Source organism: Pseudomonas sp. 910_21 (genome assembly GCF_052850735.1).
On sequence record NZ_VXCY01000011.1, the window covers coordinates 1 to 57,671 of the forward strand.

41 protein-coding genes, 1 tRNA gene and 3 pseudogenes are annotated in these 57,671 nt (G+C 63.7%); 23 read left to right on the forward strand and 22 right to left on the reverse strand.

Annotation, left to right across the window (positions count from 1 at the left end; genetic code table 11):
- Nucleotides 1–418 precede the first annotated feature (418 nt).
- From gspE to FW796_RS28380, 6 genes are all read left to right on the forward strand, one after another.
- A complete protein-coding gene (gene gspE, locus FW796_RS28355) occupies nucleotides 419–1,840 on the forward strand; it encodes a type II secretion system ATPase GspE (RefSeq protein WP_346634215.1) in 1,422 nt (473 codons plus the stop codon).
- On the forward strand, nucleotides 1,840–3,051 hold the full coding sequence (gene gspF / locus FW796_RS28360) for a type II secretion system inner membrane protein GspF (protein WP_346634216.1): 1,212 nt from the start codon (nucleotides 1,840–1,842) through the stop codon (nucleotides 3,049–3,051). The genes gspE and gspF overlap by 1 nt, the downstream gene beginning before the upstream one ends.
- Nucleotides 3,052–3,605: 554 nt before the next feature.
- Nucleotides 3,606–4,799: a substrate-binding domain-containing protein gene (locus tag FW796_RS28365; protein ID WP_346634217.1), complete on the forward strand. Its 1,194-nt coding sequence runs from the start codon at nucleotides 3,606–3,608 to the stop codon at nucleotides 4,797–4,799.
- A 164-nt stretch (nucleotides 4,800–4,963) separates the two neighbouring features.
- Entirely contained in the window at nucleotides 4,964–6,136 is a 1,173-nt protein-coding gene (locus FW796_RS28370) for a substrate-binding domain-containing protein (RefSeq protein WP_446440443.1), read from the forward strand.
- A gap of 192 nt (nucleotides 6,137–6,328) precedes the next feature.
- Nucleotides 6,329–18,862: a filamentous haemagglutinin family protein gene (locus FW796_RS28375; protein ID WP_446440444.1), complete on the forward strand. Its 12,534-nt coding sequence runs from the start codon at nucleotides 6,329–6,331 to the stop codon at nucleotides 18,860–18,862.
- Nucleotides 18,863–19,046: 184 nt separating this feature from the next.
- Entirely contained in the window at nucleotides 19,047–19,760 is a 714-nt protein-coding gene (locus FW796_RS28380) for a class I SAM-dependent methyltransferase (protein WP_346634220.1), read from the forward strand.
- A 78-nt stretch (nucleotides 19,761–19,838) separates the two neighbouring features.
- Here the strand turns inward: FW796_RS28380 and FW796_RS28385 are convergent, their stop codons facing one another.
- On the reverse strand, nucleotides 19,839–20,291 hold the full coding sequence (locus FW796_RS28385; protein WP_446440445.1) for a hypothetical protein: 453 nt from the start codon (nucleotides 20,289–20,291) through the stop codon (nucleotides 19,839–19,841).
- Nucleotides 20,292–20,487: 196 nt separating this feature from the next.
- Between FW796_RS28385 and FW796_RS28390 the strand changes: the two genes are divergently transcribed.
- Together FW796_RS28390 and FW796_RS28395 are read left to right on the forward strand one after the other, a co-directional pair.
- Entirely contained in the window at nucleotides 20,488–20,907 is a 420-nt protein-coding gene (locus tag FW796_RS28390) for a hypothetical protein (protein ID WP_346634425.1), read from the forward strand.
- 42 nt (nucleotides 20,908–20,949) lie between these two features.
- The gene (locus tag FW796_RS28395) at nucleotides 20,950–21,249 is read left to right on the forward strand and encodes a hypothetical protein (RefSeq protein ID WP_346634222.1); all 300 of its coding nucleotides are present in this window, start codon (nucleotides 20,950–20,952) and stop codon (nucleotides 21,247–21,249) included.
- A 6-nt stretch (nucleotides 21,250–21,255) separates the two neighbouring features.
- Here the strand turns inward: FW796_RS28395 and FW796_RS28400 are convergent, their stop codons facing one another.
- The gene (locus FW796_RS28400; protein WP_346634223.1) at nucleotides 21,256–22,467 is read right to left on the reverse strand and encodes an MFS transporter; all 1,212 of its coding nucleotides are present in this window, start codon (nucleotides 22,465–22,467) and stop codon (nucleotides 21,256–21,258) included.
- Between the two features lie 123 nt (nucleotides 22,468–22,590).
- On the opposite strand from FW796_RS28400, the gene FW796_RS28405 reads away from it, so the two are divergent.
- Nucleotides 22,591–23,499: a LysR family transcriptional regulator gene (locus FW796_RS28405; protein ID WP_346634224.1), complete on the forward strand. Its 909-nt coding sequence runs from the start codon at nucleotides 22,591–22,593 to the stop codon at nucleotides 23,497–23,499.
- A gap of 13 nt (nucleotides 23,500–23,512) precedes the next feature.
- Here the strand turns inward: FW796_RS28405 and FW796_RS28410 are convergent.
- Together FW796_RS28410 and FW796_RS28415 are read right to left on the reverse strand one after the other, a co-directional pair.
- Nucleotides 23,513–23,587, reverse strand: a tRNA-Gln gene (locus tag FW796_RS28410).
- Nucleotides 23,588–23,756: 169 nt separating this feature from the next.
- Nucleotides 23,757–24,461 carry a hypothetical protein gene (locus tag FW796_RS28415; protein ID WP_346634225.1) on the reverse strand — a complete coding sequence of 235 codons (705 nt, stop codon included), beginning with the start codon at nucleotides 24,459–24,461 and terminating at the stop codon, nucleotides 23,757–23,759.
- Between the two features lie 183 nt (nucleotides 24,462–24,644).
- Here FW796_RS28415 and FW796_RS28420 point away from each other — a divergent pair, with 183 nt between their 5' ends.
- From FW796_RS28420 to FW796_RS28445, 6 genes are all read left to right on the forward strand, one after another.
- Nucleotides 24,645–26,240 carry an FAD-binding oxidoreductase gene (locus tag FW796_RS28420; RefSeq protein WP_446440446.1) on the forward strand — a complete coding sequence of 532 codons (1,596 nt, stop codon included), beginning with the start codon at nucleotides 24,645–24,647 and terminating at the stop codon, nucleotides 26,238–26,240.
- 4 nt (nucleotides 26,241–26,244) lie between these two features.
- Nucleotides 26,245–27,840: a glycerol-3-phosphate dehydrogenase/oxidase gene (locus FW796_RS28425; protein WP_446440447.1), complete on the forward strand. Its 1,596-nt coding sequence runs from the start codon at nucleotides 26,245–26,247 to the stop codon at nucleotides 27,838–27,840.
- Nucleotides 27,841–27,861: 21 nt separating this feature from the next.
- Nucleotides 27,862–29,436, forward strand: a complete 1,575-nt coding sequence (locus tag FW796_RS28430; protein WP_446440448.1) for an FGGY-family carbohydrate kinase — start codon at nucleotides 27,862–27,864, stop codon at nucleotides 29,434–29,436.
- Between the two features lie 128 nt (nucleotides 29,437–29,564).
- Nucleotides 29,565–30,068 carry a hypothetical protein gene (locus tag FW796_RS28435; RefSeq protein ID WP_346634228.1) on the forward strand — a complete coding sequence of 168 codons (504 nt, stop codon included), beginning with the start codon at nucleotides 29,565–29,567 and terminating at the stop codon, nucleotides 30,066–30,068.
- Entirely contained in the window at nucleotides 30,065–30,298 is a 234-nt protein-coding gene (locus tag FW796_RS28440) for a DUF4287 domain-containing protein (RefSeq protein ID WP_446440449.1), read from the forward strand. The genes FW796_RS28435 and FW796_RS28440 overlap by 4 nt, the downstream gene beginning before the upstream one ends.
- 154 nt (nucleotides 30,299–30,452) lie before the next feature.
- Complete coding sequence (locus FW796_RS28445; RefSeq protein ID WP_346634230.1) at nucleotides 30,453–32,579, forward strand: TonB-dependent receptor family protein; 2,127 nt, start codon at nucleotides 30,453–30,455, stop codon at nucleotides 32,577–32,579.
- A gap of 89 nt (nucleotides 32,580–32,668) precedes the next feature.
- Here FW796_RS28445 and FW796_RS28450 read toward each other — a convergent pair whose 3' ends face one another.
- Both FW796_RS28450 and FW796_RS28455 read right to left on the reverse strand, forming a co-directional pair.
- On the reverse strand, nucleotides 32,669–32,818 hold the full coding sequence (locus FW796_RS28450; RefSeq protein WP_015635448.1) for a hypothetical protein: 150 nt from the start codon (nucleotides 32,816–32,818) through the stop codon (nucleotides 32,669–32,671).
- A gap of 147 nt (nucleotides 32,819–32,965) precedes the next feature.
- Nucleotides 32,966–33,463 carry a hypothetical protein gene (locus FW796_RS28455; RefSeq protein WP_346634231.1) on the reverse strand — a complete coding sequence of 166 codons (498 nt, stop codon included), beginning with the start codon at nucleotides 33,461–33,463 and terminating at the stop codon, nucleotides 32,966–32,968.
- A 284-nt stretch (nucleotides 33,464–33,747) separates the two neighbouring features.
- On the opposite strand from FW796_RS28455, the gene FW796_RS28460 reads away from it, so the two are divergent.
- Nucleotides 33,748–34,278, forward strand: a complete 531-nt coding sequence (locus FW796_RS28460; protein ID WP_446440450.1) for a hypothetical protein — start codon at nucleotides 33,748–33,750, stop codon at nucleotides 34,276–34,278.
- Nucleotides 34,279–34,309: 31 nt separating this feature from the next.
- Here the strand turns inward: FW796_RS28460 and FW796_RS28465 are convergent.
- From FW796_RS28465 to FW796_RS28490, 6 genes and pseudogenes are all read right to left on the reverse strand, one after another.
- Nucleotides 34,310–34,910 (reverse strand): annotated as a pseudogene (locus FW796_RS28465) (putative adenosine monophosphate-protein transferase Fic).
- Nucleotides 34,910–35,080, reverse strand: coding sequence for a YhfG family protein (locus FW796_RS28470; protein ID WP_346634233.1), 171 nt, complete (start codon nucleotides 35,078–35,080; stop codon nucleotides 34,910–34,912). The pseudogene FW796_RS28465 and the gene FW796_RS28470 overlap by 1 nt, the downstream one beginning before the upstream one ends.
- A gap of 76 nt (nucleotides 35,081–35,156) precedes the next feature.
- Nucleotides 35,157–35,630 carry a hypothetical protein gene (locus FW796_RS28475; RefSeq protein ID WP_446440451.1) on the reverse strand — a complete coding sequence of 158 codons (474 nt, stop codon included), beginning with the start codon at nucleotides 35,628–35,630 and terminating at the stop codon, nucleotides 35,157–35,159.
- Nucleotides 35,631–35,732: 102 nt separating this feature from the next.
- Nucleotides 35,733–37,445 carry an amidase gene (locus tag FW796_RS28480; protein ID WP_446440452.1) on the reverse strand — a complete coding sequence of 571 codons (1,713 nt, stop codon included), beginning with the start codon at nucleotides 37,443–37,445 and terminating at the stop codon, nucleotides 35,733–35,735.
- 146 nt (nucleotides 37,446–37,591) lie between these two features.
- Nucleotides 37,592–38,038 (reverse strand): hypothetical protein, encoded by a 447-nt coding sequence (locus FW796_RS28485; RefSeq protein WP_446440453.1) that lies wholly within the window; start codon nucleotides 38,036–38,038, stop codon nucleotides 37,592–37,594.
- A 20-nt stretch (nucleotides 38,039–38,058) separates the two neighbouring features.
- A complete protein-coding gene (locus tag FW796_RS28490) occupies nucleotides 38,059–38,907 on the reverse strand; it encodes a suppressor of fused domain protein (RefSeq protein ID WP_446440454.1) in 849 nt (282 codons plus the stop codon).
- Between the two features lie 189 nt (nucleotides 38,908–39,096).
- Here FW796_RS28490 and FW796_RS28495 point away from each other — a divergent pair, with 189 nt between their 5' ends.
- Nucleotides 39,097–39,456, forward strand: coding sequence for a DUF7677 family protein (locus FW796_RS28495; RefSeq protein ID WP_346634238.1), 360 nt, complete (start codon nucleotides 39,097–39,099; stop codon nucleotides 39,454–39,456).
- A 104-nt stretch (nucleotides 39,457–39,560) separates the two neighbouring features.
- Nucleotides 39,561–39,752, forward strand: a pseudogene (locus FW796_RS28500) (hypothetical protein); the annotation flags it as partial.
- A gap of 159 nt (nucleotides 39,753–39,911) precedes the next feature.
- On the opposite strand, the pseudogene FW796_RS28505 reads toward FW796_RS28500, so the two are convergent.
- Both FW796_RS28505 and FW796_RS28510 read right to left on the reverse strand, forming a co-directional pair.
- Nucleotides 39,912–40,190: pseudogene (locus tag FW796_RS28505) on the reverse strand (OsmC domain/YcaO domain-containing protein); the annotation flags it as partial.
- The gene (locus FW796_RS28510) at nucleotides 40,166–43,741 is read right to left on the reverse strand and encodes a S8 family serine peptidase (RefSeq protein ID WP_446440455.1); all 3,576 of its coding nucleotides are present in this window, start codon (nucleotides 43,739–43,741) and stop codon (nucleotides 40,166–40,168) included. The gene FW796_RS28510 and the pseudogene FW796_RS28505, both read right to left, overlap by 25 nt.
- 337 nt (nucleotides 43,742–44,078) lie before the next feature.
- Here FW796_RS28510 and FW796_RS28515 point away from each other — a divergent pair, with 337 nt between their 5' ends.
- Nucleotides 44,079–44,465: a hypothetical protein gene (locus FW796_RS28515; protein WP_346634240.1), complete on the forward strand. Its 387-nt coding sequence runs from the start codon at nucleotides 44,079–44,081 to the stop codon at nucleotides 44,463–44,465.
- Between the two features lie 144 nt (nucleotides 44,466–44,609).
- Here the strand turns inward: FW796_RS28515 and FW796_RS28520 are convergent, their stop codons facing one another.
- Entirely contained in the window at nucleotides 44,610–46,829 is a 2,220-nt protein-coding gene (locus tag FW796_RS28520; RefSeq protein ID WP_446440456.1) for an OsmC domain/YcaO domain-containing protein, read from the reverse strand.
- A gap of 177 nt (nucleotides 46,830–47,006) precedes the next feature.
- Between FW796_RS28520 and FW796_RS28525 the strand changes: the two genes are divergently transcribed.
- A complete protein-coding gene (locus FW796_RS28525) occupies nucleotides 47,007–47,408 on the forward strand; it encodes a hypothetical protein (RefSeq protein ID WP_346634242.1) in 402 nt (133 codons plus the stop codon).
- A 231-nt stretch (nucleotides 47,409–47,639) separates the two neighbouring features.
- On the opposite strand, the gene FW796_RS28530 is transcribed toward FW796_RS28525, so the two are convergent.
- The 4 genes from FW796_RS28530 to FW796_RS28545 all read right to left on the reverse strand — a co-directional run bounded on the left by FW796_RS28530 (nucleotide 47,640) and on the right by FW796_RS28545 (nucleotide 51,593).
- Complete coding sequence (locus FW796_RS28530) at nucleotides 47,640–48,638, reverse strand: NADP-dependent oxidoreductase (protein WP_446440457.1); 999 nt, start codon at nucleotides 48,636–48,638, stop codon at nucleotides 47,640–47,642.
- Between the two features lie 67 nt (nucleotides 48,639–48,705).
- On the reverse strand, nucleotides 48,706–49,575 hold the full coding sequence (locus FW796_RS28535; protein WP_446440458.1) for an alpha/beta fold hydrolase: 870 nt from the start codon (nucleotides 49,573–49,575) through the stop codon (nucleotides 48,706–48,708).
- A 75-nt stretch (nucleotides 49,576–49,650) separates the two neighbouring features.
- Nucleotides 49,651–50,439, reverse strand: a complete 789-nt coding sequence (locus FW796_RS28540; protein ID WP_404936980.1) for an SDR family NAD(P)-dependent oxidoreductase — start codon at nucleotides 50,437–50,439, stop codon at nucleotides 49,651–49,653.
- Nucleotides 50,440–50,492: 53 nt separating this feature from the next.
- Nucleotides 50,493–51,593 carry an alkene reductase gene (locus FW796_RS28545; protein WP_446440459.1) on the reverse strand — a complete coding sequence of 367 codons (1,101 nt, stop codon included), beginning with the start codon at nucleotides 51,591–51,593 and terminating at the stop codon, nucleotides 50,493–50,495.
- 149 nt (nucleotides 51,594–51,742) lie between these two features.
- Between FW796_RS28545 and FW796_RS28550 the strand changes: the two genes are divergently transcribed.
- Nucleotides 51,743–52,330, forward strand: a complete 588-nt coding sequence (locus FW796_RS28550; protein WP_446440460.1) for a TetR/AcrR family transcriptional regulator — start codon at nucleotides 51,743–51,745, stop codon at nucleotides 52,328–52,330.
- Between the two features lie 577 nt (nucleotides 52,331–52,907).
- Here FW796_RS28550 and FW796_RS28555 read toward each other — a convergent pair.
- From FW796_RS28555 to FW796_RS28565, 3 genes are all read right to left on the reverse strand, one after another.
- A complete protein-coding gene (locus FW796_RS28555) occupies nucleotides 52,908–53,690 on the reverse strand; it encodes a hypothetical protein (protein WP_446440461.1) in 783 nt (260 codons plus the stop codon).
- Between the two features lie 28 nt (nucleotides 53,691–53,718).
- Nucleotides 53,719–54,129 carry a hypothetical protein gene (locus FW796_RS28560; protein ID WP_446440462.1) on the reverse strand — a complete coding sequence of 137 codons (411 nt, stop codon included), beginning with the start codon at nucleotides 54,127–54,129 and terminating at the stop codon, nucleotides 53,719–53,721.
- 133 nt (nucleotides 54,130–54,262) lie between these two features.
- Nucleotides 54,263–55,048, reverse strand: a complete 786-nt coding sequence (locus FW796_RS28565; protein WP_346634250.1) for a response regulator transcription factor — start codon at nucleotides 55,046–55,048, stop codon at nucleotides 54,263–54,265.
- Nucleotides 55,049–55,186: 138 nt separating this feature from the next.
- On the opposite strand from FW796_RS28565, the gene FW796_RS28570 reads away from it, so the two are divergent.
- Both FW796_RS28570 and tssI read left to right on the forward strand, forming a co-directional pair.
- Nucleotides 55,187–56,290, forward strand: coding sequence for a polyamine ABC transporter substrate-binding protein (locus tag FW796_RS28570; protein ID WP_346634251.1), 1,104 nt, complete (start codon nucleotides 55,187–55,189; stop codon nucleotides 56,288–56,290).
- Between the two features lie 167 nt (nucleotides 56,291–56,457).
- Nucleotides 56,458–57,642 (forward strand): type VI secretion system tip protein TssI/VgrG, encoded by a 1,185-nt coding sequence (gene tssI / locus FW796_RS28575; protein ID WP_446440463.1) that lies wholly within the window; start codon nucleotides 56,458–56,460, stop codon nucleotides 57,640–57,642.
- Nucleotides 57,643–57,671: the final 29 nt, after the last annotated feature.

Sequence of the window (57,671 nt, forward strand, 5' to 3'; positions counted from 1 at the left end):
CCGTGGGTAACCCGGCAGGACGCCGGGTTAGCCGCCACCCGGCCAGGGATGGCCGGTGGCGGCGGCCCACGGATCAATGCCGGAGTGAGGGCATGCCGAGCCTAGGCGAGGCACCGAGTGGAGGGGCAGAGCGTTTTGCTTACTTTTGCGCTTTTCAAAAGTGAGCCGCTGTAAGAGCGGAACCATAAGTGGCCGCACCCGCAGCACCGGATATGCACCCAACCCCCGCTGTAAAAGCGGAACCGTAAGCCGCCACACCCGCAGGAATGGATATGCACCCAACCCCCGCTGTAAAAGCGGAACCGTAAGCCGCCACACCCGCAGGAACGGATATGTACCCAACCCCGCGGTAAGAACAAAAACCGTAATCAGCCCCACCCGCACCACCGGATATGCACCCCACCAGGAGGCACAAGCAATGACCACCCAGCTCCCCTACGCCTGGGCCAAATCTCAACGCATTCTCCTGCGTCACAGCGAGGAGGGCGCCACCCTGCTGGTCTGCCCCTCGACCCCCGGCTGGTCGATCAGCGAAGCCCGCCGCCAGTTCGGCCCCGCACGCCTGGAGCGCATCCGCGACGACGAGCTCGACGGGCTCTTGGCCACGGCCTACGCCGACACCGGCAGCGCCGCGGCGGTGGTCGGGGCAGCGGAGAATGAGGTGGACCTGGACCGCCTGATGCAAGACATGCCGGAAATCACCGACTTGCTGGACACCCAGGACGGTGCCCCGGTGATCCGCATGATCAACGCCTTGCTCACCCAGGCCGCGCGGGATGAGGCCAGTGATATCCATATCGAGCCCTTTGAAACCCACTCGGTGGTGCGCTACCGGGTCGACGGCACCCTGCGCGACGTGGTCTCGCCACGCAAGGCGCTGCACGGGGCACTGGTGTCGCGGATCAAGATCATGGCCCAGTTGGATATCGCCGAAAAACGCCTGCCCCAGGACGGGCGCATTGCCTTGCGGGTGGCCGGGCGGCCCATCGACATTCGTGTGTCCACGGTGCCCACCGGCCACGGCGAGCGGGTGGTGATGCGTCTGCTGGACAAGCAGGCCGGGCGCCTGCAACTGGAAACCCTGGGCATGGACCCGGATGTCCTGGCGCGTCTGGATGGCTTGATCCGTCAGCCCCACGGCATCGTCCTGGTCACCGGTCCCACCGGCAGCGGCAAGACCACCAGCCTCTACGCCGCCCTGGCCCGGCTGGATGCCAGCACCAGCAATATCCTCACCGTCGAGGACCCGGTGGAATACGACTTGCCGGGCATCAGTCAGATCCAGGTCAACGCCAAGATCGACATGACCTTCGCCCTGGCCCTGCGGGCGATTCTGCGCCAGGACCCGGACGTGATCATGATCGGCGAGATCCGCGACCTGGAAACCGCGCAGATCGCAGTCCAGGCTTCGCTCACCGGGCACTTGGTGCTGGCGACCCTGCACACCAACGACGCGGTCTCGGCGGTCAACCGCCTGATTGACATGGGGGTGGAGCCTTTCCTCCTGGCCTCGTCGATGCTCGGGGTGCTGGCCCAGCGGCTGGTGCGCCGCTTGTGCAACCAGTGCAAGCAAGCCGATCCGGCCCATCCCGGTACCTGGCACCCGGTGGGCTGCCCGGCCTGCAACCACATCGGCTACAGCGGCCGCACCGGGATTCATGAGCTGTTCTGCATCGACGATGACATCCGCAGCCTGATCCACCAGGGCGCCGACGAGCAGGCCCTGCGGGCCGCCGCGCGGCGGGCGGGGATGCTGAGCATGCGTGAGGACGGCGAGCGCTGGGTGCGCAGCGGCGCCACCGCACCGGAAGAAATCCTACGTGTGACACGGGACGCCTGATGAATCGCTATCGCTACGAAGCCGCCGACGCGCTCGGCAAGATCGAGTCCGGCCACCTGGAAGCCGACAGCCAGGGCGCGGCTTTCGCCAGCCTGCGCAGCCGGGGCCTGACTGCGCTGCAGGTGCAACTGGACAGCAACCCAGGCACCGGCGCAGCAGGGGGACTCTTCAGCCCCAGGCTCAGCGACAACGACCTGGCCTGGGCCACGCGCCAGCTAGCCAGCCTGCTGGGGGCCAGCCTGCCCCTGGAGGCGGCGCTGAGTGCCACGGTGGAGCAGGCCGAGCGCAAGCACATCGCCCAGACCCTGAGCGCGGTGCGCGCGGATGTGCGCAGCGGCATGCGCCTGGCCGAGGCCCTGGCGGCGCGCCCGCGGGACTTTCCGGACATCTACCGGGCGCTGATTGCCGCGGGTGAAGAGTCCGGCGACCTGGCCCAGGTCATGGAGCGGCTGGCGGACTATATCGAGGAGCGCAACGGCCTGCGGGGCAAGATCCTGACCGCCTTTATCTACCCCGGGGTGGTGGGACTGGTGTCCATCGGCATCGTGATTTTCCTGCTCAGTTATGTGGTGCCCCAGGTGGTCAGCGCCTTTTCCCAGGCCCGCCAGGACCTGCCGGGGCTGACCCTGGCCATGCTCAACGCCAGCGACTTCATTCGTGCCTGGGGCATTCAGTGTTTCGGCGCCATGGTGGCGGGGTTCTGGGGTTGGCGGCTGTACCTGCGCAACCCCCGGGCACGCTTGAGCTGGCACAGTCGGATTCTGCGCCTGCCGCTGTTCGGGCGTTTTGTCCTGGGGTTGAACACCGCGCGTTTCGCCTCGACCCTGGCGATTCTCAGCGGCGCCGGGGTGCCGCTGCTGCGGGCCCTGGACGCGGCGCGCCAGACCCTGTCCAACGACCGCCTGAGCCAGAGCGTCAGCGAGGCCACGGCCAAGGTGCGCGAAGGGGCCAACCTGGCGGCTGCGCTGCGGGTGGAGAAAGTCTTCCCGCCGGTGCTGATCCACCTGATCGCCAGTGGCGAAAAGACCGGTGCCTTGCCGCCGATGCTGGAGCGGGCGGCCCTGACCCTGTCCCGGGATATCGAACGTCGGGCCATGGGCATGACCGCGTTGCTCGAACCGCTGATGATCGTGGTCATGGGCGGTGTGGTGCTGGTGATCGTCATGGCGGTGATGCTGCCGATCATCGAGATCAACCAGTTGGTGACCTGAACCGCACAACCCGACCCGACCTGACCCCGGTCTGGCCCCGTCCGGCCCGATCTGGCTCGGTCCGTAGGAGCTGGCTTGCCAGCGAAGGCGTCGGCACCGGCGATGCAGGTCTCGCGGGCCTCTTCGCCGGCAAGCGGGCTCCTACGAGGGGGGCGCAGCCGAGGTACAGGGCAGGGCAGGCATAAATTTTCATCCCGCCAGCCTCACTCCCGACCGGGCAACGGGCCAACCTCGGGTTCCTCGTTCTGTCATGTTCCAGCGCTGTCTGCACCACCCTCGGCGCTTGCAGGGCGATGCCGGCGCCAGCCTCGGAAACCTGGCTGTCACCTTCCCGGGAAAGGCCCGAAAAACGGCGACAAACACCCGAGAATCTTTTGCAAAAACAGCCGGTTTCTCCCGAGGTTTTTTCCTTTATCTGTCACCGGAAACTGCGAACTTCTCTTTCCATGGCCTCACCCCTCAAGCCGTCTGGAACAAGGCTTTTGGCCCGAGCGCCATGGCGTCATGCAAGAGCTATTCACCCAACGTACGAACACGACGAAAGGAGATTCTTCATGTTTAAGCGCAACGTTCTGGCGGCATCCATGACCCTGGCAGCCCTGTGCTCGGCACAAGCTGCAATGGCTGACATCAACGGTGGTGGCGCTACCCTGCCACAACCGCTGTATCAGACCTCCGGCGTACTGACTGCCGGCTTCGCTCCCTACATCGGCGTAGGCAGCGGCAACGGCAAATCTGCCTTCCTGAACAACGATTACACCAAGTTCGTGGCCGGCACTACTGGCAAGAACGTGCACTGGGCCGGCAGCGATTCCAAGCTCTCTGCCACTGAACTGAGCGCCTACGCCAGCGGTCACGAAGCCGCCTGGGGCAAGCTGATCCAGGTGCCTTCGGTCGCCACTTCGGTTGCCATTCCGTTCAACAAGGCCGGCACTGCTGCCGTTGACCTGAGCGTCAACGACCTGTGCGGCGTGTTCTCGGGCCGTGTCTCTACCTGGAACCAGATCGCCGGTTCGGGTCGTACCGGTGCCATCACCGTGGTCTACCGCAACGAAAGCAGCGGCACCACCGAGCTGTTCACCCGTTTCCTCAACGCCAAGTGCGCTGAAACCGGCACCTTCGCCGTGACCACCAACTTCGCCTCCAGCTACTCGGGTGGCCTGCCTGCCGGTGCTGTAGCCGCGGTCACCAGCCAAGGCGTGATGGACGCGCTGAACGCTGCCGACGGTCGCATCACCTACATGAGCCCGGACTACGCCGCCACGACCCTGGCCGGTCTGGACGACGCTACCAAGGTGGCCAAGGTGGCCGGTGTTTCGCCAGCGCCTGCCAACGTTTCCGCCGCCATCGAAGCCATCGAGCCTCCGACCGTGCTGCGCAAGGATGGCACCATCGTCGATGGCACCAAGCCCAACAACTGGGTACCGGTATTCGCGGCTACTGCCAGCGCCACCGATCCAAGCGTCGTGCCTTACCCAACCACCGGCTACCCGATCCTGGGCTTCACCAACCTGATCTTCAGCCAGTGCTACGCCGACGCTACCCAGACCTCGCAAGTGCGGACTTTCTTCGGCCGTCACTATGGTTCCAGCTCGCTGACCAACAACGACAACGCCATCAAGAACAACCGCTTCGTACCGCTGCCAGCGGCCTGGAAAACCGCCATTCGTGACAACTTCGTCAACGCTTCCAACGTGCTGAGCATCGGCAACACCAGCGTCTGCAACACCATCGGTCGTCCGCTGTAACGCAGGCTGCTACCGAGTCGCAACACCCGATCAGCAACGGTTTGCGCCGTTGCTGATTTTTTTTGTCCTGCAGCTGCCACCCACGGCGTTGCAGGTATCCGCACGGCGCTGCCCAGGTTCGCGGACCTGTCCCTGGCACGCCCTGATTCGACAGGAGTCTGATCATGCCCAACGTCCATTGGTGGATGGCTTCATTGCTTTGCAGTGCCGTGTGCGCCCAGCCAGCGCTGGCGGATTTGAATGGTGGCGGTTCGACCTTGCCCCAGCCGCTGTACCAGACCCCCGGTGTACTGAGCGCGGGGTTTGCGCCGTATCTGGGGCTGGATCAGCGCGACCGGGAAGCATTTCTGAACAACGACTACGGCGCTCTGGTGCCGGGGGATAACAGCAAGAATGTGCACTGGATAGCCACTGAGTCCAAGTTGACCAGTGCCCAGCTGAACAACTATGCCTTGCTGCACAAGCCGGCCTGGGGGCCACTGATACAGGTGCCGTCAGCGGCGACCAGTATCGCGATTGCGTTCAACAAGCCCGGCGCTGCCTTGAACCTGAGCACCAATGACCTATGCGGCATTTTTTCCGGTCGCTTGGTTGACTGGAGTCAGCTCTATGGTTCGGCGCGTAACGGCCCGATCACCGTGGTTTACCCCCAGGGTTCAAGCGCTACCACGGAAGTGTTCACGCGCTTTCTCAATGCCCGTTGCAACGAATCCAGTGGGCCGTTTTCGCCTAGCCGATCCTTCGCCTACGCCCATCCTTCCGGGCCTCCGGCCAATGCCGTCACCGCTGTCAGCAACGCGCAGATCATGGCGACGGTGAATGCCACGGTCGGCAGCATCACCTTCATCGGCGCGACGTACGCGGCGAGCAGCCTGGCGGGCCTTGAGGATGGCAGCAAGGTGGCGCGGGTGGACGGTATCGCCCCGACACCGGCCAACATCGTTGATACGATCAACGCCATCAGAACCCCATTGTCGCCGGAGCTCATGCCGTACCTGAGCGACCCCAACACTTGGGTGCCGCAGTTTGCCGCAAACCCTAGCCCCTACGATCCCAGTGTGGTGGCTTATCCGCATGTCGGGTATCCGATTCTGGGCTTCACCAATCTGGTGTTCAGCCAGTGCTACGCCGATGCCACCCAGACTGCGCAGGTCCGGGCGTTCTTCTCTCGTCACTACAGCGCGTTTGGGCTCAACGACACGGCCATCAGGAACAACCGCCTGCAACCGCTGCCCGCTAACTGGAAGACGGCGATTCGCAGCACCTTTCTCACCCCGACCAGCGCCTTGAGCATCGGCAATCCCAACGTCTGCAACGGTATTGGGCGTCCTCTTTGAGGGCGCTGCGGCAACGGCCCGGGCCGTTGCCGCAACCTGTTGTGGCCTGCATTACACCCGGCAGATGAATTTTCCGTGACATCCGTTCGGTCGCGCCTTGCGCCAACGGCCTATTCCCTAAAGCAGTGACGCGCGCCCTGGGCCCTACAAGCGTCGCGCTCCCGTGGGCGTCATAACAAAGGATGAGTAGTAATGGTTCGCTGCAAACCTCCGGTCAAATCCCCAGCCCTGCGCCTTGATGGCGAGATGCCGATCCTGCGGCTCAAGCCCCTGGCCCACGCCATCGCCCTGTTGATGATGGCGGGCAGTGCCCATGGCGCCACGGCGTTCAGTTCCGGCTGGTTTGCCGACAAGGGCGCCTCCCAGGCTGCCACCGCCGCGCGCACCAACGGCCAGGTACCGGGGATTCCGCCGTTGTCCCAGCAGACCCGGGCCAACCAGCAGTTGCAGCGTTCCTTGAGCAATCTCAATGCCAGCGTCGCCGCCATCGCCGCCCAGCAGGCGGCCCAGGCCGCGGCGCGTCAGGCGGCCTTCGGCACGGTGAGCAGTATTCCCGATGGCCTTGGCCAGGGCGGGCTCAAGGTCGACAACAGCCTGACCCAGGGCTGGATCAACGCCAAGGGTCCGGTGCAGAGCCAGTCCGGCGGCAAGACCACGGTGACCATCGAACAGACCGCCGACAAGGCCATCCTCAACTGGGAGACCTTCAACGTCGGGCGCAACACCACCGTGGACTTCCAGCAGCAGTCCAACTGGGCGCTGCTGAACAAGGTCAACGACCCCAACGGTCGGCCCAGCGAGATCCAGGGCCAGATCAAGGGCGCCGGCACGGTGATGATCATGAACCGCAATGGGGTGATCTTTACCGGCACCAGCCAGGTCAACGTGCGCAATCTGGTGGCGGCCGCGGCCACCATCAGCGATGAACAGTTCACCCAGCGCGGGCTCTATGTGGACGCCAACGGCACCCAGCCGACCTTCAGCGACGCGCTGGGCAAGGTCCAGGTGCAGCGTGGCGCGCTGATCCAGACCCACGCTCCGGCCAGTTCCACCGAGTCCGGCGGTTATGCCTTGCTCCTGGGCGCGGAAGTGGAGAACGCCGGCACCCTCGTCACCGCCAAGGGCCAGACCACTCTGGCTGCCGGCGACAGTTTCTACATCCGCCGCGGGGTCGGCACCAGCGGCAACCAGCACTCGACGACACGGGGCAATGAGGTCGCCACCTCGCTCAAGCCCGGCAGCGCCGGCAAGGTCAGCAACAGCGGGCTGATCATGGCGTCCACCGGCGACATCACCCTGACTGGGCATCAGGTGCAACAGAACGGCGTGGCCCTGGCCAGCACCTCGGTGGACACCCGCGGCACTATCCACTTGCTCAACGCCGCCAGCGACAGCAGCGGCAGCGTGACCCTGGGGCAGGGCAGCACCACGGCGATTGTGCTGGACAGCTCCGGCAGCACCGCCCTGGACAGCCAGCGCAACAATGGCCTGATCAACCTCGACGGTACCCCGACCAACCTGATCACCGGCCAGTTCAATAACTTGAGCAGCGTCGCCGACCGCACCGATCAGTCCCGGGTGGAGATCGTTAGCGGCGGCAGCGTGGACTTCCAGAACGGCTCCATCACCCTGGCCACCGGCGGCCAGGTGGCGGTCAGCGCCGGGCAGCGCAGCCTGGTGCGCGATGGCGCGGTGATCGATGTGGCCGGGGCCGTCGGGGTCAAGGTGGCGATGGAGTCCAACAACATCAAGATCAACGTCCAGGGCAACGAGCAGCGCGACTCGGCGGGCAACCGCGACAGCGGCCAGTTGATCAACAACGACGTCTGGGTCGACCTGCGCGAACTGGTGTTCGTCCCGGCGGGCACCAACGGCTACGCCACCGATCGCTGGTACACCGCCGGCGGCCTGCTGGAAGTGGGCGGCTACCTGGGCACCCAGGGCCACAACATTGGCGAGTGGATGGCCCAGGGCGGCACCCTGACCTTTACCGGCAAGGAGGTGGTGACCCAATCCGGGGCTCAGTTGAACCTGTCCGGCGGCACCGTCGATGTGCAGGGCGGCTATATCCAGCAGACCTGGCTCAAGGGCGCCGACGGGCGTCTGTACGAACTGTCCCGGGCTCCGGGAGACCTGCTCTACACCGGCATCTACAAGGGCTATGTGGACAGCAGCCCGCGCTGGGGCCGCACCGATTACTACTACAACCCGCTGATCGCCCAGCAGCGCCGCTACGAGGCCGGCTACAGCGTCGGCCGCGATGCCGGCAAGCTGGTGATCGGTACCGGCAACGCGGTGCTTGAAGGCCAGCTGGTCAGCGAAGTGTTCAAGGGCGACCGCCAGACCCAGGCGCCGAACCTCAACCTCGATGGCTATCAGCAATCGCACAAGGCCGCGGCCCAGCGTGCGCAGCTGATCATTGGCAACTACACGCCGATCTACAACAAGGCCAGCGGCACCTTGCGCTATGCCCTGAGTCCCACCGTGGACAAGGTGCTGATCGAGGCCAACCAGCAGAAGATCGCCGACGGCCTGGACCTCACTACAGCGCTGCCGGCCAACCGTCAGGGCCAACTGGTGCTGGACAGCGACACGCTCAACGGCTTCCAGCTGGGGGCGATCAAGGTCGGCGCCAAGCAGCAGATCCAGGTCAACAGCGCGCTGCAAGTGGCGCACGGCGGCGACATCACCCTGTTCGGGCCAGAGGTCAAGGTCAATGCCAACCTCACGGCCCATGGCGGCAGCATCAACGCCGGCAACGTACTGAACCAGGTGGATGTGAACCGCAACTTCGTGGTCGGCGATGTGATCCTCGCGCCCGCTGGCGGTGCCCAGGCCCGGGTCGATGTGGCCAGCGGGGTCAAGCTGGATGTCAGTGGGCGCTGGAGCAACCTGGCCCTGGACCCGTCGGACAGCAGCGGCCTGGCCTTTATCAACGGTGGCAAGCTGTCGTTGCGCAGCAGCGGCGACCTCAACCTGGGCAACGGCACCCTGGTGGATGCCGGCTCCGGCGCCGGCATTGGCTATGACGGCAAGACCAGCGGCGGCAAGGGCGGTGACGTGACCCTGGCGGCCGACGGCAAGCTCGACCTCAATGGCGAGCTGCGCGGCTATGGGGTCAACGGCGGCGGCACCCTGGCCCTGCAGGCCCACAAGGTACTGATCGGCGCCAAGGACGTCGCCCCGCAAGCCGGCACCCTGCAACTGGCGGGGGACTTCTTCAACAAGGGCTTCGGAGCCTACGACATCACCGGCAACGAAGGCCTGACGGTGGCCGACGGCGCCCAGGTCGAGGTCAAGATGCCGCTCTACCGCTTCGGAGCCCAGGCTGGCAGCAGCGCCACTGGCAGCGATCCGGCCAGCGTTCTGCAGCCATGGCTGCCGGAGCTCTACCCGCAGGACGCGGCCAAGGGCGTGCTGACCCAGCGCCGTGGCGCCGGGTTGACCCTGAGCGCCGGCAATCAGTACTCCACGGCTGCCCAGTTGGCCACCACGGCGCTGAACGTGGGGCAGGGCGCGGTGATCAATGTCGATCCGGGGCAGGCCATCAACCTGCGCAGCGTTGGCCAGTTGACCATGAACGGCACGCTGAATGCCTGGGGCGGCAGCGTCAGTCTGGGCGGCCTGACGGTGGCCAGTTCCGAGGCCGCCAACGCCGCCGGTCACGGGCGTTCGATCTGGGTCGGCGAGCAGGCGCTGATCGACGTGGCGGCGCGGGCGGTAAGCGCCGTGGACAACCGCGGTCGCCGTTACGGTCAGGTGCGCAATGGCGGCAAGATCGCTATCGGTGGCGAGATTGACCTGGCCACCGGCATTGCCAAGGCCAGCGACCTGTTTGTGGTGGTGCGCGACGGGGCGCGTCTCGACGCTTCCGGGGCCCAGGCGGCCCTGGACATTCCCGGCCAGGGCCGGGTGCAGGTGGCCAGCAACGGTGGCAGCATCAGTTTCGCCTCCAACAACGGCCTGTACCTGGACGGCAGCTTCGTCGCCCGGGCCGGGGGCGCCGGCGCGGCGGGGGGCACTTTGTCCCTGGCCCTGGAAAGCCCGTACTACATCAAGAACGCGGTCAACGATCGGGTGCTCAAGGCCCGGGAGCTGGTGCTCAGCCAGAGCCATCAGGGCAGTGCATTGCCCGGTAGCGCCGACGCCGCAGCCGCCAGCCTGGAGTACGGCCACGGCCGCCTCGGGGTGGATCAGGTCACAGCCGGCGGCTTCGACAACCTGGCACTGCTGAGCAACGGTCTGCTGAGCTTCGACGGCGATGTGTCGCTGAACATGGGCCAGAGCCTGCGCCTGTACAGCGGCGCCCTGAACCTCAGCGACAGCGCCGCGGCCAATAGCCGGGTCAACCTGTCGGCACCCTACCTGTTGCTGGCGGGCATCCTCGCGCCCCTGGAGGCCAAGGATCAATACGTGCGTCCGGTCGCCACTGGCACGCCTTCGCAACGCAGCACACAGGCGCAGTTCAACGCCAGCGGCCAGTTGATCGATGTGCGCGGCAACGTGGTGTTCGGCAGCAAGGGTACCTTGCGCCAGGCCGACAACAGCCTGCTCAGCGTCGAGCGCCGGGGCTTCGACCATGTGCAACTGACCAGCCAGGGCGACCTGCGCTTTCTTGCCGGGGCCGGTGCCGATGTGATCGCCAAGGGCATCAGCACCCAGTTGCTGACCCAGGGCGACATGACTCTGCGGGCCGCGCAGCTGTACCCGGCCACCGAGGTCGGGGCCCGGGTGATTGCCGGTTACCTCAACGATATCTCCGGCACCAGCATCAACTTCGACCCCGCGCGCACCCTGACCATCGGCCGCACCGGCAATGACCAGGCGCCTGTGCCTTACTCGGCCTTCGGCCGCTTGCAACTGGGCGCGGCCAGCATCAAGCAAGGCGGGGTGATTCGGGCGCCCCTGGGCCTGATCGAGATCGGCAACCTGGGCGCCAGCCAGGTCGAGTTGCTGCCCGGCAGCCTGACTTCGGTCAGCGGCAAGGGCCTGGTATTGCCTTACGGCGGCACCGTCGATGGCCAGGTCTACAAGTACAACGGCAAGACCGTGACCTTCCTCGGCCAGGGCGCCCTGGTGAACGAGAACAGCGACCTGAGCGTCGGGGTGATCCTGGGGGGCAAGGCGGTCCAGGTGCAGTCCAATGCCACCGTGGACCTGTCCGGTGGCGGCGAACTGCTGGGCGCCGGGTTCATTTCCGGGCGTGGCGGCTCCACCGATGCGCGCTACAGCCCGCTGGTGCAGATCGGCGCCAATGGCAGCTTCATCCTGCCGGGCCTGGCCAGCAACCCGATCTACGCCATCGTCCCCGGAGTGCAGCCGGGCTATGCACCGGTGGCGCCGGAGGGCGGCGCGGTGGACCCGCTGATCGGCCAGCAGATCACTATCGGCGCCGGAGTGCCGGGGTTGGCGGCGGGCACCTACACCCTGATGCCGTCCACCTATGCACTGATGCCGGGGGCCTTGCGCGTGGAGATCAACGGCCTGGCCGGGCTCGGCACCGAAGGCGCGACCCAGCAACTGCGCAACGGCTCCTGGTCCACCGCCGGGCGCTTGTCGATCGCCCATACCGGGATCGGCAACAGTGTCGCCAGCCAGTTGATCCTGACGTCGGCCGATACCCTGCGTCGCTATTCCCAGTACAACGAAACCGGCTATGCCCAGTTCGCCCTGGCCGACGCGGCCAAGCTCGGCGTGCCACGACCGATGCTGCCGGTGGATGCCAAGACCCTGAAACTGGCCCTGCAGCCGGGCGCCGGTGCCGATGCCTTCTCCTTCCAGGGCATCGGGCGCTTCGATGCCGCTGCCGGGGGCTACGGCGGCACGGTCGCGGTATTGAACATGGGCGAGGGCGGTATCGAAGTGGTGGCCAGCGGCAAGTCCGCCACCGGCGGCTTCAATGGGGTCACCCTGGACGCCAACAGCCTCAATGCCATGGGCGCGGCGCGCCTGATGCTCGGTGGCCTGACCCTGGTCAAATATGGCCAGGGCGGCAACTACATCACCCTGGCCGAAGGCATCAATGCGCCCAAGGGCTCCATCACCTTGCGCGAGGGCGTGACCCTGGCGGCGCCGGAAGTGTTCCTGGTGAGCAATACCGGGCAGATCGTCCTGGAGCAGGGCGCGTCGATCAACAGCCTGGGCCGCGGCAAGGCCAGCTATGACGCCCGTGACGGTTTCACCTATCAGGTGGCCAACATGCTGGCTGTCTCCAACGGCCTGCTCAATGTGATCGGCAAGGCGCAAGCGGGCGGGCAATCCAGTGGCGGCATCCGGCTCGGGGTGTGCAGCAGCGCTCCCTGCAGCGGCCAGACCGCGCTGTACTCCGACGGCAGCATCGTCGCCCTGACCGACAACGCCTTTGAACTGGGCGATCAGGTGCGCTATGGCACCCGCCATCTGAACCTGGGGTTGAACACCATCAATGTCGGCAGTGCCGAAGCCCTGGCGGCCGCGGCGGCCGGCAATCGCCTGCCCAGCGGCATGACCCTGACTCAGCAAGTGCTGGACCGCCTGCTGCGCGGCGATACCCAGTCCGGCGCGCCGGCCCTAGAGACTCTGCAGCTCTCGGCCCGGGACAGTTTCAACTTCTACGGCAGCACTCGCCTTGACACCTACGACCCGCTCACCGGCCAGTCGCTGCTGAGCAACCTGATGCTGTCCACTCCGGCGATCTATGGCGCAGGTGGTGCCAACGATGTGGCCAGCATCCACACCGCCAACCTGATCTGGCAGGGCGCCGAGGCACCGGCCGGGGCGGTAGTGGCCGGTGGTGCCGGTACTGGCAGCGGACGTCTGGAAATCAATGCCGAGCGCATTGAATTCGGCTATGGCGCCTTTGCTCAGCCCAGCAGCAGCAAGAGCCTGGACCGCCTGGCCCTGGGTTTTGCCGGGGTCAACCTGAATGCCAGCCAGCGTATTACCGCCAACCACAAGGGCAGCCTCAGGGTCTATCAGCACCAGGGGGCTTACGACCCGGTCAGCGGCTTTGCCTACAGCGGCGGCAAGCTGAATATCCTCACCCCGCTGATGACCGGCGAGGCCGGATCGGTGAACCGCATCACTGCCGGTGGCGCCATCGACATCAGCGCCTCGGCCGGGCCCCGTGGCACGGCCAATGGCCAGGGCGCGGAACTGTCCCTGCAGGGCGACAGCCTCCGTCTGGCCAGCGCCGTGGTGCTGCCCAGCGGCAAGGTGACCCTGAGTGCCCGTGGCGATGTGCTGCTCAGCGATGCGGCGTTGATCGATGTGGCCGGTCGGGCCAGCGCGTTCAATGACCTGACCCGCTACGGTGCCGGTGGTGAAGTGCTGCTGCAAAGCCGCGAGGGCAATGTGCTGCAGGCGGCGGGCTCGACCATCGACCTCTCGGCCAGCAACAACCAGGCCGGCAAACTGCGGGCGGTGGCGCTGGACGGCGCTGCCGGCACAGTGGACCTGGCCGGCAAGATCCTCGGCAGCAGCAGCGGTACCTATGATGCCGGCGGTACCCGGGTGCCTTACCTGGGCGGTGCGGTGGAAATCCAGGCCCAGCGCCTGGGCAGCAGCGGCACCCTGGACGAGCAGTTCGCCGCCCTCAACCAGCGTCTGAATCAGGGGCAGGTCCATGGGGCGCGCAGCTTCCAGCTCAAGCAGGGCGACCTGAACATCGGCAACGGGGTCAAGGCCAACACCGTGAACGTCTCGCTGGACAACGGCAGCCTGAGGGTCAGCGGGCGGGTGGACGCCAGCGGCGAGCAGGTCGGCAGCATCAACCTGGCCGCCAGCAATGGTCTGACGCTGGACCGCAGCGCGGTGCTCGATGCCCATGGCAATCAGCTACGCGTGGACAGCTACGGCAAGATCATCGATGCGCCGAACCGTGCCACCGTGGTGCTCAATTCCGGCCAGGGCCGGCTGACCCTGGCCGAGGGTGTGCGCATTGACCTGCGCCATGGCACCGAGGTGGCGTCGGGCAGTGCGGCGGGGCAGAACGACGGCCGCAGCCGCGGCACCCTGGAATTGAATGCGCCGCGTATCGTCCAGGCGGACCAGAGCAGCAATGACATCGATATCGATGCCCGCGGCGCGCTGGATATCCGCGGGGCGCGTTCGATCGCGGTCAACGGCATGCTGCGCTACGACGATGCACCGCAGAAGTCCGATGCCACCGCCAGCGGTCGCCCTTACCAGGAGATCACCCAGGCCTACCTCAACGCCAAACATGCCCAGAGCACGGCCTTTATCAACGCGGCCCTGCAAAACAGCGACCTGCTGCAGAACAAACTGGCCGGGCTGAACAACGCCAGCTACGCCGATGCCTTGCATCTGCGGCCGGGGGTCGAGATCGTCAGCAAGACTGCGGACGGCGATCTGGTGGTGCAGGGTGACCTGGACTTGTCCGGCTATCGCTATGCCAGCCTCAATCCCCATAGCCAGAAGACCTCGGTCTACGGCTCCGGCGAGGTCGGCAGCCTGACGTTGCGGGCCGGCGGCGACCTGAACATCTACGGCAGCATCAACGATGGTTTCGCCCCACCGCCCCCGAGCGCAGACGACAAGGGCTGGGTGCTGTTGTCGGGAGTGGACTTCAGTGGCGGCTCCACCCTTGTGCCGGGCAGCGGAGTGACCCTGGCCGATGGCACGGGCTTCCCCTCGGGCACCATCCTCAACTACGACCTGCCGATCAAGGGCTTGAGCCTGAGTGCGGGCACCCGCCTGCCGGTCACCGCAGTGCTCGACCAGAGCCTGGTACTGCCGGCGGGCACGGTACTTGCGGCCGCGGTGCGTGACGCGGCGGGCAATCTGCTGTTCGCCGCCGGGACTCTGCTCAGCGAGGCCCAGACCCTGGTGGCCGGCACCCGGCTCGACGCCGGCAGCCTGCTGACCCAGAACGTGCGCTTGCAGCCGATGACCTGGCCCAAGGGGGTGGCACTGCCCAAGGTCAGTGCCGGGCTGGTGCTGCTCGACGGCAGCAAGGCGCTGCCCAAGGGCGCGCTGATTCCTGCCGGAACCAACGTCAAGCTGCCGGGAGGCGTCGAGTCGGTGCAGTTGCGACCGGACGTGACCGGGCCCCAGGGCCGGCTCTGGGCCATTGCGCCGATGCTCGCCGAGGGCTCGCAATCCTGGTCCCTGCGTCTGGTGGCCGGGGCCGATACCGAGGCCGCCGACAGCCGCATCCTGCAAGCCACGCCTCGCAGCGGCGACCTGCATCTGGCGGACAGTCACTACGGCATGTTTGCCAAGGAACTGCCGGCCAGGGGTTTGATGACCTGGACCTTGGCGGCGGTCCAGGCCCTGGCGGAAAACGGCGTGGTGGTCAAGGAAGGCGACCCGGTGGACCAGAAAGTCCTCGATGACCTGGAGCAGGGCAGCATTGCCGAGTTCTGCGCGCAGACGCCGGAGTTCTGCGCAATGAAGGCCACCTACGTCTGGACCCAGGCCGCGGTGGACGAACTGGCCCAGGCCGATATCGTGGTCAAGGTGGGGGAGGTGATCGATGAAAAGTTCATTCAGGACCTGGGGCTGCCTTCGGTAGCGGCCATGTGCGCCGAGACGCCGAGCTTCTGCCAGGCGCAAAGCGCCAAGGAGTACGAGGCCCGGCCGTCCAGCAGCCGTTTCAGTGTGGTGCGTACCGGTACCGGCGACCTGGAACTGCTCAGCGCCGGCAACCTGAGCATGGACTCGCTGTATGGGGTCTATACCGCCGGGACTTCATCCACGGCCACTCGCGCCGGCGATCCTTACAACCAGCCTCGCGGCCTGGGCAGCGGCAGCACGGTGCTCAACGATCCGGGCAGCTACTTCGAGCAGTTCGTCAATGGCAGCGGCACCAGCCTGTATCGTGCCTGGTACCCGGAGGCGGGGGGCAATCTGCGGATCGACGTCGGTGGCGACCTGACCGGCAACATCACCAATGTCGCCGGCAACAGCAACAGTTGGCCCAATCCCAAGGACAGCGGCCTGGACTCGGCCGAGGTGGGCAACTGGTTGTGGCGCCAGGGCAGCGCCGATGTCGCCACCGGCGGCTCGGCCCAACCCACGGCCTGGTGGATCAACTTCGGCACCTACGCCGCGGGCGTTGCCGACAAGATGGTGGGTTTCACCGGCTTCGGCACCCTGGGGGGCGGCAACCTGGAGGTGAATGTCGGCGGTGACGCCGGAGTCCTGCAGGGGCTGTCCAGTGCTGCCGGCATCAGCCCGCGCAGCCAGGGGCTGGTGTTGGCGGTGGGCAGCACCGGACGGCTCGCCAGCGATGGCAGCCTGCAACTGACCGGCGGTGGCGACCTGCGGGTGCGTATTGCCGGAGCCCTGAACCCGCTCGCCGAGCTGAGCAACGATCATCGCAGCGGCATGCTGGTCAACCTGCGCGGCAACACCCAACTGCAGAGTGCCTCCCAGGGCAGCATCAATCTGCTCTATGGCGGCACCAGCGTTGACCACAACCCCAGCGAAACCCGGGCTTTCGATCCATTGCGTGCCACGCGCGGCCTGGCCCAGGGCGGCATGACCCTGGTGCCGGGCGATGCCACCTACCAGCTGCAGACCCTGGGGGATCTGGTGGTGCAGAACGTCGAGGACCCGGGACGGATCAAGCAGTTCAACCCGGCGCCTTTCAGCCGTGGAACCCAGTCAGGCACTGGCCAGAGCTGGTTCACCCTGTGGACCGACAGCACCGCCGTCGACCTGCTGTCCCTGGGCGGCAATCTGACGCCGTTCACCACCTCTTCCAGCGCGACCGATCTGGCGGTGGTCTACCCGTCGATACTGCGCGCCGTGGCCAGCAGTGGCAGCCTCTACTACGGCAAGGCCGCCGCGCCTCAGCGTGAGGACGTCAACTATCGCTACCCCTTGCTGCTGGCGCCCGGTGCCAAGGGGCAGTTGCAGTTCCTGGCCGAGGACTCGATTTATGCCGGTGGTTTCACGGTCAGCCAGTCCGGGGCTGCCGCCAGTGCGCTGGCGACGCCATGGCATCCGGCCTTTGTCGGGCGCATCGGCAATACGCTGGTGGCCAGCAACCTGTCAGTCAATGGCAACCCGGCGGTGTCGACCTTGCCGCTGTTCGCCTTCGATTCCGGCAGCGTCTCCGGGATCATCGAGGGCGCCATGGACCCGGCACGCTTCTACGCGGTAAACGGCGACCTGCTGGGGGTCAATAGCGGGCGGATCATTACCTTCGGCACCCAGGCCTCGCAGTTGCACGCCGGGCAGACCTGGTACGAAGGCAGTCGTGCGGTGTGGATGATGGCCGGGCGCGACATCGTCAGCAGTGGCCGGGTCTACGGCGTCGGCGATCCGGGCGATGCTTCGTCTGCCCAGGGCAACCTGTTCGTCCATAACAGTCCCAGCGACATTTCCATCGTCAGCGCCGGGCGCGACATCCTCTACAGCAACTTCAACGTCGCCGGTCCCGGCACCCTGGAACTGACGGCGGGGCGCAACATCCTCATGGAGGACAAGGTCAGCATCACCAGCATCGGCGCCGTGGCACCGGGGGACACTCGTCCCGGGGCCAGTATCGTGATGCAGGCCGGGGTCGGACCCTCGGGGCCGGACTATCGGCGCTTCGTCGAGGCCTATCTGGACCCGAGCCGGCTGGCTCAGCCCGGTGAAAGCCTGGCGGCGGGCAAGGTGGCCAAGACCTACGAGGCTGAGCTGGTGGACTGGCTGGCGCAGCGCTTCGGTTTTGTCGGCGACAGCACCCAGGCCCGGGCCTACTACGCGAGCTTGCCGGCGGAGCAGCAGCGGGTGTTTGCCCGGGATGTGTATTTTGCCGAGCTCAAGGCCGCCGGCCGCGAGTACACCCAGGACGGCGGGATACGCCAGGGCAGCTACGCCCGGGGCCGGGCGGCGATTGCCGGGCTGTTTCCGAGCACCGATGTGGCCGGCAACCCGATCACCTACAAGGGCGATATCACCCTGTTCGGCGGCGCCGGGGTGCACACCGATTTCGGCGGCAACATCCAGATGCTGACCCCGGGCGGCAACCAGACCTTCGGCATCGAAGGCACAGCGCCACCGGCGTCGGCCGGGGTCATCACCCAGGGTACGGGGGACATCCAGCTGTACTCCCTGGGCAGCATCCTTCTGGGCCAGAGCCGGATCATGACCACCTTCGGCGGCTCGATCATGGGCTGGTCGGCAGCGGGCGACATCAACGCCGGCCGGGGCTCCAAGACCACCGTGGTCTACACCCCGCCCAAGCGGGTCTACGACAACTGGGGCAACGTCAGCCTGTCGCCGTCGGTGCCCAGCACCGGGGCGGGGATCGCCACCCTGAATCCGATTGCCGAAGTGGCGGCCGGGGACATCGACCTGATCGCCCCCCTGGGCACCATCGATGCCGGCGAGGCGGGCATCCGGGTCTCGGGCAACGTCAATATCGCGGCACTGCGGGTGGTCAACGCGGCGAACATCCAGACCCAGGGCAAGTCGTCCGGGGTGCCGGTGACGGCGGCGGTCAACACCGGGGCCATGAGCTCGGCCAGTGCCGCGGGCTCGGCGGCGTCCCAGGCCGCGGAGGACGCGGCGCGCAATCAGCAGGCGGCAGCCAAGCAGGGCCGGGCGTCCATCGTCACCGTGGAAGTGCTGGGCTTTGGTTCCGAACCGGTGCAACGCCAGCGTGAAGAAGCCAGCCGCACCCCGGGCTACAACCCCGACAGCCCGGTGCAGGTACTGGGGGCCGGGCCCTTGAGCGAACAGGCCCGGGCGCGCCTGACCGATGAGGAGCGTGGACAACTGACGCTGTAAGGTTCTCTCGTGGTAGCAAGGCTTGGGGGCGATCATTGATCGCCCCTTTTTTATGCGCTGTACCGGCGTTGCGGGCGTTGTGTTGACTGGCTATTCCTTATGGGAATGCAGCGGATAAAAACAATGAATTTTTATTATTGATCGCCATGACCTAGCTTGGCTCGACAACCTTTGGAGCCACGCTGTGAACTCATCTTCTGTGAACTCGATTGAAAAGTTCGATACCGCCCGGGCCGAGGAATATGCGCGCCAGAGCCGCATCGCCCTGGCCGGGTATGACGCCTGCCACGATCTGACCGCCTGCATGCTGGCGGCCAGCCTGGGTCCATCGGGCTCGGCCAACATACTGGCCGTAGGGGCGGGTGGAACGGCTCAGGAAATCATCGCCATGGCGGCCTTGGAGCCGGGCTGGCGCTTTACCGCGGTGGACCCTTCGGCGCCGATGCTGGAGGCGGCCCGCCAGCAGTTGCAAGCGAACCGGTTGCTGCACAGAACAGAGCTGCGACTGGCCACGGTGGATGATCTGCCGACGGAGGAGCTCTACGAGGCGGCCACCCTGATCGGGGTGCTGCACCATCTGCCCGGCGATGACGCCAAGCGCCAGCTCCTGCAAGCCATAGGCCGACGTCTCAAGCCCGGTGCGCCGCTGGTTGTTGCGGGCAATCACTACGCCTACGCCAGTCAACCCTTGTTGCTCAAGGCCTGGGGCCAACGCTGGCGTCAACAGGGTGCGACTGCGGATGAGGTGCAGGCCAAGCTGGGGAAAATCCTCCAGGGCGCCGACCCGCCGCACTCCGAGGCGGCGGTGCAGCGGTTGCTTGAGGAGGGTGGTTTCAGCGAGGGAACGCGCTTCTTCAGCAGCCTGTTCTGGGGCGCCTGGCTGAGCCGCAAGGTGTGATGAAGGGGGCTGCCCAGGGGGCCGAAGGCCCTGGGCGTCGAGGGCCCCGCCGTGGCGGGGCCGTGGTGCTGCGGGTGGTCAAACCGTGGCGATCATGCACCCTATGGCGCCAGACTCCTGGTAAATGACCCGGGTGTTGTGAGCGTTGGCGAAGGCCCGCAAGCCACGTTTGGCAACGTCGCTGTAACCCACGGCCACGGCCCAGCGTGCGGCTACACGGTCGGTGTACTTGGTGAGTTTTTCGATGTCTTTCTGGGTTTCGGCCAGCAGCTTGTTGCCGGCATTGGTGGCGCTTTCGACTTTCAGCTCGATGGCGTAGTTCTCACCGTTCTGCTGGGCCAGCACGTCCAGGCGCAAGGTCGAATTCGGGGCGGGATAGGGCACTTCGCGGGCGGCGGCCACATGGGCCGAACGCAGCAGCATCAGAAACTCCACTTGAAACCACACCTCCCAGGCGGCGCCGGTACTGATGGCGGCTTCGATACGGGCGTGGTCGCTCAGGATGAGTTGGCTGAGGTCGGTGTTTTTCATGGGGTATTCCTCTTCGTTGGGGGTGCAAAGAGGAACGTGCGGAAGGTGGCGGGTGTGAATCTGCTGGCCAGATCATGGGTGGGGTGGGCTATTCTTCGCGGCCCGCAATGAACAGGGCCGGTCATTACCCCATGGCGCCAAATGAAGGTTCTACCTGCGGATTCCGGCAGTCATCAACGAAGCACACGGGTTGGATATGGACATCGAACGTCTCCTGAAAAAACGTCAGCTCAATGTTCAGGAACAAAACACTCTCAGAGCCTACGAACTGGAATGCACCGCAAGGAGCTGGCGGGACGCGGGTATGCCCCAGGCCTTGTTGGATTACGCCGAGTCACAGGGTGTCGACTGGTCGGCAACCATCGTCCTCAAGTTGGATATCGACTTTCCTGGAATGTCCAGTCTGTTTGGCTTGTTGTTGACCCAGGACGAGCGCTTCATCGATTTTGAAATCGAAACCGACCCCACTCACCGGCAGGTTGAAGCGGTGGAGTGCTGGAAAGACATCACCGCCACTCTGAATCATTCGACGTGCAACCGAGGTACAGGCAAGGGCTTCACGGCCATCGCGCTGCAAGTCCGGCGCGAGTTGCTGGGACAGGTCGATCACGGGTGATTGGCGAGTGGAGGGTTTTCTGCCCTATGAGGAGTGGCTTTTATGCCTGAGCGAGTACGCCGCCTGCGAGCGGATTTCATTGACGTCCTGGATGAAGTGTCACCCTTGCTGGCCCGTGCCTATGAGCAACTCGGACCCGTACCGCAGGATCACGCATTGGCCCAGGCGGGCTTGGAGCATGGGCGGGAAATCGTGCTCGATTACCTGGAGCACAACGAGGCCGGGGTCGCCTTCGAGCATTTGCTGTACATGATCAATGAGCCACCTCTGGTGATTTCAGCGCATTGTCGGGCAGCTCTGTTGCGGATAGCCGAGCGCCTGGGGATGCCCCTGACGGCATGAGCAGGATCAAGCCTCATTCGCTTTCCTGGCGCCTGGCTGGCTCAGGTTGGCCGCGCCCAGGCAGTAGAACAGCCCGCCGGCGACAATGAACGCCCCCAGCATGTAGAAGATCCAGTGCGCCGGTTGGCTGGCCAGGACCATGCCGCAGAGTATCGGACCCAGGGCGCCGCCGAGGCTGGAGAGGTTCTGTGCGCCGTAGTACAGGCCCCGCAACGGCTCAGGGGCGATCAGGTCGATGAACATGTACTCGGCGGGAAACACGATGATTTCCCCCAGGGTGAACACCACCATCGACAGTACCCACAGCGGCAGGCTGGTGGACAGGCCAAACCCGCTGACCCCCAGCAGAAACAGCCCCAGCCCGGTTGCCAGCCAGCGGTTCAGATGGCGCGGGGAAATCCGCCGGCCAATGCTGTACTGCAAGGCAATCACCAGCAGGGCGTTGGTCGCCACCAGGGTGCTGATGATGCGGTAGGTGGCCTCTGGGGACGTGGTGATCACCAGGTACTGCGAGAGATAGGCCGAGAACTGGCCAAAGACCACGGCGCTGAGCAGGCCGCCGAGGGTGAAGCACACCAGGCGGTAATCGCGCAGCAGCTGTTTGCCCAGGGTCGGGAAGGAGAGCGGCGCTGGCGTTGCGCCGGCGCCGTCCAACTGTCTATCGCCCCAGATCAGATGGATTGCCAGGAACCCGGCACCCAGGGCAGCGGATATCAGAAACGGCAGGCTGATCTCCAGGTGCGCCAGCCCGGCGCCGAGAAACGGGCCCACGGCGTAGCCGATATTGGTCAGGGTGTACTTGATCGAGAAGGCTTCGCCGCGTTGCTCCACCGGCAGGCGCTGGGCAAAGCCGGCCTTGATCGCGATGTCGATCACCGCGTAGGCCAGGTTGATCAGCACCAGGCACAGGTAGAACAGCCACAGCTGGCGGGCCGTGAAGGTGCCGATAAAGCCCAGGGTGAAGAGTGCGCAGCAGCCGAGGATCAGGCGGTGGCTGGCGGTCCTGTCCACCAGGAAACCGCCATACAGGCTCAGCAGCGAACCGAGGATCAGGCTGCTGCCGATCACCAGGCCGATGTCGCTCACCTGCAGGCCGAAAGCGCTGTTCAGGTAGATCACCAGATAGGGCAGGGTGATGGCCCGGGCCAGGGTCAGCACCAGGGTGCCGGTGAGCAGCAGGTTGATTGCCTTCGGGTAGCCTTTCAGGGTGCGCAGCATCCGTGCCTCATCGTCCGTAGCAGGGTCTGGGGAGAATGCAGCCAGCTTACTGGGGAATCTGATTCTGTTTTATGATGATTTTTACCCAATGAATGGAATCAGATTCATGAATGCGAGGCGCCGATGTTTTCTTCCGAACGCTTGAAGGGGATCGATGTATTTGTCTGCGTCGCCGACTGCGGCAGCTTCAAGGGCGCCGCCGAGCGTCTCAACCTCACCGCTTCCGCCGTCAGCAAGGCCATTGCCCGGCTGGAGGGGCGGTTGCAGGCGCGGCTGTTCCAGCGCACCACCCGCAGCCTGGCGTTGACCGACGCGGGGACGGCTTTCTACCGCACCTGCAGCGGTGTGCTGGCCGATCTGGAAGAGGCCGAGCTGGCGCTGAACGCAGAAAACACCGAACTGCGGGGGCGGGTGCGCATCGATCTGCCCGGGACCTTTGGCCGCTCCCAGGTGTTGGCCGCCGTCTTGCGGTTCGCCCGGGAACACCCCGGCTTGCAGCCGCACATCACCTTTTCCGATTCCGCCATCGACCCGCTCGAAGCCGGCGTGGACATTGCCGTGCGCCTCGGCGGTTCGGGCCTGTGGCCGGCGGCGCTGGGGCATCGCTGCCTGGGCCGTGAGTGGCACCTGTTCTGTGCCTCCCCCGATTACTTGCGCCGCCATGGCACGCCGCTGACCGACCAGGACCTGGAGCGGCACCAGTGCATCGCCTATGGCTGGGTGGACGGCCGAGTCAGCCCCTGGAACTTCGCCACCGGGCGTCCGGGCGAGAGCGAGCGCCGGGTGATGTCCGCCAGTTGCGTGGTGGGGGATGGCGAGGGCTTGTTGATGACGGTGCTGGAAGGTTACGGGATCGCGCAATTGCCTTCGTGGCTGGTCAAGCAGCAGCTGGCGCAGGGCACCCTGGTCGAAGTGCTGCCGCAGTGGGCCAGCGAAGGGCAGGCGATTCATCTGCTGTGGCTGAAAAGCCGGCAGGGGTTGCCCAAGGTCAGTGCATTGCTGGAGGTGCTGGAACGAAATCTGGGGGGATGAACATGAAGAAAAATGGCAGGGGCGGCTGGATTCGAACCAACGCATGGCAGGATCAAAACCTGCTGCCTTACCGCTTGGCGACGCCCCTGTAGCTGTTGCGACGTTACTTGCTTTGACTGCCGGCCCGGGGAGGGCCGCTGCAAGAACGGGCGCAAATTTATCAATTTCTGCGCGGGCTGTGAAGCCCCAAAAGCAAAAAAATGAGTTTGAAAACAGCTGCTTAGTCTTTTTCAGTGCTCTTTTGCAGTCTGTAGGGCTCAGGTCGCCAGGTAAGCGGCCTGTGAATCCGTCAAGGGCCGGGCCATGTCCAGGGCGCGGCGGATGGCCCGCAACTCTGCGCCTTCAAGGGCGCGGCGGCCAAATTCATAGTCGTCACCCCCGGGGCCAAGGTGCACCGAAAGCAGCCCGAACAGTTGCCCGCCCACGTCTTCGATGAACATTTCCATATAGCTTTCGTACGGGGCGTGGGCGCAGAGGTAGAGCAGCCCCTGGACCTCGGCGCGACTGCAGTTGTCGATGGCCTCCCAGGTCAGGCAACTACCCTGTTCGCTCCCAATCAACGGCATGTGCCAGGCGTCCTGTACCAGCGGTTGGGCGCGCAGGGCCGCCGGCAGGGGCTGACAGGACAGGACCAGGAAGCGGTACCTCGGCCGGCCATGGTGGATGGCATTGCGTGGAGCAGGAGGTTCGGCTGCCAGACCGGTGATCCTGACCCGCAGCAGCTGGCTCAGGGCAATTTCCGAAGGCTGCTCGTTCCAGCCATTGAGGTCGGCAACCGGCGGGCACCAGATCAGTTGCAGGGTTTCGCCGATCAGGATGCCGTCCCGGTGCTGGAAGAAGGCCGAGTGTTCCTCGCCTACCACGGGCAGCAAGTCATGCAGGTGCAAGGTCGGCGCGCCGTAGTCGATGCCCAGGTCGGTGGACCAGAACAGTGGGGCGCAGGTTTTCAGAGGTGCCGGCATGGGAGCGAGCCTGTGATGGGGAGGGGGAGGGGGAGGATTCTTCGGCAACTGGCGCCGGATGTCACCTCTGTCTGACTCAATCGGCTACATCCCCTGGCGCGATGCGACCGTGACAGCGTCCAGCCGCGCACTAGTATAGGGAGCCTGAAGCAAGACCTATAAGAACAGCAGAAGGACACACGTATGCGACGCTGGAACGGCTGGGGGGATGCATCCACGGTGGTCGAATTGCCGGCCCAGGGCGCGGGGTTTCTGGCCGAGCGCCTGGGACCGGGGCGCCGCTTGCCGGAGGCGACTCTGGAACAGGCGCTGGCCAAGGTGCCGGCCTCTCGCCTTGCTGCCCACCCGCTGTATTGCATCGACCCTCAGGAGCGCCTGCTGCATGCACGCGGCCAGAGCCTGCCGGACTGGCTGGCCCTGCGCGAAGGCGAGCTGGGGGTTTATCCGGATGCCGTGGCCTTTCCGGAAACCGCCGAACAGATCCGTCAGTTGCTGGCCCTGGCCGAGGATCGCGACCTGTGCCTGATTCCCTACGGCGGCGGCACTTCGGTGGCCGGGCACATCAATCCGAGCGGGTCGGAGCGGCCGGTGCTGACGGTGTCCCTGACGCGCATGAGCCGCCTCCTGGACCTTGATGAAGACAGCCTGCTGGCCACTTTCGGCCCCGGTGCCAGCGGCCCGCAGGTGGAGAGCCAACTGCGGGCTCGCGGCTACACCCTGGGGCACTTCCCCCAGTCCTGGGAGCTGTCGACCCTGGGTGGCTGGGTGGCCAGCCGCTCCAGTGGCCAGCAGTCGCTGCGCTATGGGCGCATCGAGCAGCTGTTCGCCGGGGGCACCCTGGAAACCTTTGCCGGGCCGATGCCTATCGCGACTTTTCCGGCGTCTGCGGCCGGACCGGATCTGCGGGAAGTGGTGCTGGGCAGCGAAGGGCGCTTCGGAATCATTTCCGAGGTCAAGGTCAGGGTCAGCCGCTTGCCGGACGACGAGCGCTTCTACGGCGTGTTCCTGCCGGACTGGACCCAGGCCCTGCAAGCGGTGCGCGCCCTGGCCCAGGCCCGGGTGCCGCTGTCGATGCTGCGCCTGTCCAATGCCCTGGAGACCGAAACCCAACTGGCCCTGGCCGGCCATCCCACGCAGATCGCCTGGCTGGAAAAATACCTGGCCCTGCGCGGTGCGGGGCCGGGCAAGTGCCTGCTGACCTTCGGCGTGACCGGCAATCGCCAGCAGAACGCCTTGTCCCTGCGTCACGCCCGGCGGCACCTCAAGGGGTTTGGCGGGGTCTTTACCGGGACTTTGCTGGGCAAGAAATGGGCGCAGAACCGCTTTCGCTTTCCCTACCTGCGCGAAAGCCTGTGGAATGCCGGCTACCTGGTGGACACCCTGGAAACCGCCACCGACTGGAGCAATGTCGACCGCCTGTTGCAACGCATCGAGGGCAGCCTGCGGGACGGCCTGGCTGCCGTGGGCGAGCAGGTGCATGTGTTCACCCACCTGTCCCATGTCTATGGCGAAGGGTCGAGCATCTACACCACTTACGTATTCCGCCCGGACGTCCAGTACCCGGCGACCCTGGCCCGCTGGCAGGCCCTCAAGCACGCCGCCAGCCAGACCATCGTCAATCACCACGGCACCATCAGCCACCAGCACGGGGTGGGCAAGGACCATGCGCCGTACCTGTTGCGAGAAAAGGGCGCGCTGGCCATCGACACCCTGCAGGCCCTGAGCCGCCACTTCGACCCCGCCGGGCGCCTCAACCCCGGCACCCTGTTGGAGCAGTGAAGCCATGAGCCAGGACTGGAACGGCCAATGGCGCCAACAAGCGCTGTCCGGCCTCGGGGCACAAACCTGGGACCTGATCGTGATCGGCGGCGGTATCAGCGGCGCCGGGATTGTGCGGGAAGCGGCGCGGCGCGGCTGGCGTTGCCTGTTGCTGGAGCAGCGGGACTTTGCCTGGGGCACCTCCAGCCGCTCATCGAAGATGGTCCATGGCGGTTTGCGCTACATCGCCAAGGGCCAGTGGCGCCTGACCCGGGACTCGGTACGCGAGCGCCAGCGCCTGCTGCAGGAGGCCCCCGGGCTGGTGGAACCCATGAGTTTCCTGATGCCCCACTACCGCGGCAGGTTTCCCGGGCCCAAGGTGTTCGGTGGCCTGTTGACCCTGTATGACGCCCTGGCCGGGCGCCGCAACCACTGCTTTCACGATGCCGCGCACCTGCGCTTCCTGGCTCCGGGGGTGAAGGAGCCGGGCCTGCTGGGGGGCACCTGTTTCCTGGATGCCCTGACCGACGATGCGCGCCTGGTGATGCGGGTGCTGGCCGAGGCCCGGGCCGATGGCGCGCAGGTGTTCAGCGGCCTGCAGGTTACGGGACTGCTGCGCGAAGGCGGGCGGGTCTGCGGGGTCGAGATCGAGGACAGTGAGGGCGGGGCGCCGCAACAGCTGCGTTGCGCCGCTTTGGCGGTGGCCACCGGTGCCTGGGCCGAGCGCCTGCGCCCGCCGGGCAGTGCCCGCCAGCTGCGGCCCTTGCGCGGCAGCCACCTGTTGCTGCCGGGCTGGCGGTTACCGGTGGCCTATGCCTTCAGCTTCATGCATGCCGAGGACGGCCGGCCGGTGTTCGTCTTCCCCTGGGAAGGGGCCACGGTGGTGGGCACCACCGATCTTGATCACCGTGACGATCTGGACCAGAGCGCCAGCATCAGCCAGGAAGAGCTCAAGTACCTGCTGGCCGCCTGTGCCCAGCAGTTTCCCCAGGCTCGGGTGAGCGCCGCCGATGTGCTTTCGACCTGGGCCGGGGTGCGCCCGGTGGTGGCCGGCGCGGAAGGGGAGCAACAGGGCAAACCGTCCAATGAAACCCGCGAGCATGTGCTGTGGCAGGAGCCGGGCTGCGTGACCCTGGCCGGCGGCAAGCTCACCACCTTCCGGCCCCAGGCCATCGAGGTGCTGCAAGCCTGTGGGGCGATGCTCGGGCGCAGCGTGGAGGACGATGGCGAGCCGGTGTTCGCCCCCCAGGCGCCGGTGGATATTCCCGGGCTCAGCGCGGCTCAGTTGCGGCGCCTGGCCGGGCGCCATGGCCGCGACTTACCCCGAGTAGCGCAGCGGGTGGCCGAGCTGGGAGGCGATTGCGTTGGCGCCAGCGACACCCTGTGGGCCGAGCTGGCCTTTGCCGCCGAGGCGGAGATGGTTTTGCACCTGGACGACCTGCTGCTGCGCCGTACCCGGCTCGGTCTGCTGCTGGCCGAAGGCGCGGCGCAGTACTTGCCGGCCATCCGCCGCCTGTGCCAGCCCCGGCTGGGCTGGGACGACGCGCGCTGGCTGGCCGAAGAACAGCGCTATCGCGACCTGTGGCAGCGCCATCACAGCCTGCCCCCCGTCACCCCTTGATGCCCCAACCAAGAGAGCCGCATGGACAACCACAACAACAATAAGCAGGACTACCTGCTGGCGATCGACAACGGCACCCAGAGCGTGCGCGCGCTGCTGTTCGACCTGTCGGGCAACCTGCTGGGCAAGGGCAAGGTGGAGTTGGAGGCCTATTTTTCGACCCAGCCCGGTTGGGCTGAACAACACCCGGACTACTACTGGGCCAAGCTCGGCGAAGCCTGCCAGCGCTTGTGGCAGCAGACCGGCATCGACCGTTCGCAGATCCGCGGCGTGTCCCTGACCACCCAGCGCGGCACCCTGATCAATGTCGACGCCCAGGGTAAAGCCCTGCGTCCGGCCATCCTCTGGCTCGACCAGCGCCAGGCCGAGGTCGAGGGCCGCATCAAGGGGCCTTGGGGCTGGCTGTTCAAGCTGATCGGCGCCGAGGCCACGGTGGAGTACTTTCGGGCCCAGGCCGAAGCCAACTGGGTGGCCCAGCAGCAACCCGAGGTGTGGGCGGCCACTGACAAGTTCCTGCTGCTCTCGGGCTTTCTCACCCATCGCCTGACCGGCAACTTCGTCGACTCCGTTGGCTGTTGCGTGGCGTACCTGCCGTTCGACTACAAGCGCCTGCGCTGGGCCGCCCCCAGCGACTGGAAATGGCAGGCCCTGGCCGTGCGTCAGGAGCAGTTGCCGACCCTGCTCAAACCCGGTGAAACCCTGGGCCGGATCAGCGCCGAAGCCAGTCGCCACACCGGTATTCCGGAGGGCCTGCCGCTGATTGCCGCCGGTGCCGACAAGGCCTGCGAAGTGCTGGGCTCGGGCGTCCAGGATTCCACCACGGCCTGCCTGTCCTACGGCACCACGGCCACCATCACCACCACCCGTTCCCGTTACCTGGAAGTGGTGCCGCTGATCCCGCCGTACCCGGCGGCAGTGCCGAACCACTACAACTGCGAGGTGATGATCTTCCGCGGTTACTGGATGGTCAGCTGGTTCAAGCAACAGTTCGGCCTGCGGGAAGTGCAGCAGGCGGCCGAGCAGGGGCTGGAGCCGGAACAGCTGTTCGATGCCCTGGTCCAGGCGGTGCCGCCCGGGTCCATGGGCCTGACCCTGCAACCCTACTGGTCGCCGGGCATCCGCGAGCCGGGCATGGAAGCCAAGGGCGCAATGATCGGCTTTGGCGACGTGCACACCCGGGCTCATATCTACCGGGCCATCCTTGAAGGCCTGGCCTATGCCCTGCGCCAGGGCATGGAACGCATGGAGAAACGCTCCAAGCTGAAGATCACCCGCCTGCGGGTGGCCGGCGGCGGCTCCCAGAGCGATGCGGCGATGCAATTGACGGCGGATATCTTCGGCCTGCCGGTGGAGCGCCCCCATGTCTATGAAGCCTCGGGGCTGGGGGCGGTGATCGCCTGCGCGGTGGGCCTGGGCTTGTACCCGGACTTTCCCACGGCCATCAGCGCCATGACCCGGGTGGGCGCGGTGTTCGAACCGCAGCCGCAAGCGCAGCAGATGTACCAGCGGCTGTACAGCGAGGTGTACCTGCGCATGTACCGCCAGCTCAAGCCGCTGTACCAGAGCATTCGCGAGATCACCGGGTACCCGGCTTGAAGGCACGGCGGGCGCCGGCCAGGAGGGGCAAGGATTCCCTGTTCAAAAAAACTGCCTGCCTGGCAAGGCTCATCTATCGTCATCAAGGTGGACGGATCTCTCCGACAAACTGAACCGACGAGCTGAACATGAACCGCCAGGAAGCGCTGAACATCCTATGGAAGCGACTGTTCATCATCTTTGTGCTGCTGTTGGCGGCGTCCCTGGGGGCGGTCGCCCTGGCCGATGGCTACACCATCCCTTCGGTGGTGTTCATCGTTGGCAACATCGGCGGTTACGTGGGCTTTCACCGGCAACTGTCCCACCTCAGCGAGGAGGAGATCATCAGCCTGTGCAGCTCCTGGTTCAACGTGCTGCTGCCTTCGTTCATCGGCGGCATCCTGGCGGGCCTGCTGTACATCCTGTTTATCTCCGGGGTGGTGCAAGGGGAGCTGTTTCCCGAGATCGTCAGTGACAAGAGCTGCAACTACCCCGAGAACAGCTTCTATGTGATTTTCTGCCAGCACGCTGGAGGTTACGCCGCCTATGGCAAGTTGCTGTTCTGGTCCTTTGTTGCGGGTTTCAACCAGAATTACGTGGTCGATCTGATCGAAAACATCAAGGGCAGTAAAAAAGCACAGGGTGAAGCATGAGCGAAGACAGCAAAAACAAAGACAGCCAGGTCAAAGGCCCGGCGTCGTACTTTCCTTCCATTGAGAAAAACTACGGTCAGCCCATCAGCCACTGGCTGGAGCTGCTTGGCGCCGTCAGCGGCAAGAAGCACATGGAACTGGTGGCCTGGCTCAAGTCTGAACACGGCATGGGCCATGGTCATGCCAATGCCTTGGTGGCGCACTTTCTGGCGGGGGCCAAGCCCCCTTAGCGCTGCGTGCTGGACGCTGTGGCTTCGCCAGTGAAGGCGTGACTGCCGACATCCGCTTTCCTGGCGAAAAAAAGCCCAATTCCCCTGTGTTCTCTTGGTTCTTTCCTGCGTCGCAACTTGCATTGCCCCCTTTCTGCCTGTCGGAGTTTTCTCGATGTCTTCGCCAAAATCCTTGCCCACGGCCCTGTTGGGCCTGGCCCTTGCCTGCCCGGCAATCGCCGAGACCCGGAGCGTGGAGCTGGCCCCGGCGCAGGTCCTGGGGCAGGACCAGGGCGGCGAGGGACAGCGGCTGGCAGAGGCCGAGGCGCGGCTGGCCCAGGTGCCGGGCGCCAGCAATGTGGTGGACATGCGCCGGCCGCTGCAAGGCCGGGTCGCCAGCAACCAGGATGTGCTGGCTTATCAGCCCGGGGTCTACGCCCAGTCCGCAGGGAACGAAGGGGTAAAGATCTCGATCCGTGGTTCGGGCATCAACCGCGCTCCGGGTGCCCATGCTTCTGGGCTGTACACGATGCTCGACGGTCTGCCCCTGACCGGCCCCGGCGGCACCCCCTATGAGTTGCTGGAGCCCCTGTGGGTCGATCACGTAGAGGTGCTGCGCGGCGCCAATGGTTTCGACCGTGGCGCCCTGGCCCTGGGTGGCGCCATCGATTACGTCAGCCACACCGGCTACGACGCACCGCTGTTGCAGGTGCGCTACGCCACCGGCAGCCACGGTTATCAGCAGCGTCAGGTCAGCTCCGGGCAAGTGCTGGGGGATTTCGACTACTACGTCTCGCTGACCGATGCCAACGCCGACGGCTATCAGGACCACACCCGCAGCCAGAGCAAGGGGGTGATTGGCAACTTCGGCTATCGCTTCAATCCGAACCTGGAGACGCGTTTCTACCTGCGCTACCGCGAGACCGACAACGATCTGGCCGGGCGGGTCAGCAAGCATTCCATCGAGCACGACCCGCGGGCGGCCAACCCGGCCTACGTCAGCCGCGACGACCGTCGCAAGCAGCCGGGCAGCACCTTTGTCGGCAACAAGACCACCTATTACATCGACGACGATTCGAGCATCCAGACGGGCCTGGTCTACCACGACTACCCCATGGACTTGCGCGAAGGCCCCAACCGCCTGAAGGTGGCCTACAGCGACGTCAGCGGTACCTTCGACTACAAGCGCCGCGACACTCTCTGGGGCCGGGAAAGCCACAGCACCCTGGGCCTGCGGGTGACCAAGCACCTGCCCAATGACGGCGCCAGCGAGTTTGTGCGAATTCCTACCGGCAATACCAAGAACTTTGCCCCAGGCACGCGAATGCGCAATTTCACCTACCAGGGCTCGGATACCGTCCTGCACGTTGGCAATGATCTGGAAATCGCCGATGACCTGTGGCTGACCACGGGCCTGGCGGCCATCTACACCCGTCGTGAAAGCGCGGTGACCTACCCCGAAGGGGGCGGCAAGACCAGCCTCGGCGATTGGGACTATGCGCCGCGCCTGGGCCTGCGCTACCAGCTGAACCCGGATCTGCAACTGTTCGCCAACCTCAGCCGCTCGGTGGAAGCACCGCACCCCTGGTCGCTGATCTACAGTGCCAACCGGCGTTTCCCAACGGGTAGCGGCGTGGCCACGGGCGCTCAGCGCGATCCGATCGAGCTGCGCAATCAGACCGCCACCACCCTGGAGCTGGGCGGCCGCGGCGACAGCGCCCTGGGACAATGGAGCCTGGCCTGGTACTACGCCCAGGTGCGCCACGAACTGCTCTCGGTATTGCCGGACCCCAGCGCCACCACACCCTATGAACTCAACGCCAGCCCCACGGTGCACCAGGGCGTGGAGGCCAGCCTGCAGAGTGAACTGTGGTCGCAGCCGGGCGTCGGCCGCTTGAGCCTGCGCCAGGCCTACACCTTCAGCGATTTCCACTATCGCGACGATTCGCGCTTTGGCGACAACCGTCTGCCGGGCCTGCCGATGCACTATTACCAGGGCGAGCTGCGCTACGACTGGCCCCTGGGTTTCTTCGCCGCCGTCAACACCCAGCTGGTGTCCAAGGTGGCGGTGGACTATGCCAACAGCTACTACGCCGATCCCTACGCGTTGTTCGGCGCCACACTGGGCTACAACGCACCGAAGAACGACTGGCAGACCTGGATCGACCTGCGCAACCTGACCGACAAACGCTACGCCGCCACCGTGACCCCGGGCTACGACGACAAAGGGCAAGACTTGGCGCGCTCGACGCCGGGAGAAGGCTTGGGGGTGTACCTGGGGGTTTCCTGGAGCCTGCGCTGACAGCGGGGCGCCGAGATCAACAAGAACAAGTGCCCGCAATTGCGGGCACCTTGTACAGGCCTGGCCGCGTCAGCCCAGGCAGCAGCGGCTTACCACTGGCCCGAGAAGACGCAGGTCAGGGCTTCGATGGCGCTGAATTTCCACAACGAATCGCCGCAGTCGCTGGCGAAGGCGTGGGCGTTGGAAGCAGTGAGCGCCAGAGCGATGGCCGAGGCGTAGACGATTTTCTTGAGTGACATGGGAATACTCCTTGTTATGAATCCGCACGTTCTTGTGAGCGCCATCCTGAAGGGGGTGGTGCGGACTATAAGCTCGCCCTGAGCCAGGGACCATTAGCCCGAGTGTGCTAATGGCCCATTCCCATCATTGCGCGGCCTGGCGCTGACTCAGTTGCGAAAATACAGCTCGTCCAACTGCCGCCGGCGTATCACCAGGTACTCCTCCCAGACCTTGGGAAAGTCCTCGTCCCGGGTGAAGGGAAAGGTCAGGTAGACGGTGCGGCCGATCACACTGATGTACTCCCGCACTCGCTTGTACGCCGGTTGCTCCAGCAGCGAAATGTACTCGTCATAGGCGTAGTGGTAGTGGGAAACCGTCACCCGATGGGGCGCGATCATGCCGCGGGAAAAGTCGATCACCCAACCGTGACTCAAGTCGCTGCCCAGGTAACCGTAAACCCCGTCCTCGGAGAGGCTGATGGCTTTTCGTGCCTGCTCGCCATCTTCGTCGTTGACCAGCACGATCTGGGTTTCGAAATAGCGGATGGCCTGTTGCTCGGGGCCACGCAGCTGCAGGTTCCAGCCGACGGCGCCCATGCGGAATTCGCCTTGCTCGGTAAACTCGGCGGTCCAGCCATTGGCGAGGGTAATGCTGTGTGTGGTCATCGTTGTCCTGGTGATGGCTGTCCCTGAAGGTCGGAGATTGTACGTCAGCCGCTGCGCGAAACGGCAGGGGCCGTGGCGCCCCGTCAGTCATGCCGGCATGCGGGCCGGTGCGGATCGGGGCATGAAGCACGCAATGAATATCCTTGATGGGAAGCGCTTCAGCGCGGTGATCGCTCAGTCAGGCAGTGAGCGGCCCTGCAGGGTACGGCATAATGCACGGCCGTTTTACTTCAACCCAGGAATTGATCAGGAGGATCCGGCTGGCTATGTACAGACTTGGGCACATGATAGACAACCAGTGGGTGGAGCACAGTTATCCGCCTGTATTCGTGGTGGCGCCCATTGGCGAAGGGCAGCGCGTGGTGGCCGGCGTTCCAGGCTCGGACCCGCAAGTCCTGCTCAGCCTGCTGGGCTGCCTGGCCGAACCGCTGGTGCTGCTGTTCGTGCTGCACACGCCGCGGGACGAGTCGCAAGCGGGGCGTTACTGGAGCCCGCAACTGTCGCGTGAAGAGGTTGAAGATTTCATCCATGACTTCAAGCCATTCCTTTGTGGCGATAGCCGCTTTGATCTTTGGGTTCACTCGCCGGCGCAACAGGCCACGGTGGTCTGGGACCGACACAATCTGATCTACGCCTACGGCCCGCTTGACGACTACGCCAGCGCCTTGCGAGCGATTGGCTTCAGCCATGGCGAGCCGCAACTGCCGGTGCCCCATACGCATCACTACCATCCGCAGTTGGACGACCTTGGCAGACAGCTACTCGACCGGTTCGACTGGGAACACGCGCCATTGCGACCTGAGGATGAGCAGTGATGGCTCCGGGGTGATCCAGGCAGTTGCCTGGTCAGGCTTGTATCGGCTGACCAATGCAGCGATGGAAAACCTGTTCCATCGGTCTGAGATTGCCGTTGTAGGCTGCGATGTTTGCCTTGATCCATTCGCCGCCTTCGATTTCCCACCAGCTGATTTCAACCCCGGCATTCATGATGAGATGCTCAAAAAGGATTCGTTGTGCGCGGCCATTACCGTCACGAAAAGGGTGCACTACGTTGAGCTCGGAGTAAGTTTCTGCAACAGCGATTATCAACTCCTCGCGCTCCATACCTTCGAACCAGTTGGCCGCAGCCATGATCTTGAAGATCTTGTCCGCTTCTTTCTCTATATAGGCTGGTTGGCAGAATCGTGTGTCTTGCTTGAATATCCCCACTGTTCGAAGTTCTCCGGCCCATTCATACAGATCCGCGAACAGCGTCAGGTGGATGGTTCTGAGAGAGTCGAGCCCATAAGGAGGTGGACTGAATTCGAGGCTTTGCGCAGCAAGGGCAGAGAATAGTTGTTCGGCTGTGCTCAAAGGTCGGATCGTTGCGTATGCCGAGTTTGTTGCGCAGGACAGCAGAGCCGGGGTAACAGTAGGGGTCTTGGCCTACGCCATATTTGTCAGACATCAGGCGTCGGTCTTGGCAAAGGCCTTCAACAGTTCTTCACGGGAAGGCAGCGCGCGCTCAACGTCTGCCGGGGAAACCTTGAAGCCTTCCAGACGCAAGCTGGCTGCGTAGTTGGATTTACGAGTCTTGGCCGCGTATGCCCTTTTGGTTTCAAGACTGATGGTGCCCATGGGACTGTACCTCGATGGCGTGAGTGGGCGAATTATAGTCGATCCTGTTGGGGGTGGCAGCCATAGCCATCTGCAATCAAGCCCACTCATGCTCAGTCAATCTTTTGAATTCAGTGCAGGCCTCATCAAACTGTTGCCTGGAGAATTCTGCGCGTTGAGCGTTGCTGTTCCAGGCCACCGCAGTGACCAGTCCGCCGATCACTGTGACGGCTCGTCCAAAACGTTCCCAGATCAGCTTGTCTCCCCGTACCACCTGCTCGACCACGGCCACTGTGCAACTGAGATCCATGTCGTCGGGGCAGATCAGCAACGGGACGATGCTCGAGCAGTCCTCGCTCGCGGGAGCCAGTAACTGCCAGGCAAGTTCTGCGTGCTCGTCATCGATCAGCCAGCCCTGGGCCGGTACCAGCCCCTCGGTGCTGTCTGACCCCGAGCCATCGTAGATAACGCCCTTGATCCAACTGTCCAGGGGGACGCCATCGACGGTGAAGACGGGGTGGGGGGCCTTGGTGTATTTCGATTGATGCATTGCGGCGCGAAGGTTGTTCATGGGGCTCTTGCCAACGGGTTGAGCGCAAAAGGTCATGCGCAGTGGGGGACTCGACGGGGCGGCGTTGAGGATCGGGGCCGTTGCGGCCCCGGTCCCGGTTAGTCAGTGGCCGCTGTGCAATGCCGGAGTCCGTGGTGGAATCAGGCGCTTGCTGCCGGTGGCTTCGAAGGCCGAAGCCAGGTGCAGCAGGCTCGAATCGTCATAGGCACGCCCGGCGAAGGTCAGCCCCACCGGCATGCCGATGTCCGCCATGACGCCCATGGGCACGGTAACGGTGGGCACCCCCAGGTGGCGGATCGCAAGGTTGCCGTTGGCCACCCACACGCCGTTGCTCCAGGCGATGTCCGCCGACTCGGGGTTGATGTCGGCATCGGCCGGGCCAACATAGGCCACGGTGGGGAACAGCACGGCGTCCAGCCCCAGGCGATCCATCCATTCTTCCAGGTCGATGCGTCGGGTCTGCTCCAGGCCGCGCAGGCCGTCGGCCAGGGTGGCGATCTGGTCCCAGGTCTTGAGGCCGCGCTTGGCCATGTTCACGTATTGGTCCATGCCGGCGGCCAGGTCGTCTTCACGGTTGGGCAGGGTGCCCGGGTCGTGGGGGAAGATCTGCGGCCCGTCGACATCCGCCAGGCGGTTGAGCTTGGGATCGTCGTTGGCCCGCAGGAAGTCATCGAAGGCCCAGCCCGACAGTTCCCACAGCTCGTCATGCAGGAACTCCTTGCTGACCAGGCCGCGGTTGTACACCGTCGGCGCACCGGGGCGGTCGCCCTCGCAGTTGGACACCAGGGGGAAGTCCACTTCCAGCACTTGCGCGCCGGCGGCTTCCAGGGCACGGCGCGCCTGCTCCCAGAGGCTGATCACCGAGGGTCGGGTGTGGATGCGCTGGCCGGTGGGGCCGCCGATACCGGGCTTGTCACTGGTGCCGGCTTCCGGGTCGGCGTTGATGTACATGCGCGGCACGCCAAAGCGCTTGCCCTTGAGCGCCGCGGCATCGGCCGCCAGTTGCGGGTAGGACGCGGGGCGCACCGAGGTCACGCTGGGAATCGGCACCCAGGGCTGCAGACGCCACAGGTCGCCGCGGGTGTCCGGGTCCTCGGCCACCACCACGTCCAGCACTTCCAGCAGGTCGGCCATGGTGCGAGCGAAGGGCACTACCACGTCCATGGTCGGGGTCAGCGGCCAGTTACCGCGCACCGAAATCACCCCACGCGACGGCGTGTAGGCGCACAAGCCGTTGTTGGAGGCCGGGCCACGACCGCTGGACCAGGTTTCCTCGGCCAGGCCGAAGGCGGCGAAGCTGGCGGCGGTAGCCGTACCGGCGCCGTTGGAGGAGCCCGAAGCAAAGGGCGCGGTCAGGTACGCGGCGTTGTAGGGACTTTCCGCGCGGCCATACACGCCGCGCTGCATGCCGCCGTTGGCCATGGGCGGCATATTGGTCTTGCCCAGGCAGATGGCCCCGGCGCCCCGCAGACGCTCGATGGTGAAGGCATCGCGATAGGCCACCAGCTCGGCGAAGGCCGGGCTGCCCGAGGCAGCCGTCAAGCCCTTGACCAGATAGCTGTCCTTGGCGGTGTAGGGAATGCCGTCCAGCGGGCCCAGGGTCAGGCCCTTGGCGCGACGCTCATCGGCGGCTTCGGCTTCTTTCAGTGCCTCGGGGTTGCGCACCACCAGGGCATTGAGAGCCGTGGCGGTGTTCGGCCCGTCATAGGCCTCGATCCGCGCCAGATAGGCCTGGACCAGCTCCACGGAGGTGGTCCGGCCCGATTCCAGGGCGGCGCGCAGGTCGGCGATGGAGACTTCGGTGACTTCGATCATGGGGCTACCGCCGTTGGCTGGTGGGAGATGAGGTAAAGAGGGCGCAACGGAGCGCGGGTGTTCGGGTAATGGTTGTGCATGGTGATTCTCGTGGTACGGCTGGGCACGACAAGGGTGGCAAGGAAAACTGTGGGCCTTTTTAGCATCTAGTGCGGGGCAGAGGAACCGTTGAACTCGCCCAGGTAGTCCAGCGTCGGCGTGCTTTGCGGGGTGCGCTGATTGGGGCCGGATGCAGCCGATTGTTGGTCGCCATGAATCGACTCGCTGCCGACGACGATGAAGTGGCTGTAATGCCCCTTGATCCGCGAACGCAGCCGCTGTTGCTCGGCATCACTATGGATCAGCGATTCCAGGTATTGCGGGCCGTCTTCACTGTCGATCAGCTCGACGAAATCGGCGTCCATGTAGTAGCCCAGCTCCTGTTTGAGGCGCCAGCTGGGATTGCGTGCTTCCCAGGCGCTGAATTCGGCGGCGCTGACATCCGCTGCAGGTTCGGGCTCCCACTGTTCGAAGGCAAACAGTTCGGCCTCTGCCTGGTTCGGGAAGCGGGCGGCGAACAGGTAGAAAGGGAAGTAGTTCTCGGCTTCTGACATGGACGGCAAGGCTCCTTTCTTCAGATCAGGCTCTCGCGCTGCAGGTGGCTGACATGGCCAATGCCGGCGGCGCTCAAGCGCGCCGCCAGGTCTTCCCGGGCCTGGGCGCCGCCGTTGCGCACGTATTCCAGCTCCGAGGCGGTGATCAGCACCACCGGCACCAGGGTCACGGGGGACAGGGGCATGTCTTCCAGACGGGTCGGGAAGTCCGGGGCCGGGCCACCGATCAGCACCCCGGCGCAGTCGTCGGCGCTGACGAAGTGCGCGGGCAACTGCTCACTCATGGCCCGGGACTGGCTGACCCCAGGCAGCTCCAGGGACAGCACCCCGTAGCGTTCCAGGCGCGAGGTGTAGCCACCGGCATCGGCCACGGTGCCGGCCACGCAGCGCAGCAGTTCGAAGGTCCAGCTGTCGGCAAAGGGATAGACGTCGCCGACCGCGCCCTGGGCGTGGGCCGGAATATCCGGGGTTTCCACGAACAGCTCCATCTCGAAACCGTTGCCCAGATCGTCGCCTTGGACACCGTCGAACGGGTCGGACAGGCCCTCGGTGGCGAGGATGATGCCGTTGTTGCGGCGCACGATGCGGTAAGCCTGGCGCGTGGAAGGCCAATGAGGCCCGCCCATGAAGCTGGGGCTGATGGCAAAGCCCAGGACGTCGGCTTCGCAAGTACCGACGGCTTGCCAGTGGCGCTCGAGGCAGGCGGCGCCGGCTTCCATCAGGGCAATGCTGGCCAGGTCCGCTTCGCTGGGCTGGTACTGGGCGTAGGGCTCCTCTGCAGCGGTTGGCTCGCTGGCGGGCAGGGCGGGCTCGGCTTTTTGTGGCGCCGGCTTTTTAAAGACGCTGAGCAGCTTTTCCAGAAAGTTCATCGGGCGATCCTTGCGGGGCCCGTGCGTTGCATGCAGTGCACAGCGCACGGGTAGAAAGACAGGGGCGCGCATTGTGACCGGTTTGCCGTGCCCGTGGAAACTGACGGATACGTGTTGCTTGAAGCCTTGCCTTGCCGAAGCCGCCACCTGAGAATCCGCTCCGGCCCCCTATCAAGGAAAGTGATCTGCATGTCTTACCCGAAAAAGCTAAGCCCGGAGTTTTCCGGAGCACTGAGAACCTTCAGTTTCTGGGTCGCCAACGGCACCCTCGGCTACCCGTTGCTGGAAGGCGTCGACTATCGCAGTTGCCTCGGCGACGAGCCGAGTATGCTGGAAATGGTCTACGCCATCTTTGCCAATGTGCTGGAGCTGGACGAGCAGGGCGTTCCGGTGAATGCCAAGTACGCCGAGCACCGCGCCGCCCAATACATTCGTCAGTATTGCGACCCGGGCTACACGGCCCTGCCGGCATTCGAGGAATGGGAGCAGGAACTGTACGGGCCGCCCGATCGTGACGACAGCAAGCCCTGGCCCGCCGGCGTGGCCTAGGTTTCTCGACGGCTGGATGCAAGCGCCGGGCACTGTGGCTTCGAAACGATGAGCCCCTCATCAAGGCTTATGAATGTCGCTGATTTCGCAACGAGTAGAACTGGAACTATGAAATCCTCGGCAACTCCGAGCCTGAGTTGCACTGCCATATCTTTCCCCGTTATGCCTCGGAGCCGGAAGGCAAGCGCAGGATGCCGGTGTGGTTCTACGACTGGAAAACCGCGCCGCCCTATGTCGAGGCGGAGCATGGGGCGTTGCGCGAAAGAATCGCCCAGCTATTGGCCGTCTGCCTGTAGGAGCGAGCTTGCTCGCGATGATCGTCAACGAAAACGCCGCGCCCACTGGGGGAACGCGGCGTTCTTGAGTGCTTCGCGAGCAAGCTCGCTCCTACAGGTACAGGTACAGGTACAGGTACAGGTACAGGTACAGGTACAGGTACAGGGAAGGGCGGGGTGTCAGCGGTTGGCTGCGGTCCACTTGGCCCGCGCTGCGTGCAGCTTCTTGTAGCTGTCGATCAGCCGCAGGTTGGCCTCGTAGTCCGCCAGGTCCAGTTTGTCGTCCGGCGGCACTTCCAGCACCGCGTTCAGCGCCTGTTAGAACAGCCCGCGTTCGACGGTGTTGTTGTATTGCAGGAATATCTCCACCAGCTCCTAGGCCGGGTCGAGCTGCCCCAGGGCCACGTGGAGCAGCAGCCTCAGCTCCAGAATGGTCAACTGGCCCCAGGTCGTGTTGTTTCTGCCGGGTCTTCATGAAGCTGCGCGAAGGGCTCGTCGGCTCCAGCCCCAAGCCCGCGATGCGGGTCCTGCAGCGCTTGCGCCCGGGTCATCTGGAATTGTCGCTGGGCAGCCAGGCGTGCGCTCTGGTCGAGGCGCTTGCGTATGACATAAGTCACCTGGGAACTGACCAGGTCGAAGATCAGCGTGACACCGCCGCGGAACACATTGGCGCTGCCGTCCAGCGCATGCAGCGATTGGGTCAGCTCGACAACCATCTGTGACAGCAACTGCCCATCCGGGCCGACCCGGCGCAGTGGCCGCACCGAGTGGACCTCGATCCCGCGCATGTCGCAGGTCTGGCTGTCCTGGCCAATCTGCAGTTGATAGTTCGGGTTGGCCCGGCGAAATAATCCCAGTGCCGCCAGCTCGGCGTCGCTGACCCGTTTCGGGTCCGTCAACCAATGATGAAACTTTTTGGCGTTGTCCCTTGAGGTGGTCCAGGCCGATTCGCGGTGGGTCTGGAGAGTCCATTTCAGGCTCAGCTCCGGCAGGCCCCGGCACAGCTCGGTAAAGGGCTCCAGGGGCGGCTGCCAGCGCAAGGTGTCGACGGAGTAGCAGCGCAAACCTTCGGGGTAGATACCGCGGGCCATGAACGCGGAAGAAAAGGCCACGCGATAGCCGTAGGGGTCGTCTGGCACCAGGTCGTGGTCGGCGGTGATCAGGGCTCTGAGGAAGTCACCAAAAGTGATGTCCACCGGCGGGCAGTAGTCCAGTGCCCGGATGCAGATGGTGAGAATATGCTTGGCCACTTTGCTGGCCACGTCTGTCAGCGCATCCACCAGGTCGCTTTGCAGGGCCCCCTGAGGCAGTACTTCCGAGCCGTTGGTTGCCAGGCGAATGGGCACCCGGGCTCGCCGGGTGTAGACCTGCAGGAAGGCATCGAACACCGCCGACACCAGCACCGAGCCTCGCTCATGGGGCGTGGTCTGGCTTTGGTAGTCGCTGGCAGCCGGTGGGCGCCGGGTCCAGATGGGCTGGTTGTCGGCGTCCATGTCTGCGGTGCCGATGGCGTCCCGCAGGGCCTTGTAGTGCCCGGTGGATCTGCCGAACTGCACCGCCAGCCAGGCCAGCATCGACTGTTGGCTCAGGTCGCCCCGTGAGCGTGCCAGTAGCTCGCGCAGCGAATCGCGCAAGGTGAAGTGCTGGAACAGGGCAACGATGTCGGCGAAGCCCTCGTGAAAAGCCAGCACGTCCGGATTGGTCGGTTCGATGAAGCGCCGATGCAGGCCGTCGAGCAGGGCATGGGAGGTTTCGTGGGCGACGATATCGTGGGACAGCGCGGTGAAAATGTCCTCGCCGGCCATGCCGGCGTTGGCCTTGGAGGAGTTGAAATAGCCCAGCAGCAGGGCCTTGTGCTGTGGACTGTAGTAGGCGTTGGCCTTTCTCAATGCATGGGGGTAGATGCGCAGGCGCTGCACGTACTTCGAGTGTTTGCCGGTGATCTGCGGCGCCCAGAGCGCCGTGCGCCCCAGGGCTCTTTCGAAATAGCGGATGGTCTGCATCGCTACGGCGTACACCATCTGCTGGTGAAACTGCGGATTGGCCTCTGAAGGTTGCAGGCCATCGGTGGCCAGGAGCCGTGCGTCGTTGAGATCCACCGGGGCGTAGCGACAGTTACTGGCCGGGTCGATATCCACGACTTCAAGGTATTCGCCCATGGGGCCGGGCAAGAGGTTTTCCTCCCAGGGAACCGGCAGCGTGGTTTCGTTGATGGCCACCGTTTCCAGCTCGCGCCCAAGGGACGGGTCGTAGGCGTAAACCCGTAGCCGGCGGGCAGTGGGTGTGGGCGTTGCCGGCACCAGGGCATGCTGCAATTGCTGCTCGTTCAGCCCGGCAAAAGGCTGGCTGGGGTGTTGCGCCGAGGCGGAGCTGGCGCGCTTTGCTGTGCCAGGCGGCTCGGACTGTCCTGGTTGCAAGGCCCGGCGCAGGGTTTGCGAGGCCCGGGGGTGTTGAGCCAGGGCCTGGGCCAGGGCCACGCGCTGGTCCGGGCTCAGGGAGTCCGGATGCACATCCGGGTCCGGCAGGATCGCCTCGATTGCCGCCGATTGGGAAAGCTGCAAGGCCTCCAGCTCCAACATGCGTTGCTGGGCGTCGCCAAACTCCGTCATGCCCAAGCCGGTCAGGACCCGCAAAAAGGGGAAGGCGGCAGAGTCCGCAGCTTCCTTGTGCAGGCTTTCAGCGGCGGGAGGCGGCTTGTGGTAGGCGTCCAGGGCCCGTAGCTGGCCTCGTCCCAGCTTGTTCTGGTCGCTCGGGCTGGCGCTGGAAAACAGCGCCGCGCGCACCGCCTCCACACGCATCCACTGGTGTGGGTAGGCCTCCCAGGCTTGCTGATGGGCCTGAATCCAGATGGCCGCCGCTGCCGCGATTTGCGGGGTGGCCGATGAGGTGCCGCCGCCATCGCGATCGATCACGTTCGGACAACCGAACTTGGCCCGCGGAATGTTTGGCGTGTAGGCCGCCATCGCCGTGCGCATCTTGCTCTTTGGCCCGTAGTTGCCGGCCATCAGGGTGATCGGCAGGTCTGCATAGGGTTGGTGATCCTCCATTACCCCACAGGCAGCGATCACCCGGTTGAAACGCGCGGGAAACACAATGTGATGGGTGGGGGCGTTGCCGAAGTTGTTACCGGCTGCGGTAACCAGCAGTACCCCCTCGTCATAGAGGGCGTTGACCTCTTCGGCCCAGAGCTGGCTGGCCAGTCCGCCCATGCTCATCGTCACCACCTGCACTGCAGTTTCGGGGTGGCGGCACAGTTCGCGAACATAGCGCAGGGCTTTGACGATGGCGCTGTTGTAGAACAGCTCGACCCGGTTGGCGACCCGGATGGGGACGACCCTGACAAAGGGCGCCGCGCCGAGCCGCTTCATTGCGCTCAGGGGCTTGCCGGCGAGGATGCTCAGGGTCGCGGTGCCGTGCCCCGGGTTGCTGACCAGGCCGGATGAGGTATCGGAAGCATCCTGGGGGCGGTCTTCGTCGACAAAGTTGCGTTCCAGTGATTGTTCCAGGCGTTGCGGTAGGGATAGGTGACTGCGGTCGTATCCGGTGTCCAGGTGGGCAACCCTGACGGCTTGGGCCAAGGGCACTTCGGCGAGTTGGCTCAGCAGCGTATCGAATTGGCCGTGGGCGTCATCCTGATACCAGAAGTCGTTGTCGGCGGTGGGGTAGCGGGTGTTCTGCGGGTCGCTGGTGCAGGAGGCACTCAGCGCCAGTGCGGGGTCCTCTAGCTCGCCGCTGAGCCAGGTCTGGGCCAGATCCGGCTCGGCGAATACCGGCTGCGGCGCTCCCGCCAGGCCCAGGCCATCGCTGACCATTGCGTGGCACACGTCCCATGGGTTGAGCGTGTCCAGGGGGGTGGTGGATTCCACTAGATGCCAGACCGGCTCCCCGGGTGGCAACGCTGAAACCTCGGCGGACAGGGGCAGGGCGGTGAGTGAGCTACCGGCCAGGGACAGCGTCGCACCCTGGGCAACAGGCAGCATTTTGACGAGATAACGTTGAACCTGGGGCATGGGCCGGGGCTCCGTTAGCGCTGCAGCACAATCCTTTGCGGCACAGCCAAAACCGCAAGCCCAATCACTCGGCCGGCCAGTTTCCCGGCGAGCTGGTGATTGCTTCTTCAGCGTAGACACAGCGCCGATGCTGCTCACGCGAAGTGTGTGGCCGGCTGTCGGGATGGCCTTGGCATGAGGCTGACGGGGGGGCATTTGCCGCGCCTGGAAATTGATCCGCGAGGTCTTTCAATCCCCGCAGCCTGATCTAGGCTGATCTGCACGGCGCTTGTGCGGGCGCCCCGATGAAACTGCCGACAAGGCGGCAACCTCGCCGACCGGCCCGTGGAGATACAGCATGGAAGTGGGACAAACCGCCAGTGCAACCATTCAAGCCCGGGCCCCGTGGAATGACACCCGGATCGACCTGATCCAGGGCGGGGTCTATCAACTCACTGCCGAAGGGAAATGGTGGGACCTGTTCATCCACGCCGATGCCGATGGCTACCCGACCAAACTGTGGCCCCAGGGACATTTCGAGAGTCGGCGACGTGTACCTACGGCACTTTGGTTCTGCCTGGTGGGGGTGATTGCGAGTGTCGAGGGACGGGCGTTTGCCATCGGCAGGCATGCCCAGATAGAGGCCGAGACCCAGGGGCGCCTGTTTTGCTGCGCGAACGACGTGCCGGGCTACTACTTCAACAACTTCGGCAAGTTGCAGTTGCTGGTGCAGCGGGTTCGCTGACGCCGCTGATGCTGGCACTTGCCGCACCAGCGTCCCTATAGCCTGCAAGCAGAGGCACAAAAAACAGCCAGGCAATGCCTGGCTCGTTGATTGTGGCGGGCGCCTGTTACCGAGGCCGCCCGCCAGAGGCGCATGGACGGGGTGTCAGCGGTTGGCTGCGGTCCACTTGGCCCGCGCCGCGTGCAGCTTCTTGTAGCTGTCGATCAGCCGCAGGTGGCGGTCCAGGCCTTCGAGCTGCAGGTTGGTCGGGGTCAGGCCGTAGAAACGCACGCTGCCGTTCACCGAGCCGATCACAGCGTCCATCCGTTCGTTGCCGAACATGCGCCGCAGGTTGCCCTCGTAGTCCGCCAGCTCCAGTTCGTCGTCCAGTTCCACTTCCAGTACCGCGTTCAAGGCCTGATAGAACAGGCCGCGTTCGACGGTGTTGTCGTTGTATTGCAGGAACATCTCCACCAGCTCCTTGGCCGGATCGAACTGCTGCAGGGCCACGTGGAGCAGCAGCTTCAGTTCGAGGATGGTCAACTGGCCCCAGGCCGTGTTGTCGTCGAACTCGATGCCGATCAGGGTGGTGATGTCGGTGTAGTCGTCCAGCTCGCTTTCTTCCAGGCGTTCCAGCAGTGAGCGCAGACCATCTTCGTCCAGGCTGTGCAGGTTGAGGATGTCTTCACGGAAGAACAGTGCCTTGTTGGTGTTGTCCCAGATCAGGTCGTCCACCGGGTAGATTTCCGAATAGTCCGGCACCAGGATGCGGCAGGCCGTGGCCCCCAGGTGCTGGTACACCGCCATGTAGACTTCCTTGCCCAGGCCTTCGAGGATGCCGAACAGGGTGGCGGCTTCCTCGGCGCTGGCTTGTTGCCTTTCGCTGAAGCCGCTTTGGCTGGTGAAGTCCCACTCGACGAATTCGAAGTCCGCCTTGGCACTGAAGAAGCGCCACGACACCACGCCGCTGGAGTCGATGAAGTGCTCGACGAAGTTGTTCGGCTCCATCAGCGCCTGGCTTTCAAAGGTCGGCTGCGGCAGGTCGTTCAAGCCTTCGAAGCTGCGGCCCTGGAGCAGCTCGGTGAGGCTGCGCTCCAGCGCCACCTCGAAGCTTGGGTGAGCACCGAACGAAGCAAACACGCCACCGGTGCGCGGGTTCATCAGGGTCACGCACATCACCGGGAATTCACCGCCCAGGGACGCATCCTTGACCAGCACCGGGAAGCCTTGCTCTTCCAGGCCCTGGATACCGGCCAGAATGCTCGGGTACTTGGCCAGCACCTCCTGGGGCACATCCGGCAGGGCCAGTTCGCCTTCGAGAATCTGGCGCTTGACCGCCCGCTCGAAGATCTCCGACAGGCACTGCACCTGGGCTTCGGCCAGGGTGTTGCCGGCGCTCATGCCATTGCTCAGGTACAGGTTCTCGATCAGGTTGGAGGGGAAATACACCACCTCGCCGTCGGACTGGCGCACATAGGGCAGGCAGCAGATGCCGCGCTCGATATTGCCCGAGTTGGTATCGTACAGATGGGAGCCGCGCAGCTCGCCATCGGGGTTGTAGATGGCCAGGCAGTTCTCGTCGAGGATCTCTTTGGGCAGCTCATCCTTGCGCCCCGGCTGGAACCAGCGCTCGTCCGGGTAATGCACGAACTCGGCGTTGGCGATCTCTTCGCCCCAGAACTGATCGTTGTAGAAGAAGTTGCAGTTCAGGCGCTCGATGAACTCGCCCAGGGCCGACGCCAGTGCGCCTTCCTTGGTGGCGCCCTTGCCGTTGGTGAAGCACATCGGCGACTGCGCATCGCGGATATGCAGCGACCAGACGTTGGGCACGATATTGCGCCACGAAGCGATTTCGATCTTCATCCCCAGGCCCGCGAGGATCGCCGACATATTGGCGATGGTCTGCTCCAGGGGCAGGTCCTTGCCAGCAATATAAGTGCCTTCGCTGGAGCCCGATTGCGGCATCAACAGCGCCTGGGCATCGGCGTCGAGGTTTTCCACTTCCTCGATGATGAACTCGGGGCCGGTCTGCACCACCTTCTTCACCGTGCAGCGGTCGATGGAGCGCAGGATGCCTTGGCGGTCCTTGTCGGAGATGTCCGCCGGCAGTTCGACCTGGATCTTGAAGATCTGGTTGTAGCGGTTTTCCGGATCGACAATGTTGTTCTGCGACAGGCGGATATTGTCGGTGGGGATGTTGCGGGTCTGGCAGTACAGCTTGACGAAGTACGCCGCGCACAGCGCCGAGGAGGCGAGGAAATAGTCGAACGGACCCGGCGCCGAGCCATCGCCCTTGTAGCGGATCGGTTGGTCGGCCACCACCGTGAAGTCGTCGAACTTGGCTTCAAGTCGAAGGTTGTCGAGAAAGTTGACCTTGATTTCCATGGGGGGCACCGGCATCACAAAGCAAAAAATGGCGGGCATTATCCGGGATTTTGCGCGGCAGTGGGGCGGTTTTTGGCAATGGCGGACTGACGGGCCTTGGGCCGCGGTCGGGAGCCGGTGAACAGGGCGTTTGGCAGATGCTAATGTCGGCTAATCGGATAAAAGGTATTGGAGTCAATGACCACAGTGTTGAGTGAGGTTGATCTTCACAAGGTGTTGGAAACTATTGAAAACGGCTCCAGCCAGGACCTGAATCTTCTTTATGAGGGATTGCAGATCGATCGGCGTGAGCTCTTGAACCAGCTCGCAATTGCCGTGGCCCGGCTCTTTACCAGCGGTCGTCGCGACTTTCATGACTGCGACGCAGTGATGAATACCTTGTTCAGCGACATCGTTGACCTGTCCTTGAACGCGGACATGCCTGAGCCGGCCTTTTCCATCTACCTTGCGTTCGATGCGGGGGAGTATGGGCACAGCGGTGATGTGCAGGATGTGCTGCCCTGGGAGCGGTGGACGCGGCCGGAGCTGGAAAGGATTTTGCGGGATGTAGGTGCTGGAGAAGCTGGCGGCGTGCAGTAGGCAAATGTTTGGGGGAAAGAGGGCGGGTTCGCCCTGTTTCGCCCTACTGCTCAAGCATCAAGCTGCGCCAAACGATCTCTAGCGGTTCAACAGGCACAACTTCCGGTCGCCTTGCCTGCTTGTCCAGCACCTCAGCTGACGTCGCCGGATTTTGCTCTGGCGATGACTGCCAAGGCGACAGAAGGTTCTCAGGTTCGGCCCCCTTAGTTGAGTCATCGATAGATGGTGTCGTCATTTGATCCTGACCACGACCTTGCCCTTGGCCCGTCCCTGCTCGACGTATTGCAGTGCTTGTGCCGTGGCTTCAAAGGCGAAGGTGCGGTCAACCACGGGCTTGATGATTCCGGCCTCAATCAGCGCGGTGATCTGTTGCAGCTGGGCGCCATCGGCCCGCATGAACACAAAGGCGTAGCTGACGTCCAGCTTGCGCGCCTTGCGCCGGATACCGAAGCTCAAGAGGCGCATGACCTGCTGCAACGGCCAGGCCAGCCCTTGCTGCTGGGCGAACTGCACAGTGGGTGGCCCAGAGATGGAAATCAGCTGGCCGCCGGGCTTGAGGACCTTGAGGGATTTTTCCAGTACGTCGGTGCCCAGGCTGTTCAACACCAGGTCGTAGTCATGCAAGAGGCTTTCGAAGTTCTGCTGCTTGTAGTCGATCACCTGATCGGCGCCCAGGGCTTTGACCCATTCGACATTCGCCGTGCTGGTGGTGGTCGTGACGAAGGCGCCGAGGTGTTTGGCAAGCTGGATGGCAAGGGTGCCGACCCCGCCTGCGCCCGCATGGATCAGCACTTTCTGGCCCTTTTTCAGTTGGGCGGTTTCCACCAGCACTTGCCAGGCGGTGAGTGCGACCAAGGGGATCGACGCGGCCTCCGTCATGGTGGTGTTGGCAGGTTTCAGGGCAATTGCGTTTTCGTTCACGGCGATCCATTGGGCGAACGTCCCGATCCGCGCTTCGGGCGGGCGCGCGTAGACTTCGTCTCCGGGCTTGAAACGTTGCACTTGTGAGCCCACTTCAACCACGACGCCCGCCAGGTCATTGCCCAGTATCAGTGGCAATGCATAGGGCAGGATCAGCTTGAATTCGCCGTTGCGGATCTTCGAATCCAGCGCGTTGACGCCGCTGGCGTGGACCTCGATCAAGACGTCGTGGGCACCGACCTCGGGAACGGGCACTTCGCTCATGCGCCCGGTGTTCTTGCCATAGCGATCAATTGAAAATGCCTTCATCGGTGTGCGGCTCGTGTCAGTGGGAATAGGTGTGGGCGGTGCTTGGGTGGGGTGGCTGTCATGGGGCTCAGTCGTCAAGGAACGCCAGGGTCCTGGCCACGAAGTCAGCGTGGTACTGAAAAATGCCGCCGTGCCCGGCATCCTCATACATCACCAGCTGTGCGTTGGGGACGCGGTTGGCCAGGGCAAGGGAGTTGACGCTGGGCACCATGATGTCGTTGTCGCCGTTGACGATCAGTGTCGGCGCCCGCAGGCGCCCGAGATACTGCGGCGCCTGTTTGCCCCACGCGGTGATGGCTTGCAACTGGCGCAGGAAAGCGCCGGGCGTCGGGCCCTTGTCGCGATTCTTCCTGCGGGCTTTCAGGCGTTGCAGATACTCCGAGGCGGCTCGACGACCATTGGGCGTCGAGGTAAAGAACAGGTAGAACTTGGGATCGCGCAAGGTCAGCAAGCCTTTGAGCATCAAGGGCCAGGTCACTGAGCCGACCTTGTCGATAGCGGTGCCGCCGGCCGGTCCGGTGCCGGTGAGAATCAAGCGGCGTACCAATTCGGGGGCCTTCAGGGCGATGTCCTGAGCGACGAAGCCGCCGAGTGAAAAGCCCAGTACATCGACGCTCTTGAACCCCAGGGCCTGTATCAGTTCAATGGCGTCTTGCGCCATTTCGCCGACCGTCAGGGGGGCGGTTCCACCCGAGCCGCCGATGCCGCGATAGTCGGTGGTGATGACCCGCCGGGTCTGTGCCAGCCCATCGATTATTGCCGGGTCGAAGTTGTCCAGCACCGCGCCCCAATGGTTAAACAGCACCAGAGGCACGCCGTCCGCGGGACCGGTATCGCGATAGGCGAAGGGAATGCCCCTGAGCATGATCGACTGGTTCGCCGCGTTGATGAACGACGTCTGCAAAGGCGGGGGGAAGGTTGTCTGCGTTGGATTCATTGTTACTCCGAACAGCGGGCCGGATTCGTCGCAGTGCCTGCCGCGAATCCGGCGCGAACGCTCGCTGCCTAAAGATCACTGTTGGGGCTGGTAGCGCTGGGCAACCTCGGATTGACGGATTTGCCCCAGCAGGCCCTGACGTGCGCTCTGCAGGTCATCCCAGCGTTGCGCTTCCTGCAGCGGCGGGATCGTCACCGGTTCGCGACGATCGAAACCCAGTAGCGCGGCGTCCACCAGATCGGCCACTTCCATGATTTCGTCCAGGGTGTTGATGTCGACGCCGGAGCGATCCCAGATTTCCGTGCGGGTGGCGGCCGGCAGCACGGCCTGCACGTACACCCCAAGGGGTGAAAGCTCCAGGCTCAGGCCCTGGGACAGAAACAGCACAAAGGCCTTGGTCGCACCGTAGACCGACATGCCGAATTCCGGTGCCAGACCTACCACCGAACCGATGTTGATGATCGCGCCATCGCCGGCTTTGGCCAGACGTGGAGCGATGGCGCTGGCGAGCCGCACCAGTGCCGTGGTGTTAAGGGCAACCAGCTGCGCAACGCTGTCGGTGCTTTGCTCGATGAAGTTGCCGGATAGCGCGGCGCCGGCGTTATTGATGAGAATGCCGATACGGGCGTCATCGCGCAGGCGGCTTTCAACGGTTGTCAGGTCGTTGAGTTGGGTCAAGTCCGCCTTCATGACATCGACGGCGACCCGGTGTTCGCTGTGCAAGCGGGCGGCAAGTGCGTCCAGGCGTGCCCGGTCGCGGGCGACCAGGACCAGATCGTGGCCACGTTGCGCGAAGCGCTCGGCGTAGACGGCGCCGATGCCAGTGGAGGCGCCAGTGATAAGAACGGTAGGGCGAGGGTTCATGGGGTCATCTCTCTTTCAGAATGAGGGGGAACAGACAGCGTGAATCGGACTGCTCAGCTTGCGCTGGCGCTTGCTTCAACCAGCGTTGGGTAGTCGATGTAGCCCGCCGCACCGCCGCCGTAGAGGGTGGCGGGATTGAAGGCGGACAGCGGCGCGCCGCTTTGCAGGCGCTCCACCAGATCCGGGTTGCCAATGAACGGGCGACCGAAGGCGATCAGATCGGCCTGGTCTTCGGCGAGCCGCGAGGTCGCCAGCTCCAGGTCATAGCCGTTGTTGGCGATGTAGGTGTTTTTGAAGCGCTGGCGCAGGGCGGCGAAATCCAATGGCGCCACGTCGCGCGGGCCACCGGTAGCGCCTTCGACCATGTGCAGGTAAACGACGCCGAGGGCGTCGAGCTGATCGACGACGTAATCGAATTGCGCCTGCGGGTCGCTGCTGGAAACACCGTTGGCCGGCGACACCGGTGACAAGCGCACCCCGGTGCGAGCCGCGCCGATTTCATTGACCACGGCTGCGCTGACTTCGAGCAACAGCCGCGCACGGTTTTCAATCGAGCCGCCGTAAGCATCGGTGCGCACGTTGGCGCTGTCCTTGAGGAACTGATCCAGCAAGTAGCCGTTCGCGCCGTGAATTTCCACGCCGTCGAAGCCGGCGGCAATGGCGTTTGCCGCGGCCTGGCGGAAATCGGCGACGATCCCCGGCAGTTCGCTGATGTCCAGCGCGCGGGGCTCGGAGACGTCCTCAAAGCGGTTATTGACGAACACCTTGGTGGCCGCGCGCAGCGCGGAAGGAGCCACGGGGGCGGCGCCGTTTTCTTGCAGATCAACGTGGGATACGCGGCCGACATGCCACAGTTGCACAAAGATCTTGCCGCCCTTGGCATGCACCGCGTCGGTCACCGTGCGCCAGCCATCAATCTGCGCCTGGGTGTAGATCCCGGGGGTGTCCTGATAGCCCTGGCCCTGTTGGGAAATCTGCGTGGCTTCGCTGATCAGCAAGCCTGCGCTAGCGCGTTGGCTGTAATAGGTGGCGGCGAATTCGCTGGGAACAAAGCCTGCGCCGGCGCGGTTGCGGGTCAGTGGCGCGAGGACGATGCGGTTCGCCAGCGCGAGGGTGCCAAGGGTGTAAGGGGTGAACAGATTCTGATCGGTCATCTGGTGTCTCTTCCGTGCCTGGTGGTGGAGGTCGGTGGTGCGTGCAATTAGGATGATGATCGAAATCTAAACTGTCAACGGTTTTGATTATGGTCGACATCTATGTATGATTGGGACCATGATTTCCCAATCAACATGAGGTATTGCACGTGAGAGTGAGCAAGGCCCAGGCGCAGGCCAATCGAGAGCACATCGTTGAAACGGCCTCTGAATTGTTCCGTGAGCGCGGCTTCGACGGTGTCGGTGTGTCGGATCTGATGGCGGCGGCCGGTTTCACCCACGGAGGTTTCTACAAGCATTTCGGCTCGAAGGCCGACCTCATGGCCGAAGCCTCGGCCTGCAGCCTTGCCAAGTCGCTGGCGGGCGCGCAAGCGCTGGATGTTCCTGGCTTCATCGACGTCTATGTGAGCAGAGAACATCGCGACGGACGTGGCAGCGGTTGCACCATGGCCGCGTTGTGTGGCGATGCGGCGCGCCAATCGGAGGATGTGAAAGCGACGTTTGCCGAAGGGGTCGAGCACACCCTGCAAACCCTGGGGGACAAATACCCGACCAGGCCGGATGCCGCTCCGGGGGAGGGCCGACGGAAAATGATCGACCTGCTGTCGCGAGCGGTCGGTGCGATTATGTTGTCGCGTGCCTGCCCGGATGATTCAGCGCTGGCGGATGAGATTCTTGAGGTGTGCCGCGCTGAGATGTTTGCGTCGTTGCCGGTTGATAAAGGCAAGCCGGCATAAAGGGGGGCATGCCAGGGTTGTGCGCTTGCGGTCGTTGAGCGCACGTCGGCGTCAATTATGAATTGAAACGTGTCTCGGATCTGCCTGGGCGCACACCCGTGTCAAATTCTTCCTTCACCTTGACTGACGATTCGGCATTTCCAAGATCAGCCTCAATGGGGCCAATGCAACCCCAGCAGTCACCGCCACAATCGACCGAAAGCGGATCGTCTTTGAGGCCCAGTTTTCGACCGCATATACCGCACATGTCTGACATACCTGGATCCTTCCTTAGCTAAAAAATCTCTATGACAAAAAAGTACTGACTAAAACCAGCCTCTGAGTTTTAAGTGTTTGCTTAAGTAAGATCGTGCTTCTGATAGGCGACAACGGAGCGTCAATGCCCGCAGAAATAAGTCAAAAGGATGAGCTGACGCTGACCATCCTGTCATGCCCAAGCGGCCGGCCGGGCTGTGTTCTGGTTCGGCTCACCGGCACTGCGCTGCATGCAGAAATAGCCTCGGAAAAAAACTCAGCCGGGGATGTGCTGCAACCGCTGGAGGAGTTCTTCATGCTGGCAGTGCCCTTTCTCCGAGCGTCATTCCACGTAACGCAGCCACAGATGTGTCCGGTTGCAGATCGCTGGGACGACTGCAGAAATCACCGTTTGCTTGTTCTCCTCAGGGGTGTTGTAGAGCGCACAAAAATCGCTCGCCACTGCGTTGGCGACGCTCAGGTCGGCAGGCACTGCACGCAGGAAACCGAGGTAAGACGCGCCAACCCCCATCAATTCATAACCGTGGGCCTGGGCGAAATGGCGGGCCACCGCGAAGTTCTGCGCAGGGCCCAGGTCGCAACTGAAATAGCCGTTGGGAAAGGCAGCCAGGGCCTGGCAGGCATGCTCGACCGGAACCAGGAGTGCCGAGAGGGGCTGGTCGAGCAGTGAAACCGGGTTGTCCTGATAGTCCATCCATTCCTGCAGGGCGGGCTGGTCAAGGGTCAGTCCGTGGGCGCACGCGTCTTCGAACGAGCTACCGGCCACCAGATCGGTGAAGTTGCGCAAGCAGATCGGGAACTCGGCTTTGGTGGTGGGATAGCCCAGGTATTCGCCCTGTTCGAAGCACTCTGCAGGTAACTGGGCGATGTCCTGTTCCGAGGCATCGTCCAGCCCCAGGTTGTTGCGTGCATGGCCGGAGGTGTAGCGGGCCTGGGGCAGGTCATCCAGCGAGAGCAAGGGCCTGAAGCCTGGGTGGTTGTCGGCGATCTGGCGGTAGGCGTCGATCAGCTCGTCCAGGCTGGAAATGCCGCTCAGGCTGTACTCATCGCAGGTGCCGGCAGCGGGGTTGCCAGGCATTGCGTTACCGCGAAATTGGATATCCATCGAAGGGCTACCTGTTCACTGTTGATGTTCAGACGAATGATTCAGCTTTTTTGCGCGCCAGCGCACCTCCCGCTAGCACCGCCGGCATGATGGCCAGGCAGCAGGTGAGATGCACCCAGCTTATTTGGCTTAAGGAGAAGATCCCCACGGGAATGCCCCAGACCAGCAGGATGATGACCCCGACCCAGATGGCAGGACGCAAGGTGCGGGTCGCCTGGGTCCGGGTGCTGACAAATCCCCCAACGCCCGCCGTGACGGTCCAGCCAAGCACCGTCAGCCACTGAACGGTATTGATGCTGACCAGTTGATCGTGCTGTTGTCTCCAACCCGGTTCGCCAAGGGCAACGAACGCAGGAGGGAGAAACTGTGAAATGGCCAGCCCGAACACAGGCAGCACCAGGACGCAGGAGAGCAGGCCGAAGAGAATGGCTTTAAACATGGGGTGTTCGACATCCGTGTTGAGAGGGGCTTGGAGGGTGTTGCTGATTGGATGCGCGGTTCGTGAGGCATCCAGGCTAAGCAGTGGTTTGTTTACGGCTTCCCGGGAAGGATCGTCATCGAGGTCGATAGCGTCAAGAGAGAACGTCCTGTTTGGGCATGAAGAATCGAGCGAAGAGTTCGGATTGGGACTTGATGTTCAGCTTGGCGTAAATGTTGCGACGATGAACCTTTATCGTTTCTGCCGAGAGTGAAAGTTTGCCAGCGATCTCCTTGTTGGAAAAACCACTGAGCAACAGCCTGAGTACATCGCTTTCGCGGGTTGTTATTTGCGTGCCAAGCTGGCTGACCGTTTCGGGCCATTGAGGCGGGGCGCTGAGGCTTTTCTCTACATCCGTCTCAAAGCACATGCGCTGATGCATCAAGGCAGTGACCCATGGCTTGATCAGGTCGAGCATCGTAATTTGTTCCTGATTGAAGTGGACGCCGCTGCCAATGGAGATGCACAGGGTTCTGTCGGCATCGAGCTGGATGTTGTACTGGACTTCATCGACAGAAATATATTGCGCAAAGTACTTGTGGTAGTACTCGGTTTCCAGAAAGTACTCCGGTGCAATATCCAGCAAGTGGAAGAAACCGCTCTGCGGTTTTTCTCGATTGGCGATATAAAACGGGTCGAGCAGATAAAGCCCCTTTACATAGAGATGAATGAACGCATCCACCTCTTCCACATCGGCTACTTCGGGAAGGCTGACCACTTGCACCTGTTGATTGCTGAAGATCAGGACTACCCAGTTATCGATCTGCACATATTCATTGAGTGTGCGAATAAGCGAGCTCCAGAAGTCTGGGCGGTTCAACTGCATGATCAGTTTTCCAATCGAGCGGTGCCAAGCCAGGCTATGCAGGTCGAGTGGCATTTTCTACCCCTTTAGGGTTAGGGATTTGTGGGTCAAGGGTAAGTAATCGTAGGTATTTACTATTGATCAAGGCTCGGTATATTCGCCTTCAGGGTTTACGACAGCCATGAGGGCACGTCGTCTAGACAAGGATGTTGCATGAGAAAATTACCTTTGCGAACCGTTTTTTCGGTCGCGCTGCTCTGTGCCGGGATCAGTACATCCGCGGTGGCAGTAGAGCCTGGGATGTACCTGTACAACTGGTTCGGGCTGCTCGCGCCGGAGACCCCAAAAGAGTTTGAACAGGCCACGGGCACCCGGATTCACATGGATGCCTTCGACAGCGCCGAGATCATGCAGAGCAAGGTCATGGCCGGGCGCACGGGCTATGACGTGGTGGTGGCAACCTCCAATGTGTTGCCCAGCCTGATCAAGGCGGGCGTGCTGCAGCCGTTGGACCCTGCCCAGCTGAGTAACCTGTCCCACGTCGACCCTGACATCCTCGCCCAACTGGCGGTCAATGACCCTGGCAATCGCTACGCTGTGCCCTACTTGTGGGGCACCACCGGCATTGGCTATGACGTTGATAAAGTCAAAGCGGCACTGGGTGATAATGCGCCGGTCAATAGTTGGGACTTGATCTTCAAGGAAGAGAACATCAGCAAGCTACAGTCCTGTGGCGTGGCGATGCTCGACTCGCCCAGCGAGATCATCTCGATTGCCTTGAATTACCTGGGGCTCCCCAGCAATAGCAAGAACCCGGATGATTACCAGAAAGCCCAGGAACTGCTGTTGAAGATCCGGCCTTATATCGTTTATTTCGACTCGTCGAAAATCGATACGGACCTGGCGGGCGGCAACATTTGTGTTGTTGTGGGCTGGGCTAATGGCGCCCTGGCGGCGCAGGCTGCCAACGAGAGTGCCAATACCGGACGCACGATCAACTACAGCCTGCCTCGCGAAGGCGCGTTGGTCTGGTCGGAGAATCTGGTGCTGCTAAAAGACGCCCCCCACCCAAAGGAAGGCCTGGCGTTTATCAACTACATGATGCGGCCGGAAGTGATTGCCAAGACGTCAAATCACACGCTGTATCCTAATGCCAACAAAGATGCCACTGAGTTTGTCCAGCAGAAGTTGCGCGATAATCCGTGGATTTATCCAGACAAGGCAACTGTCGCGACACTGGTTCCGCTTGAGCCGCTGCCATTGAAACTGGAACGTATCCGCACGCGGGTCTGGACCAAGGTCAAGAGCAGTATCTGATCGGGTTTGACCTTTCGCCTGCTGCTTCATACACGTCGTTGTGGTGAGTGCGGGCTCATTGTTTAAAACATTCGGTGAAATGTACTCGCCTTGCGGAATCCGTTTCTTTCCGCAGGGCGGTATGCGCCTGCGTCCATTCAACACCTGATGCAAGAGGAGCACAGTGGATGTTCAGCCCAGCCAATCAAACGCACTTCAGTTTGACCATCGACGGTTTTGAGCACGACTTTCAAGTGCTCGCATTTACTGGAGAAGAGGCGATCAGCAAGCCTTATTTCTTCAATGTGGAGTGTGTGTGCGAGCGGCCGGATCTGGACCTGCAAAGCCTCTTCGACAGGGAGGCTTTTCTGGCTTTCGACATGAAGGGCAACGGCGTTCATGGACGCATCTATCACATGGCTCAAGGCAGTAACGCTCAGGGTTTGACGCACTACAATCTGGCCCTGGTACCGCACTTGTCCTACTTGCGTCACCGCATCAATCAGCGGATCTATCAACAGTTCTCGGTGCCGAACATCGTCGCCTTGATCCTCGAAGAGCATGGAATCCTCGGCGACGCCTACAGGTTCGAGCTGGCTTCGACCTATCCCGAGCGTGACTGTTGTACCCAGTACGATGAAACGGACTTGCACTTTATTCAGCGCTTGTGCGAGGAGGAGGGTATTCACTTCCACTTCCAGCACTCTGCGCAAGGCCATGTGTTGGTCTTTGGCGACAACCGGGCGGCTTTTCCGCCGATTGGGCAAGCCACGGCTTTTGCACCAGAGCGCGCTAGGCCCGCCAACGAGTTACCGACTCGTCACGACAAGCAGACAAGCCTGCGAGCCCTGCAGCAGCGCGCGGTTGCAGGGCAAGGGGAGCAGAGCGGGTTGCTCAGTGGCCATGTACTGGAAACCTCGGGCCGGAGTGGCGAACTGTGGCTACTGACTCAGGTCATCCATGAAGGCAAGCAAGCACAGGTTTCGGGGCAGAGCGTCGCCAATGTCAGCACTGACAACCAGGATCAACTGCGTCAGGGGTATCGCAACCGTTTCACCGCGCTTGCGTTGGACCTTTGCTATCGCCCGCCTTTGGCTCATGAGAAACCTCTGGCGCCGGGCAACCAGACGGCGCTGGTCATCGCGCTGGAAGACCAGGCGAACCCGCCTGATCGGCGTGTCGAAAGGGTCAAGGTCAAGTTTCCCTGGGACCGCGAAGGTCGGTTTGACGACAAGAGCAGTTGTTGGCTGGCCGGCACTGCCAACTGGCGCTGTGAAGTGACACCGCTGCGACCCGGGGTGGAGGTCAAGGTCGCGTTTCTTGAAAACGACCCCGATCAACCGCTGATCAGCGGTTGCCTGTGTTGCGGCTGATAACCGAGCCTTGGTCTCGAAGCGTAGGC

Bases quoted from the DNA above. Each gene is read 5' to 3' on its own strand.
- gspF (WP_346634216.1), top strand. From the start codon at position 1,840: ATGAATCGCTATCGCTACGAAGCCGCCGACGCGCTCGGCAAGATCGAG.
- FW796_RS28475 (WP_446440451.1), bottom strand. From the start codon at position 35,630: ATGAACAACCTTCGCGCCGCAATGCATCAATCGAAATACACCAAGGCC.
- FW796_RS28495 (WP_346634238.1), top strand. From the start codon at position 39,097: ATGTCTTACCCGAAAAAGCTAAGCCCGGAGTTTTCCGGAGCACTGAGA.
- FW796_RS28445 (WP_346634230.1), top strand. From the start codon at position 30,453: ATGTCTTCGCCAAAATCCTTGCCCACGGCCCTGTTGGGCCTGGCCCTT.
- FW796_RS28570 (WP_346634251.1), top strand. From the start codon at position 55,187: ATGAGAAAATTACCTTTGCGAACCGTTTTTTCGGTCGCGCTGCTCTGT.
- FW796_RS28470 (WP_346634233.1), bottom strand. From the start codon at position 35,080: ATGGGCACCATCAGTCTTGAAACCAAAAGGGCATACGCGGCCAAGACT.
- FW796_RS28510 (WP_446440455.1), bottom strand. From the start codon at position 43,741: ATGCCCCAGGTTCAACGTTATCTCGTCAAAATGCTGCCTGTTGCCCAG.
- FW796_RS28565 (WP_346634250.1), bottom strand. From the start codon at position 55,048: ATGCCACTCGACCTGCATAGCCTGGCTTGGCACCGCTCGATTGGAAAA.
- FW796_RS28405 (WP_346634224.1), top strand. From the start codon at position 22,591: ATGTTTTCTTCCGAACGCTTGAAGGGGATCGATGTATTTGTCTGCGTC.
- FW796_RS28490 (WP_446440454.1), bottom strand. From the start codon at position 38,907: ATGAACTTTCTGGAAAAGCTGCTCAGCGTCTTTAAAAAGCCGGCGCCA.
- FW796_RS28385 (WP_446440445.1), bottom strand. From the start codon at position 20,291: ATGAAAAACACCGACCTCAGCCAACTCATCCTGAGCGACCACGCCCGT.
- FW796_RS28460 (WP_446440450.1), top strand. From the start codon at position 33,748: ATGATAGACAACCAGTGGGTGGAGCACAGTTATCCGCCTGTATTCGTG.
- FW796_RS28515 (WP_346634240.1), top strand. From the start codon at position 44,079: ATGGAAGTGGGACAAACCGCCAGTGCAACCATTCAAGCCCGGGCCCCG.
- FW796_RS28485 (WP_446440453.1), bottom strand. From the start codon at position 38,038: ATGTCAGAAGCCGAGAACTACTTCCCTTTCTACCTGTTCGCCGCCCGC.
- FW796_RS28535 (WP_446440458.1), bottom strand. From the start codon at position 49,575: ATGAATCCAACGCAGACAACCTTCCCCCCGCCTTTGCAGACGTCGTTC.
- FW796_RS28480 (WP_446440452.1), bottom strand. From the start codon at position 37,445: ATGATCGAAGTCACCGAAGTCTCCATCGCCGACCTGCGCGCCGCCCTG.
- FW796_RS28420 (WP_446440446.1), top strand. From the start codon at position 24,645: ATGCGACGCTGGAACGGCTGGGGGGATGCATCCACGGTGGTCGAATTG.
- FW796_RS28435 (WP_346634228.1), top strand. From the start codon at position 29,565: ATGAACCGCCAGGAAGCGCTGAACATCCTATGGAAGCGACTGTTCATC.
- FW796_RS28545 (WP_446440459.1), bottom strand. From the start codon at position 51,593: ATGACCGATCAGAATCTGTTCACCCCTTACACCCTTGGCACCCTCGCG.
- FW796_RS28425 (WP_446440447.1), top strand. From the start codon at position 26,245: ATGAGCCAGGACTGGAACGGCCAATGGCGCCAACAAGCGCTGTCCGGC.
- FW796_RS28455 (WP_346634231.1), bottom strand. From the start codon at position 33,463: ATGACCACACACAGCATTACCCTCGCCAATGGCTGGACCGCCGAGTTT.
- FW796_RS28555 (WP_446440461.1), bottom strand. From the start codon at position 53,690: ATGGATATCCAATTTCGCGGTAACGCAATGCCTGGCAACCCCGCTGCC.
- FW796_RS28540 (WP_404936980.1), bottom strand. From the start codon at position 50,439: ATGAACCCTCGCCCTACCGTTCTTATCACTGGCGCCTCCACTGGCATC.
- FW796_RS28560 (WP_446440462.1), bottom strand. From the start codon at position 54,129: ATGTTTAAAGCCATTCTCTTCGGCCTGCTCTCCTGCGTCCTGGTGCTG.
- FW796_RS28400 (WP_346634223.1), bottom strand. From the start codon at position 22,467: ATGCTGCGCACCCTGAAAGGCTACCCGAAGGCAATCAACCTGCTGCTC.
- FW796_RS28430 (WP_446440448.1), top strand. From the start codon at position 27,862: ATGGACAACCACAACAACAATAAGCAGGACTACCTGCTGGCGATCGAC.
- FW796_RS28365 (WP_346634217.1), top strand. From the start codon at position 3,606: ATGTTTAAGCGCAACGTTCTGGCGGCATCCATGACCCTGGCAGCCCTG.
- FW796_RS28525 (WP_346634242.1), top strand. From the start codon at position 47,007: ATGACCACAGTGTTGAGTGAGGTTGATCTTCACAAGGTGTTGGAAACT.
- FW796_RS28450 (WP_015635448.1), bottom strand. From the start codon at position 32,818: ATGTCACTCAAGAAAATCGTCTACGCCTCGGCCATCGCTCTGGCGCTC.
- gspE (WP_346634215.1), top strand. From the start codon at position 419: ATGACCACCCAGCTCCCCTACGCCTGGGCCAAATCTCAACGCATTCTC.
- FW796_RS28440 (WP_446440449.1), top strand. From the start codon at position 30,065: ATGAGCGAAGACAGCAAAAACAAAGACAGCCAGGTCAAAGGCCCGGCG.
- FW796_RS28370 (WP_446440443.1), top strand. From the start codon at position 4,964: ATGCCCAACGTCCATTGGTGGATGGCTTCATTGCTTTGCAGTGCCGTG.
- FW796_RS28530 (WP_446440457.1), bottom strand. From the start codon at position 48,638: ATGAAGGCATTTTCAATTGATCGCTATGGCAAGAACACCGGGCGCATG.
- FW796_RS28390 (WP_346634425.1), top strand. From the start codon at position 20,488: ATGGACATCGAACGTCTCCTGAAAAAACGTCAGCTCAATGTTCAGGAA.
- FW796_RS28375 (WP_446440444.1), top strand. From the start codon at position 6,329: ATGGTTCGCTGCAAACCTCCGGTCAAATCCCCAGCCCTGCGCCTTGAT.
- FW796_RS28395 (WP_346634222.1), top strand. From the start codon at position 20,950: ATGCCTGAGCGAGTACGCCGCCTGCGAGCGGATTTCATTGACGTCCTG.
- FW796_RS28415 (WP_346634225.1), bottom strand. From the start codon at position 24,461: ATGCCGGCACCTCTGAAAACCTGCGCCCCACTGTTCTGGTCCACCGAC.
- FW796_RS28520 (WP_446440456.1), bottom strand. From the start codon at position 46,829: ATGGAAATCAAGGTCAACTTTCTCGACAACCTTCGACTTGAAGCCAAG.
- tssI (WP_446440463.1), top strand. From the start codon at position 56,458: ATGTTCAGCCCAGCCAATCAAACGCACTTCAGTTTGACCATCGACGGT.